The sequence below is a fragment of the Rhodococcus kronopolitis genome, assembly GCF_042654025.1.
Classification (GTDB): domain Bacteria; phylum Actinomycetota; class Actinomycetes; order Mycobacteriales; family Mycobacteriaceae; genus Rhodococcus_G; species Rhodococcus_G kronopolitis.
Genome location: NZ_JBHSFO010000002.1, coordinates 226,440 through 281,546, shown reverse-complemented (window position 1 = coordinate 281,546; position 55,107 = coordinate 226,440). Strand labels below are relative to the sequence as shown.

The window sequence follows — 55,107 nt, the reverse complement described above, 5'->3', positions numbered from 1 at the left end:
AGCGCGATGCCGACGGAGTCGAAGTAGCGCAGCATCGCCGGGTCGGAGTCGGAGATCCGCGCGACCCGCCCGAACTCGCCGTCGCCGAAGTCGCTGAGCTGACGCGCAGGCGGGGTCGGAATGGTGCCGTCGCGGTTCGGGATCGGGTCGCCGTGCGGATCCCGTTCGGGATGGCCGAGTTTCGCGTCCATCCGGTCGATCATCAGCTCGGAGACGGCGTGCTCGAGTACCTCGGCCTCGTCGTGCACCTCGTCCCAGCCGTAGCCGAGTTCGTCGACGAGGTAGGTCTCGATCAGCCGGTGCCTGCGCACCATCGCCACGGCCGCGGCGCGCCCCGAATCGGTCAGCGAGATCGACCCGTAGCGCGCGTGGTCCACCAGTCCCTGGTCGGCGAGCTTGCGAACCGCCTCGGAGACCGTGGAGGCCGACACGCCGATCCGTTCGGCCAGCATCTTGGTCGTGACCTGCTCTCCTGACCACTCGCCGGCCGTCCAGATCACCTTGAGGTAGTCCTGAGCGACCGTCGTCAGCGTCTGTGCCCGATCGTTGTTTCCGGTAGTCGGGTCCGGTCCACCACTGCTCTCGCCCACGAGGACGAGCTTAGGCAATCGGTGCGGGAGCGCCCACCCCGACACTCGTGTAACGGAATCCGGGCGTGACGCCGCTGGGGACGGGCCGTAGGCTGCCACTCGTGCAGAGATGGCGAGGTCTCGACGAGGTACCTGCCGATTGGGGCCGTTGCGTTCTCACTATCGGTGTATTCGACGGTGTCCACAGGGGGCACGCGCAGCTGATCAGTCGTGCCGTCAAGGCCGCCAGCGAGCGCGGGATCCCCAGTGTGGTCATGACTTTCGACCCCCACCCGATGGAGGTGGTGCGGCCGGGCAGTCATCCGGCGCAGCTGACCACCCTGGCCCGCCGGGCGGAGCTGGCGGAGGAGCTGGGCGTCGACGTGTTCTGCGTGATCCCGTTCACGCCGGAGTTCATGAAGCTCAGCCCCGAGCGGTACGCGCACGAGATCCTGGTCGAACGCCTGCACGTGGCGGAGGTCGTGGTCGGCGAGAACTTCACCTTCGGGAAGAAGGCGGCCGGCAACGTCGAGATGCTGCGGCAGATCGGAGCCCGGTTCGGATTCGCGGTCGACGGCGTCAACCTGCTGGCCGAGCACGCGGTGACCTTCTCCTCGACCTACATCCGGTCCTGCGTCGACGCCGGCGACGTCGCGGCCGCGGCCGAGGCGTTGGGCCGACCGCACCGGGTCGAGGGAGTGGTGGTGCGCGGCGACGCACGCGGCCGCGCCCTCGGCTTCCCGACCGCGAACCTCGCGCCGCCGACGCACGCGGCGATCCCCGCGGACGGGGTGTACGCGGCGTGGTTCACGGTGCTCGGACCCGGGCCGGTGGCAGGCAACGTGACGATCGGGGAGCGGTACCCGGCGGCGGTCTCGGTGGGCACCAACCCGACCTTCTCGGGGCGCACCCGCACCGTGGAGGCCTTCGTCCTCGACGCCGAGGCCGACCTGTACGGCCAGCACGTTGCGGTCGACTTCGTCGAGCGGGTGCGGGGCATGGAGAAGTTCGACTCCGTCGAGGCGCTGGTCGAGGAGATGCACCGGGACACGCAGAAGGTGCGCGAGATCCTGGCACGGACGGCCCTGCCGCCCCGAGACTGACGCCGCCGGGTGGCGGAGACGCCCTGCTGGCCCTGGTAGGATGCCTTCTGGTGTGTGCTGCGGTCCGCGGTGGCGACACCTGTTCCACCCAGTGCGCGGACGTCAGTTGAGGAGATTTACAGTGGCGTTGACCACCGAAGAGAAGAAGGCCGTCCTCGCAGAGTACGGCGTGCACGAGACCGACACCGGTTCGCCGGAGGCGCAGGTGGCAATGCTCACCAAGCGCATCGTCGACCTCACCGAGCACCTGAAGATGCACAAGCACGATCACCACTCCCGCCGCGGCCTGCTGCTGCTGGTCGGACGTCGTCGTCGTCTGCTCAAGTACATCCAGAAGGTGGACATCGCGCGTTACCGTTCGCTGATCGAGCGCCTGGGTCTGCGTCGATAGTCATCCGACGCGCCCTGCCGACCAGTGCGGCTTGACCGGTAGCCAGCGAAGCTCACCCGTAGGATGAGCCTCGCTGGCTACCGGCGTATGTCGGGTCGGCACACCTGCTCCACGATCCACCCGCACGAGAGATTCACCGCAGTACCTAGAGATACGAAGTAGCACCAGGATCCATGGGGATCCAGCCGTACGCACCCGCCAGGCGTGGCGTCGGTCCTCGGTAGTGGCCACTCGGCCGGCCGTCAACACGTGACGGCCACCGGAGGGCTTCGATCGATGACCGCCTCCGCGCAGAGGGAACGCCCTCACCACGGTGCGTCGTCGCAGCCGTCGATGGCAGCGACGATCACGCGGATACGGCAAAGACGAGAGGGAAGAGAAGAGAAAAGATGTCAGACAATTCCGCAGTAGAGATCGACGAGGGTGTGTTCGAGTCCACCGCCGTGATCGACAACGGGAGCTACGGCACCCGCACCATTCGTTTCGAGACCGGTCGCCTCGCCCAGCAGGCCGCCGGCGCCGTCGTCGCCTACCTGGACGACGAGACCATGATGCTGTCGGCCACCACGGCCAGCAAGCACCCCAAGGAGCACTTCGACTTCTTCCCCCTCACGGTGGACGTCGAGGAGCGCATGTACGCCGCGGGCCGCATCCCCGGCTCGTTCTTCCGTCGGGAGGGCCGCCCCTCCACCGACGCGATCCTGACCTGCCGCCTGATCGACCGGCCGCTGCGCCCGTCCTTCGTCGACGGCCTGCGCAACGAGATCCAGGTCGTTGTCACGATCCTGAGCCTCGATCCCAAGGACCTCTACGACGTGGTCGCGATCAACGCCGCCTCGGCGTCGACGCAGATCGCGGGCCTGCCGTTCTCCGGCCCCGTCGGCGGCGTGCGCGTCGCGCTGCTCACCTCGGACGAGAACAAGGCCGGCCAGTGGGTCGCCTTCCCGACCGTCGAGCAGCTCGAGAACGCCGTCTTCGACATGGTCGTCGCCGGCCGCGTCGTCTCCGGCTCCGGTGACAACGCCGACGTCGCGATCATGATGGTCGAGGCCGAGGCTCCCGCACACGTGATCAGCCTGATCGAGGGCGGCGCGCAGGCGCCGACCGAGGCGATCGTCGCGCAGGGCCTCGAGGCCGCCAAGCCGTTCATCGCCCGCCTGTGCGCGGCGCAGACGGCGCTGGCCGCCAAGGCCGCCAAGCCGACCGGCGACTACAAGGTCTTCCCGGCGTACCAGGACGACGTCTTCGCCGCCGTCGAGGCCGCCGCGACCGCTCCGCTGAGCGCCGCGCTGTCCATCGCCGGCAAGCAGGAGCGCGACGACAAGACCGACGAGGTCAAGGTCGAGGTCCTCGAGAAGGTCGCCCCGAACTTCGAGGGTCGCGAGAAGGAGATCGGCGCGGCGTTCCGCTCGCTGACCAAGAAGCTCGTCCGCCAGCGGATCCTCAAGGACCACTTCCGCATCGACGGCCGTGGCATCACCGACATCCGGTCGCTCTCGGCCGAGGTCGCCGTGATCCCGCGGGCGCACGGCTCCGCGCTGTTCGAGCGTGGCGAGACCCAGATCATGGGCGTCACCACCCTCGACATGGTCAAGATGGCGCAGCAGATCGACTCGCTGGGCCCCGAGACCAGCAAGCGCTACATGCACCACTACAACTTCCCGCCGTACTCCACCGGTGAGACGGGCCGCGTCGGTTCGCCGAAGCGTCGCGAGATCGGCCACGGCGCCCTCGCCGAGCGCGCCCTGCTGCCGGTGCTGCCGAGCCAGGACGAGTTCCCGTACGCGATCCGTCAGGTCTCCGAGGCGCTCAGCTCCAACGGCTCCACCTCGATGGGCTCCGTCTGCGCCTCGACGCTGTCGCTGCTCAACGCCGGTGTGCCGCTGAAGGCCCCGGTCGCCGGCATCGCGATGGGCCTGGTCTCCGACCAGGTCGACGGCGAGACCCGGTATGTGGCGCTGACCGACATCCTCGGCGCCGAGGATGCATTCGGCGACATGGACTTCAAGGTCGCGGGCACCAAGGACTTCGTGACGGCCCTGCAGCTGGACACCAAGCTCGACGGCATCCCGTCCAAGGTCCTCGCCGGCGCGCTGGCGCAGGCGCACGACGCCCGGACCACCATCCTGGAGGTCATGGCCGAGGCCATCGACACCCCGGACGAGATGAGCCCGTTCGCCCCGCGCGTGACGGCCATCAAGGTCCCCGTCGACAAGATCGGCGAGGTCATCGGGCCCAAGGGCAAGATGATCAACTCGATCACCGAGCAGACCGGTGCCAACATCTCCATCGAGGACGACGGCACCGTGTTCGTCGGCGCCACCGATGGACCGTCTGCGCAGGCCGCGATCGACATGATCAACGCCATCGCCAACCCCCAGCTGCCCAAGGTGGGCGAGCGGTTCCTCGGCACGGTCGTCAAGACCACCGCCTTCGGCGCCTTCGTCTCGCTGCTCCCGGGCCGTGACGGGCTGGTGCACATCTCGAAGCTGGGCAACGGCAAGCGGATCAACAAGGTCGAGGACGTCGTCAGCATCGGCTCCAAGCTGCGCGTCGAGATCGCGGACATCGACAACCGCGGCAAGATCTCGCTGGTCCCGGTCGAGGACGACGCCGCCGCGGCGGACGCCCCGGCCGCCGACGCGGGTGCCGACTCCTAAGTCGTTCCCCCGGCAGCAACCGGCAGAACCCGGCGCCCCCGCACGAACATTCGTGCGGGGGCGCCGTCGGTTTCTGCGCGTGCCACCGAAGTCCGGTCTCGGCTGGATCCGCCGCACTAGGCGCAGGCAGGCTCGTTTCCGGATGGCAACAGGTGGGCCGGCGGCGGCGGAAGGGCTGGTGACGGGCGCCACAGCACGATCTCGTGTGTAGTCTGTGATGCCCGAGCTTGCACAGCTCAGCCGCCCTGCCCGCACAGCTCAGAGGAACCGCTGACCACATACATGGCCGACATCGAACACCTTCGCACCCCCTCGTCGACCCCGAAGGTGGGTGCGCGCGCCTCGGACGACGCGGGCGTCCGCCGCACCGTGCTGCCGGGGGGACTGCGCGTCGTCACCGAGCACATGCCCGGGGTGCGTTCCGCCTCCGTCGGAGTCTGGGTGGGCGTCGGGTCCCGCGACGAGAAGCCGTCCGTGGCCGGCGCCGCGCACTTCCTCGAGCACCTGCTGTTCAAGTCGACGCCGACGCGCAGCGCGTTGGAGATTGCGCAGGTAGTCGACGGCATCGGCGGCGAACTCAACGCCTTCACCTCCCGCGAGCACACCTGCTTCTACGCCCACGTCCTCGACGAGGACCTGGCGCTGGCCGTGGACATGGTCAGCGACGTGGTGCTGCGGGGGCGGTGCCTGTCCGAGGACGTCGACGTCGAACGCCAGGTGGTGCTCGAGGAGATCTCGATGCGCGACGACGACCCCGAGGACCTGCTCGGCGACGAGTTCCTCACCGCGCTGTTCGGCGACCACCCCGTCGGCCGGCCGGTGATCGGCTCGACCGAGTCCATCGAGTCGATGACCCGGGCCCAGGTGCACTCGTTCCACGTCCGCCGGTACACCCCGGAGCGGATGGTCGTCGCGGTGGCCGGCAACGTCGACCACGACGAGACCGTGGAACTGGTGCGGCGCAGCTTTGCCGGGCACCTGCGCGACGGCGCGGAGCCGGCTGCGCGGCGCGAGGGCACCCTGCGACTGCGGACGTCGCCGGAGCTGACCCTGCTGTACCGGGACAGCGAACAGGCCCACCTGTGCATGGGCGTGCGGGGCTACGGCCGGCACCAGGGTCACCGGTGGGCGCTGTCGGTACTCAACACCGCGGTCGGCGGCGGCCTGAGTTCGCGTCTCTTCCAGGAGATTCGGGAGTCCCGCGGGCTGGCGTACTCGGTGTACTCGAGCGTCGACACGTTCGCCGACACCGGCGCGTTCTCGGTGTACGCGGGCTGCCAGCCGGAGAATCTGGCCGAGGTGACCACCCTGATCCGCGAGGTGCTGGCCGACGTCGCCGCGAACGGGCTGACCGACGCCGAGGTGGCCCGGGCCAAGGGCTCGATCCGCGGCGGGATGGTGCTCGGGCTCGAGGACTCCGGCTCCCGGATGCACCGGATCGGGCGCGCCGAGCTGAACTACGGCAGTCACCGCAGCATCACCGAGACGCTGGCGCGGATCAACGAGGTGACCGCGGACGAGGTGCGCGCGGTGGCGGCGGAACTGCTCTCCCGGCCGTTCGCGGCGTCGGTGGTCGGGCCGTACCGGCGCAAGCGGGACCTGCCTGCGGTCGTGCGCGGGATCGTCTAGTGCCCACCGCGGCCCCGTCGGGCCTGACGCGTCGGCTCCGCGAGCGGCGGTCCTGGCCGCTGCTGGTGGCAGTCGCGGTCAGCCTGGTGATGCTGTTCTCGCCGGGCTCGACGGTGCCCGGAGGTCCGCCGAACTCCGACAAGGTCACGCACTTCCTGATGTTCGCGGTGCTGGTCTACGCGGCCCGGCACGCGGGCCACCGGGTGGTCGCGGTCGCGTTGTGGGCGGCCGCGTACGCGGCGGCCAGTGAGGTGCTGCAGGGCCTGCTGCCGATCCACCGCAGCGGCTCGGTCTGGGACGCGGCCGCGGACCTGCTCGGGGTGGCAGTCGGGCTGCTGTTGTTCCGGGCCTGGCAGGTCCGGACCCGACGCGCATGACCGTCCGCCGGTCCGGCCGCAACTGGGTCCGGTGGGAGATGACCATCGCCGCGGCGCTCGGCGCCGCGACCGCCGCGGTGATGATGGCCGCCGCACCGTCCGCTGTCCCGGTCGCGACGGTGCTCGGAGGTCTGATCGGTGCGATGGTCGGCGGCGCGGCCGTGGCCGGCGGGTGCTACGCGCTGGCCTCCGTCGCGCACTGGCCGCCGTCGTCCCGCGGCCGGTGGCGCCAGCGTTTCGCGGTGTGCTCGGCGGCCGGGGTGTTGCTGCTGGTCGGTGGGTTCGTGGTGCTGATCCTGATGAGTGGCGGCGCGTCCACGCCGTCACGGGCCGACGTGTCGGTCCTCGCCGGCGTCCCGGTCGGATTCTCGCTGCTGGCCTACCTGTTCGCCCTCGTGCTCTGCCCGCCGCCCGCGGCGCCCGCTGCCGCGCGGAACGGCGACGCCCCCGTTGCGTAGGCTTTCCCACGAGAAGCTTCTGGTGATCGGACTTAAGTGAGGGACGCGTGAGCGCAGCAGCACCCATCAGGGTCGGAGTACTCGGCTCGAACGGCAAGGTTGGCCGCGCCATCTGCGAGGCCGTCGAGGCGTCCGCCGACCTCGAACTCGTCGCGACCGTCGACCAGGGTGACCGGATCGAGAAGTTCGTCGACGCCCGCACCCAGGTCGTCGTCGACTTCACCCACCCCGACGTGGTGATGGACAACCTGAAGTTCCTGGTCGCCAACCGGATTCACGCCGTCGTCGGCACCACCGGCTTCGACGACGCGCGCCTGGCGCAGGTGCGCGTCTGGCTCGACGAGAACCCGACGGTGGGCGTGCTGATCGCGCCGAACTTCGCGATCGGTGCGGTGCTGTCGATGCGGTTCGCCGAACAGGCCGCCCGCTTCTTCGACTCCGTCGAGGTCATCGAGCTGCACCACCCGCACAAGGCGGACGCGCCGTCGGGCACCGCCTACCGCACGGCCGCGCTGATCGCAGCGGCCCGTGCGAAGGCCGGCGTCGGGATCAGCCCGGACGCCACCAGCACCGAGCTCGAGGGTGCCCGCGGCGCCGACGTGGACGGGGTGCGCGTGCACTCGGTTCGCCTGGCCGGACTGGTCGCGCACCAGGAGATCCTGCTGGGCACGCAGGGCGAGACCCTCACCATCCGGCACGACTCGATCGACCGGAACTCGTTCGCGCCCGGCGTGCTGCTGGGCGTGCGGGAGATCGGCTCCCGGCCGGGCCTGACCGTCGGCCTCGACCCGCTGCTCGACCTGTGAACTCCGGTTCCACCAAGGTGGTCGCCACGATCGCGGGGATCATCGTGGCGCTCTCGTTCTACTTCGTCCTGCTCGGACAGCGCGGTGTCGCGCTGATCCAGGACGGGCGAGCGGTCCCGGTGGGGCTGGGCATCGCCGTGCTGGTGCTGCCGCTGCTCGGCGTCTGGATGGTCTTCGCCACCGTGCGGTCCGGGCTGCAGCACCAGCGGCTGGCCGCCCGGATCCGCGAGGAGGGCCTCGAGCTCGACGTCTCGGAGCTGCCGAAGCGGCCGTCGGGCAAGGTCGAGCGCGACGCCGCCGACGAGCTGTTCGCGCAGGTCAAGTCCGAGTGGGAGGCCGATCCTGACAACTGGCGCAACTCCTACCGGCTGGCCCGGGCGTACGACTACGCGGGTGACCGCGGCCGGGCCCGGGAGACCATGAAGCGGGCCGTCGCGCTCGAAGAGGCCGAACGCGAGGCCTGACGAACGGGAAGCCGTAGTCTGCTGCTGTGACCGAAGTACCCGCCGGTGGGCGCACCCTGCTCGTGGTGCACCACACCCCCTCGCCGCCCACCAGGGAGCTGCTCGAGGCGGTGCTCGCGGGCGCCAACGACCCCGAGATCGACGGGGTGACGGTGCGCGCGGTGCCGGCGCTCGGAGCCACCGTGCCCGACGTGCTCGCCGCGGACGGCTACCTGTTCGGCACCAGCGCCAACTTCGGCTACATGTCCGGTGCGCTCAAGCATTATTTCGCCAGTTGCCCCTCTATTAACTGTTCCTTGAGGTCAGCGGCATGAGCGCCCAACTGTGGGCGATCGTGGGTGTCGCTGTCGGAGCTCTCCTGTCGTTCTCTGGGCAGTGGCTCCTCGCGCGTCAACAGCGATCCGGTGACCGCGATCGTGAGTTGCGAGGACTGCAGCGCGAGGTCTACACGCGACTTCTCGCCGCAGTGCACCGGACCGACCAAGCCGTAACCAAGTTTGTGAGTAACGACCCCAATGAGGTCGCAGCATTCGAGGAGCTGCGTCAGGCGAACATCGAGGCCCAGGACTGCATCGCCGCAATCGGCCTCATATCGCCGCGTGATTCCTACGATGCTGCGTGTCAGCTCGTGGATGCGTCCCTCCAGTCGTGGGAAGGCGGAACGAATTCGACGGCCAATGCCAAGCGTCGGGATGGCGCATCCACGGCCTTTATCACCCTTGCGCGCAGGGATATTGGTGTGAAGCTGCCGTGACAGCACTTCTGCGGGTGAGTCCCGTCGCGACGAGGAAGGCAGGCTAGATGCCACGGATTCTGATCATCCACCACACACCGTCGCCCTACTGCCAAGCGATGTTCGAGGCCGTGATCTCAGGTGCCACTGACCCTGAGATCCAGGGCGTGGAGGTTGTGCGCCGTGCAGCTCTCTCAGTGTCATCCTCGGACTTCCTGGAGGCTGATGGTTACCTCCTGGGGAGCCCTGCGAACCTGGGATATGTGAGCGGCGCTTTGAAGCACGCATTCGACTGCTCGTACTACCAGATCCTGGACTCGACACGCGGGAGACCCTTCGGGCTGTACCTCCATGGCAATGAAGGCACTGAGGGAGCTGAGAAGGCAGTGGACTCCATCACCACAGGGCTGGGCTGGGTGAAAGCTGCTGACTACGTGGTGGTCTCAGGCAAGCCGAGCAAGGATGCCCTCGCAGCGTGCTGGGAGCTCGGCGCTACGGTTGCTGCTCAGCTGATGGAGAGCTGAGCGGGTGCTGCTTCGCGGTAGTCGCCCATGCGATCAGGCGCACCGTGTGGGGGCAACGGGATGGAACTTGACCAAGGTGGGGTTTGTGATTCAGGGAGGTTTGGTCAATTGAGTAGCCTATTCGGATACTACGATTCGTTTTTTCCCCGGGGGTATCGGTCGAGAGGCTGTATCTACGCGCACCCGGTCGAAGAATGCTTGATCCCCGGTGTTGAAGACCGATTTAAAGAGTCGGTGTACTTTGTGAGTGAGATGGAGTCCGGGTACCACGACCCGCAAAAGTTTCGTTACTCATTAGGTGGATTTCTTGCCGCGTTCGGATCGATTCCGGAGCTCTTGACCAAGGAGCTTGAACGGAAGGGGCGCTGGAGTGAATGGAAGCGTTATCGGGACGATTCCCGCCTGCAGATTGCGGTCAATGAGTACGAGCCTGCCTTAAAGGTTGCTCGCAACATCAATATTCATCAAAAGTCAGTTTTCGACGGCAGTATCTGTGAAATTGGACTCTACCGGGGTCGGCGGCACAAGATGAGTCTCGGGCCGAAGATCGACTGGGATATATCCAGCCCGGAGCTGATCGATCGTTTGTGGAATTCTGAATTTGGCAAGATGATGTTGGACAAAGAGCATTCCGCAATCGGCGAGCAATACGGGGTCCGGCGAATCTATAGGCTGACGGCAATTGCGAAAGATCTTCCAGACTCTGATAAAGAGCTTGATATCTTGCAGATTTCTCGCCGAGCATTGCTAAGAACCCATGACATCCTGGGTTTCACTCACACAATGGATGGGTCGAAAGTCGACCTCCTGGATGGTAAGCAGATAGTCAGCGACTTTACCTATTCGCAGGTTACTGTACTGCTTGAAAGTGATGTACATCCTCACTTGCTCACCGAATGGGATTGGCCGGACCTGGGTGAAGAATTGTGGCCCGTGGCAAACTATTAGTGGTGATGCATAGCGTTTGGGGGGTCGCCGGGAACAATCTCCGGCGTCGGCCAGCCCTACGTGAAGTCACGCCTTCCGTATCTGTCGGTCCTCGCCTCTACGCTCTCCCGTCAGCGGGGCTGAAGCCCGGCGCGGGACACAATCGCCGCTCAGCTAGCGAGAGGCGAGCACCATGGAATCTATTGCGACCGCTGGACAGTTCTGGACGCCTGAGGGCGCGGTCTGAACTACTCAACCCCACGAGTCAACCGAAGTGGGGGCAGTTCCAAGATCTACCTGCGTGGGTTCGCGGACGATCGCGAGTGGATAACCACACTGCGGTTGCCGGGCGACAAGAGTTACACCCAGTACATCGAGAAGTCCGCCGCCATCAAGCACTTCTTCGACACCGTCTACTACCCGTGCCTCGACGCCGTCGCCGGCCGACCGTTCGGGCTGTGGGTGCACGGCAACAACGACACCGCCGGGGCGGCGCGCTCGGTGGACAAGATCGTCTCCGGCCTGGCGCTGACCAGGGTGGCGCATACGGTGGAGATCACCGGAGGGGTCGACGCCGCGGCCCGGGAACGGTGCTACGAGCTGGGTGCGACGGTCGCGGTGACGCTCGCGGAGGGCTGACGCTCGCGAAGACCCGTGCGGCCGAGGTGTCACTCGGCCGTCGGGGTCCTGAATCGAGGTGGGGACTGTCGTACCCCGATGGCATGGTGAACACATGCGGGAACTGAGTGCCGACACTGCCCGGCGGATCGCCCTCGGGGCGCAGGGCTTCGCCGAGCCGCGTCCCGCCGCGCCCACCCGTCGGCACCTGCTCGCGACCGTGCGTCGCACCGGACTACTTCAGCTCGACTCGGTGTCCGTCGCCGTCCGGGCCCACTACATGCCGGTGTTCAGCCGGGTCGGGAACTACGACCGCGCCGTGCTCGAGTCCGCGTCCTGGCGGCATACCGCGGCGAAACCGCGTGCGCTGGTGGAGTACTGGGCACACGAGGCGGCGCTGATCCCGGTCGAGGACTGGCCGCTGCTGCGCTGGCGGATGCGTGAGTACGAGGCTGGTCGCTGGGCAGGCGCGCAGCGGGTGCTCGAACGCAACCCCACCCTGGGCCGGGACGTGCTCGACGTCATCGCCGAGGTGGGCGCCGCGAGCGCGGGCGAGGTCGAGCGACAGCTCGAACTGGAGGTGCGGGGGCGGGGCGGGCCCTGGTGGGACCGCAGCGACACCAAGGTGGTCTGCGAGCAGCTGTTCTCCGCGGGCGCCCTGTCGGTGGGCAAGCGGGTCGGATTCGTCCGGCACTACGACCTCGCCGAGCGGGTGATCCCGGACGGCGTCGTCTCCCTCCACCTCGACGAGGCCGACGCGGTACGAGAACTCGTCCGGCGTTCCGCCCGCGCGCTCGGGGTGAGCACCGAGGCCGACCTGCGCGACTACTACCGGCTGTCGGCAGGGCAGGCCAGGCGGGCGATCGCCGAACTGGTGGACGACGGTGCGCTGACACCCGTCGCGGTCCGCGGATGGGACGCGCAGGCGTACCTGTTCGCCGGCGCCCGCGCGCCGCGGGCGATCAGCGGGTCCGCGCTGCTCTGCCCGTTCGACCCGCTCGTCTTCTTCCGTCCCCGGACGCAACGGATCTTCGGCTTCCGGTACCGGCTCGAGATCTACACCCCGCAGCACAAGCGGGTGCACGGGTACTACGTCTTCCCGTTCCTGCTCGACGGTGAACTGGTCGCGCGGGTGGATCTCAAGGCCGACCGCGGGACGGGCCTGCTGCAGGTGCCCGGAGCGTTCGTCGAGTCCGGCCACGACGCGGGCCGGGTTGCGGAGGCGCTCGCGGCGAGCCTGCGCGAGATGGCGCAGTGGCTCGGGCTCGACGATGTCAGGGTGGGGGAGCGCGGCGACCTGGCCGCGGCGCTTGCCCGGTGCGTCGCCTGAGTGGTGCGTCGGGGCGGCGCCGGGCCTGTGCAGGTGCCCGTCTCGGCGATGCCCGGCACGGGTTGCGTGCCGCGGGTCAGGTCCGGTCGTGGCCGTCCACGGTGATGTCGACGAGTTCGTTGTAGAACGCGATGCGGCCGGCGATTGCGGCGACCGCGGGGTACGGGCGCGAGTAGGACCAGGCGACGCCCTCCACACCCGGTGCGTCCCAGTACTCCTCGGCGTCGCCCTTGTACGGGCAGTGGGTGCGGTGTGCTCTGGCGGTGAGCGTGCCGAGGTCCACATCCTCCCGGGGCAGGTAGTACCGAGTCGGTAGCCCGGTCTCGAAGAGCAGCACAGGTCCAGATGACTCGGCCAGCACGACGCCGCCGAGCCTGACGGTGACGTGACGGGAACTCGGCAGTGCGTCGACCCGTGCATGAGGATCGCGAGGGTGGCCGGAGACTTCCTCGTCCTCCTCCAGCCAGCGGTCGAGCAGGCCCGGCTCCCAGGAGAAGACGATGTGGTCGGTCAGCGCCGGGTCGTCGTGGATCCACGCGGCGTTCCGGAGGGTCCGGCCGCCCTCTGTCTGCAAGTCGAACCACTCGCTGACCGGGCCGTGCGGACCGTAGAAGGGGTGCCTGGACTCCGGTTCCGAACCGGGCCGCAGCAGATCGGTCCGCACGTCCTCGCGCGGATAGGCATACGCGGGAACCGGGAACGGGTCTTCCCAGAAGAGCAGCGGCGCATAGCTGTCGACGACAACGGTGTCGCCCGCAAGTCCTCGCACCCATCGATCGCTGGGTTCAGTCCGCACACGATCAGGCTAGTCCCGGATGCCGCCTGCCGCGCCGGTCGACGCGGCGGCGGTGTCGTGCCGCCGCGTCGACCGGGATGCTCAGAAGCTCTCGGCGAACTTCGTCAGACCCTTCGAGGCGGTCTCGAGCGCCGTCTTCTGCGCCTTCTTGACGATGAATCCGGGCAGCGGGATCTTCGGGTCGACGGTCAGGTCGAACTTCACCCGGGTACCGCCGTCGATCGGCGTCAGCGTGTAGGAGCCGTCCTGCTTGTTCTGCTGGCCGCTCTCTACGAGGGTCCAGGACATGCCGTTGTCGCCGTCCCAGTCGTAGTCCACGACCTGCTCGTCGCTGATCCCGACGACGGAGACGACCATCCGGACGCGGTGCGGGCGGCCGTCGGGGTGGGTGGACTCGATGGTGACCGACTTGTGGGCCGAGGACCACTCGCCGAGTCGGTCGACCGCGACGATCGCGGCCATCACGGTGGCCGGGTCGGCCTTGATGTCGAATTCCTTGCTGCCGGACACGGCCATCTGGCTACCCCATATCTGTGATTGCGCACTCTGCGGCGCCGGACGCGTCGCGTCGTGCACCGGTGACGCGCAATTAGACCACCCGGGGGCGCGGGGCGCCGGTATGCCGGGCCGGGGTCAGTTCTCGTCGCGGCGGTCCCTGCGGTTCTGCCCGCGCAGGGCGTCCTGGACGGCTTGTCCGACCCACGAGTTCAACGACATCCCGTTCTGCGAGGCGGCGTCCTCGGCGCGGGCCTTCATCTGCTCGACCAGGCGCAGCGTCACCCGCGAGATGTCCCCGGTGACGTCGTCGAAGGTGGTGCCGGGGCCCGCGTCGGCGGGGGTGTCGCCGTCGGCGGATTCCTTGCGGGTGACCTCGAAGCCGGCCTGGTTGCCGTCGAACCGCACGTGCACGGTGCGGTCGCCGAGCTCGGCCGACACCTCGCTGGCGAGGTCGGACAGAGCGGCCAGCAGCATCAGTCGGGCCGAGTTCTCGGCGGCGCCGGCGAGGGCCTCGGCGATCCGGCGGGTGTTCTCGTCACCGAGTGCCGCGGCGGCGATCAGGTCGGTGCGCAGCGTCTGGGTGTAGTCCGAGAGGTTCATGAAGTCAGTGTGACGTCACTAGTGGCGTCAGTCAACCTTTCAGTGACGTCACACCGACCTGCGGGTGATGTCAGACGAGCAGCTTGGCCTTCAGTGCCGCGATGTCGGCATCGGTCAACCCGAGGCCCTCGCGCACGTAGTTGTCGAAGCTGCCGTACTTCGCGTCGGCGGTGGCGAACGAGGAGTCCAGCCACTCCTGCTTGACGCCGGCGCCGCCGAGCGATCCCGTGAGGGACGAACCGCCCTCCTCGACGTACTCGTTGGTCAGCATGTAGTCCGCGTTCACGGTGGCCCGGTCCACGCCGAGGATCGTCAGCAGTACCGCGGTGGTCCAGCCGGTCCGGTCCTTGCCCTGGCTGCAGTGGTAGAGCACGCTGCCGTCGGTCTCGCGGATGTCGCGCAGCACGGAGGCGAACGCCTCGCTGGCGCCGGGGGCCTCGATGAACGCGACGTACGCCAGGCTGAGGTCCGCGGCAGTGGCGGGCGATGCCTTGCCGAGTACGTCGTACCAGTTCGAGGTCGCGCCGGCGGGCAACTTGTCCGGCTGCAGGACTCGTTCGTACACGGTGCGCAGGTCGTCGACGACCTTGACGTTCAGGCCCTCCAGCTTGGTGAGGTCCGCGGGGGTCAGCTTGTTGAGTGCGTCCGTGCGGAAGACCGCGCCGGTCTTGACGGTCTTGCCGTCGACGGTGGAGTATCCGCCCACGTCGCGGGCGTTCGGGGCGCCCTCGAGGTGCAGTGAGTGGTCGACGGCCGCGGCGACCGCCGCGGGCGGGGCGGCCAGGGCGGCGCCGACGGGTCCGCCGACGAACAGTGTGGCACCGGCGGTGAGTGCGGCGGCCGCGCGAATCACGCGCAGGCGGGTGGGGCTGAGGGTCATTGAGGCGCTCCATCTCGAGAACGGATACCGATCCGCGGGCTGCGGCTTCGGTTTGACGCTGACGCTGTGTACACCCAGTTGATACACCGTCAACGCGAACGGCGGATGTCGATTGGGCAGACAACCTCGCCCGTCGGGGCTGGTGGGGTCTATGGTGCGGATGGGTTGTCGAAACCCGGTCGGCATCGACCGAGGAGGGGTGTGCGGTGCAGCAAGCGGTGTCCCTGAAGGTGCAGCTCATTGCGAAGACGGAGTTCGTCCCGCCGCCGGACGTGCCCTGGGACACCGATGCGGACGGCGGCGAGGCGCTCGTCGAGTTCGCCGGCCGGGCCTGCTACCAGAGCTGGTCCAAGCCGAACCCGCGCACGGCGACCAACGAGGGCTACCTGCGGCACCTGCTCGAGGTGGGGAACTTCTCGGTCCTCGAGCACGGCAGCGTCAGCTTCTACATCACCGGCATCTCCCGTTCCTGCACGCACGAGCTGATCCGGCACCGGCACCTGTCCTTCTCGCAGCTGTCCCAGCGCTCGGTCCCGGAACGGGACGCGAAGGTGGTGCCGCCGCCCGCGGTCGTCGGCGACCCCGAACTCGAGGCGTTGTTCGAGGCCGCCACCGACGCCAGCCGGGCCGCCTACGCGGACCTGCTCGACGCCCTCGATGCCAAGCTCGCGCACGTGCCGAACGGGTCGGTGCGCGCCCGGCAGGCCCGGCAGGCCGCGCGCTCGGTGCTCCCCAACGCCACCGAGACCCGGATCGTGGTCACCGGCAACTACCGCGCGTGGCGGCACTTCATCGGGATGCGGGCCACCGAGCACGCCGACGTGGAGATCCGCGGGGTGGCCGTCGAGTGCCTGCGGCAGCTGTCGGCGGCGGCGCCAAACGTGTTCGGGGACTTTGTGATTGCCGAGCTGGCGGACGGTACCGAGGTGGCGGTCAGCGAGTTCGACCAGCAGCCGTGACGGTGTCGTGCGCGCCGGGCCGCCGCGGTGTGCAATCCTGGTCGCGCCAACGGGTAACCTTCTGACCATGATCAATGGTGATTCCGACCCAGCCGGGCGACCGTTCGGCACGATCCTGACCGCTATGGCCACCCCCTTTGCCGCGGACGGCAAGCTGGACGTGGATGCCGGTGTCCGGTTGGCGACGCACCTCGTCGACGGTGGTTGCGACGGCCTCGTGCTCGCCGGGACCACGGGCGAATCGCCCACCACCACCGAGGACGAGAAGCTCGAGCTGATGCGCGCGGTGATCGCGGCCGTCGGCGACCGGGCCAGGATCATCGCCGGTGCAGGCAGCAACGACACCGCCCACAGCGTCGACCTGGCGCGCGACGCCGCGCGGGCCGGCGCACACGGCCTGCTCGTGGTGACCCCGTACTACTCGCGGCCGCCGCAGTCGGGACTGCTCGCACACTTCACGGCCGTCGCCGACGCGACCGACCTGCCGGTGATGCTCTACGACATTCCCGCGCGTTCCGTGGTGCCGATCGAGACCGAGACCATCTACCGGCTCGCCGAGCACCCCCGGATCCTCGCCGTCAAGGACGCCAAGGGCGACCTCAACGCGGGCGCCGAACTGATCGCCCAGACGGATCTGGCGTTCTACTCCGGCGACGACCAGCTCAACCTGCCCTGGCTCGCGGTCGGCGCGGTCGGCTTCGTCAGCGTGATCGGGCACCTCGCGCCCGGACGCCTGCGTGAGCTGCTCGACGCCTTCGAATCCGGTGACCTCGCCCGGGCCAGGGAGATCAACGTCGGCCTGATGCCGCTCTACCGCGCCGCGAACCGCCTCGGCGGCGTGACCGCGAGCAAGGCCGGTCTGCGCCTGCAGGGCGTCGACGTCGGTGATCCGCGACTTCCGCAGGTCCCACCCACACCTGAACAACTCGAAGGCCTCACGGCCGATCTGCGTGCAGCGGAGGTTCTTTCATGACCCGTCCTATTCGTCGTCGTAGCGCCAGCCGTCAGGCCGGCCCGCCGACCCAAACCCCGGCCGCGGCGCCCCAGGCTCAGGCCCCGCAGGTCCAGGCTCCGAAGGTCGAGGCTCCCAAGGCTCAGGCCCCGAAGGCCGAGGCCCCCAAGGCTCAGGCGCCGAAGTCCGACGCGCCGAAGTCCGACGCGCCGAAGTCGCAGGGCTCGCGTCGCAAGTCCGACTCCTCGCGTTCGCGCGGCGGCAACCGGCCGCAGCGGCAGCGGGGTTCCGGCGGACAGCGCCCCGACGGCCGCCCGGGCGTCGACCCGAGCGAGCGGCTCGGCCTGCCGCCGAAGGCGCCGCACAACGGCCTTCGCGTGGTCGCCCTCGGCGGCATCGGCGAGATCGGCCGCAACATGACGGTCTTCGAGCACAAGGGCAAGATCCTCATCGTCGACTGCGGCGTCCTCTTCCCCGAGGACCAGCAGCCCGGCGTCGACCTGATCCTGCCGGACTTCGCGCACATCGAGGACCGGATGGCCGACGTCGAGGCCGTGGTGCTCACGCACGGTCACGAGGACCACATCGGTGCCATCCCGTTCCTGTTGCGTCTGCGTCCGGACCTGCCGGTGATCGGCTCCCGGTTCACCCTCGCCCTGGTCGCGGCCAAGTGCCGGGAACACCGGCAGCGGCCGAACCTGATCGAGGTCACCGAGGGTCAGCGCACCACGCACGGACCGTTCGAGTGTGAGTACTTCGCCGTCAACCACTCGATTCCGGACGCCATCGCCATCGCGATCCGCACCGACGCGGGCATCGTGCTGCACACCGGCGACATCAAGCTCGACCAGCTGCCGCTCGACGGCCGCCTGACCGACCTCGCGGGCTTCTCGCGACTCGGTGACGAGGGTGTCGACCTGTTCCTGGTGGACTCCACCAACGCCGAGGTGCCGGGCTTCGTCACTCCCGAACGCGAGATCGGCGGCGTGCTCGACAACGTCATCGGCAAGGCCAAGCAGCGCGTCATCGTCGCGTCCTTCGCCAGCCACGTGCACCGCATCCAGCAGGTCGTCGAGGTCGCGGTTCGCTACAACCGCAAGATCGCGTTCGTCGGCCGGTCGATGGTCCGCAACATGGAGATCGCGCAGGATCTCGGGTACCTGTCGGTGCCGGACGGGGTGGTCGTCGACGTCGACACCGCCGCGAAGCTGCCGGACGACAAGCTGGTGCTCATCTCGACGGGCTCGCAGGGCGAACCGCTCTCGGCGCTGTCCCGGATGGCCCGCGGCGAGCACCGGCAGATCAACATTCGCGCCAACGACCTGGTGGTGCTGGCGTCCTCGCTGATCCCGGGCAACGAGAACTCGGTGTTCGCGGTGGTCAACGGTCTCGCCAAGCGCGGCGCGACCGTCGTGACGTCGCAGAGCGCAAAGGTGCACGTCTCCGGGCACGCGTCCGCCGGCGAGCTGCTGTACCTGTACAACGCGGTGCGCCCGACCAACGCCATGCCCGTGCACGGCGAGTGGCGGCACCTGCGGGCGAACGCTGCGCTGGCCAAGGCCACCGGTGTCCCCGAGGAGCGCGTCGTGCTCGCCGAGGACGGCGTCGTGGTGGACATGGTCGACGGGCTCGCCGAGATCGTCGGACGGGTGCCGGTCGGCATGGTCTACGTGGACGGCAACTCCGTCGGTGACGTCGGCGACTCGACGCTGTCGGACCGCCTGGTGCTCGGCGAGGGCGGGTTCATCTCGATCTCGCTGGCCGTCGACACGCACACCGGCAAGGCCGTGAGCACCCCCGAGGTGCACGGGCGCGGGTTCTCCGACGACAAGAACGCCCTCAAGGAGGCCGTGGTGCTCGTCGAGAAGGAGCTCGATCGGCTCGCCGGTGAGGGCATCATCGACACCCACCAGATCGCGCAGGCCGTGCGTCGCGTGGTCGGCCGCTGGGTGGCGGACAAGTACCGCCGCCGCCCGATGATCATCCCGACGATCATCGGCGTCTGACACAGGCGTTCGAACCGCCGGTACGCGACACCGCTTCTGGTGCGCGTGTTGCGGAATGGTCCAGGTGGGACCAGAGCGACTAACCTGACAGGCATGGCAGGTAAGACCGGCACCCGATCCTCACAGACCCCGACGTCCTCCGGGCGCTCCACAGCGCCCCGAGGATCGTCGGGGTCTGCGTCGTCGAGGGGCGGTTCGCCGACGAGCGGGGGAGCCAAGCCCCGGTCCGGCGGTCGCACCACCAAGACGGTCAGCACGCCGCGCAAGTCCACCGCGCCGCGCACCACCACCCGCAGCAACGCCGCCGGCCGCAAGCCGGCCTCGAAGTCCGGACCCGGACCGCTGCAGGTCGTCGGCAGGGGCCTGAGCAGCGGCTGGACCGTGGTCGCGCGTGGGGTCGGCGCCACCACCCGAACCGTAGGCAAGGCCGCGGACATCGAGCACGGCCATCGCCGCGACGGCATCGCGCTCGGCCTGATCGCGGGCAGCGTGGTGGTCGCCGCCGCCATGTGGTTCGGGGCCGGGGGACCGGTCGGCGACTGGATCGAGACCGGGGTGCGGGCGCTGTGCGGCAACGCGGGCGCGCTGCTGCCGATCCTCGGCGTCGTGATCGCCGTCGCGCTGATGCGCACCGAGCCCAAGCCCGAGATCCGGCCGCGTCTGGTCCTCGGATCCCTGCTCATCGGCCTGCCCATGCTCGGGATCTTCCACGTGATCAGTGGCGCCCCGACCGACGCGCCGGGTCGCGCCGACGGCGCGGGATTCGTCGGGTACGTCGTCGGCGGTCCGATCACGGACGGCCTGACCATGTGGCTCTCGCTCCCGCTGCTGCTGCTGGCGCTGGGTTTCGGGGTGCTGCTGATCACCGGCACCACCGTCCGGGAGGTCCCGGAGCGGGTGCGCACCCTGCTCAGCACCGGGCGCCACGACGACGCCTACGGGGCGTACGACGACGAGGACGCCGACGCGGAGCCCGACGAGCCCCTCGACTACGGCCAGGACGACCTCGACGACCTGCGCACCCTCCGTCCCGCCCGGCGCCGTCCGCGCTCGCGGCAGGATCCCACCGACTTCGACCCGGCGCTCTTCGACGCCGACGGCTACCCGGTCGACGAGTCCGCCGGCGCCACCAACTACCCGGTCGAGGAGACCTCGGACGAGGCGTTCACCGAGGTCATCTCGCCGGTCGCGGCCCCGGTCGCGCCGCCGGTGCGACCGCGGGCGACGCCGACTCCGCCGGCGACGCCCCGCGTGCACCCGACCCCGCCGCCGGCGCCGGAACCCGATGACGAGCCGGCGATGACGGCCCTGGACCGGGTCGTCGAGGGCGACTACACACTGCCGCCGGCCGGTCTGCTGATCGAGGGGGACCCGCCGAAGACCGGCAGCGCCGCGAACGACGCGATGATCGAGGCCATCACGGAGGTGCTCGACCAGTTCAAGATCGACGCCGCGGTCACCGGGTTCACCCGCGGCCCGACCGTCACCCGCTACGAGGTCGAGCTCGGACCCGGCGTCAAGGTCGAGAAGATCACCGCGCTGGCCCGCAACATCGCGTACGCGGTCGCCACCGACAACGTCCGGCTGCTGGCCCCGATCCCCGGCAAGTCCGCGGTCGGCATCGAGGTGCCGAACACCGACCGGGAGATGGTCCGTCTCGCCGACGTGCTGGCCGCGCCGTCCACCCGCAAGGACCACCACCCGTTGGTGATCGGCCTGGGCAAGGACATCGAGGGCAACTTCGTCGGCGCCAACCTGGCCAAGATGCCCCACCTGCTGGTGGCCGGTTCCACCGGGTCCGGCAAGTCCAGCTTCGTGAACTCGATGCTGGTCTCGCTGCTGGCCCGGGCCACCCCGGACGAGGTCCGGATGATCCTGATCGACCCGAAGATGGTCGAGCTGACCCCGTACGAGGGGATCCCGCACCTGATCACGCCGATCATCACCCAGCCGAAGAAGGCGGCGGCCGCGCTGGCGTGGCTGGTCGAGGAGATGGAACAGCGCTACCAGGACATGCAGGCCAACAAGGTCCGGCACGTCGACGACTTCAACGCCAAGGTCCGGTCCGGCGAGATCACCGCGCCGCTCGGCAGCGAGCGGGTGTACCGGCCGTACCCGTACATCCTCGCGATCGTCGACGAGCTCGCGGACCTGATGATGACCGCCCCGCGCGACGTCGAGGAGGCGATCGTGCGGATCACCCAGAAGGCGCGTGCCGCCGGCATCCACCTGGTGCTGGCGACCCAGCGTCCGTCGGTGGACGTGGTGACCGGCCTGATCAAGACGAACGTGCCGTCCCGGCTGGCCTTCGCGACGTCGTCGCTGACCGACTCCCGGGTGATCCTGGACCAGCCGGGCGCGGAGAAGCTGATCGGCATGGGCGACGCGCTGTTCCTGCCGATGGGCGCCGGCAAGCCGACCCGTCTGCAGGGCGCGTTCATCACCGACGAAGAGATCGCCGCGATCGTCGACTTCGCCAAGACGCAGGCCGAGCCCGAGTACACCGACGGTGTCACCGCGTCGAAGGCGGCGGACAAGAAGGACGTCGACCCGGACATCGGCGGCGACATGGACGTGCTGCTGCAGGCGGTCGAGTTGGTGGTCACCAGCCAGTTCGGTTCCACCTCGATGCTCCAGCGCAAGCTGCGGGTCGGGTTTGCCAAGGCCGGCAGGCTGATGGACCTGATGGAGACCCGCGGCGTCGTCGGGCCGTCCGAGGGTTCGAAGGCCCGCGACGTGCTGATCAAGCCCGACGAGCTGGACGGGCTGCTGTGGTCCATCCGCGGCGGCGACCCCGAGGCCGCGTCCGAGGAGGACTGACGGCCCCCTCGTAGAGAGGCCGGCCCCGAACGAGACGCTCGCGTCCCGTCGCGGCGCCGTGTGCTGCCGCGGGCAGGGACCGTCGCGTCGTCGTGTGCCGCCGCGTCGCCGAGTGAACGGTACGTTCATTCGATCTGATCGAATGAACGCTTCCGTTCATTCGATGGCGGCCGGGAGCCGGTGGGGCGGGCCGGGGCGGGAGGGGCTGGAGTGACGGGGTGCGGGACTGTGGTTGAATGGGGGAGCTTGGAGGGGAGTATCCCCGTTCCTGTGGCACGCCCGTCAACACGATCGACACCATTGTCGGTCCGGGTCTGCCGGTCGACCTAGGTCGGCGGGAGAGACCTCCGGTTCCCTTATGCACGGCAACCGGAGGATGCACTCAATGCACATCACCCCCGCTGTCTGGATCATCACCTGTCTGGTGATCCTCGGCTTGTTCGTCTTCGACTTCTTCGCGCACGTGCGAACCCCGCACGCACCGACCTTCCGCGAGTCCGCGTTCTGGTCCGCCGTCTACATCACCATTGCGCTGGTGTTCGGCGTGATCGTCACCTGGATCTGGGGCGGGACCTACGGCGGTGAGTACTTCGCCGGCTACGTGACCGAGAAGGCCCTGTCGGTCGACAACCTGTTTGTCTTCGTCATCATCATGTCGACCTTCGCCGTCCCACGGCAGTACCAGCAGAAGGTGCTGCTGATCGGCATCGTGATGGCACTGGTGATGCGCGGTGCCTTCATCGCCGTCGGCGCCGCCGCGATCAACGCGTACAGCTGGGTGTTCTACCTGTTCGGCTTCTTCCTGGTCTACACCGCGATCAAGCTGGTCAAGGAGCACGGCAACGAGGTCGAGGTGGAGCAGGAACGGGACAGCCGGATCATCCGGCTCGTCAAGAAGGTCCTGCCGACCACCGACGAGTACGACGGCGACAAGCTGGTCACCAAGATCAACGGCAAGCGCGTCGTGACGCCGCTGCTGCTGGCGCTGGTTGCAATCGGCTTCACCGACGTGCTCTTCGCGCTGGACTCGATCCCCGCGATCTACGGTCTCACCAGCGAGGCGTACATCGTCTTCACCGCCAACGCCTTCGCCCTGATGGGCCTGCGTCAGCTGTACTTCCTGATCGGCGGCCTGCTCGAGCGCCTGGTGTACCTGTCCTACGGCCTCTCGATCATCCTTGCGTTCATCGGCGTCAAGCTGGTGCTGCACGCCCTGCACGAGAACACCCTGCCGTTCATCAACGGCGGCGAGCACGTCTCGGTGCCGGAGATCAGCACGGGGATGTCGCTGCTGGTGATCCTCGGCGTGCTGGTGATCACCACCGTCGCGAGCCTGATCAAGACCCGCAACGACTCCGGCGACACCGCCGAGGTCGACGCCAAGTCCTGACCGGCCCGCGTGGGGCTGCTCAGCGGTCGCTGAGCAGTCCCATGATCGGGTTCCACTCCACGCAGCGGACCGCGTCGATCAGGCCGTCCCGCGCGAACGGATCCTGCGCGAGCAGGGCGAGCATCGCGGTCTCGTCGGCGGCGTCACCGACGATCAGCGCGCCGCTGCCGTCCGGGTACGGACCGACGCTGACGAGCACGCCGGACTCCACGCCGTCGGCCAGCCAGCCGCGATGCTCGGGTCGAACCACGTCGCGACGATCGGACGTGGACGCGCTGTAGGTGTACTGGACGGCGAACAGGGGCATGGAGGTTTCTCGCTCTCGGCAGTGACGGGGAATGTGGCGGTCAGAGGGTAAGCAGCAGTCGGGTGTTGCCGAGGGTGTTCGGCTTCACATAGCTCAGGTCGAGGAACTCGGCGACGCCCGTGTCGTAGGACCGGCACATCTCGGCGTACACCTCGGCGGTGACGGGCGTGCCCTCGATCTCGACGAATCCGTGCCGGCCGAAGAAGTCCACCTCGAAGGTGAGCACGAACACCCGCTGCAGGTCGAGTTGGCGCGCCACCTCGATCAGCTGCGCGACCACCAGGTGGCCCGTGCCGCGGCCCTTGACCGCCGGATCGACTGCGACGGTGCGGATCTCGCCGAGATCGGACCACAGCACGTGCAGCGCGCCACACCCGACCACCGCGCCGTCGATCTCCACCACCCAGAATTCCTGGACAGCCTCGTAGAGGGTCACCAGGTTCTTCTCGAGAAGGATCCGACCGGCGTAGATGTCGATCAGACGCTTGATCTCCGGCACGTCGGAGGTGCGGGCGCGCCGGACCGTGGGTGTGGCAGGATCCGAAACGCGGGGGCCTGAAGTCATGCGCTGCACATTAGCGGTCGCTGCAAACGATATTCTGGTCCCTGTGCCGGTCCCAACTGATTTGCTTCGACTCGACGCCCGGATGGGCGTGCGGGAGTTCTACGTCGATCGGTGGGTGTCCGGATGACCGCACAGTCCCACGACGCGACCGAACGGGGCGACGCCGCCGAGGTGCCGACCACTGACGAGTCGGCACACGAGCACCAGGTGCCGCTGGTCAACATCGCCAACATCCTGACCGTGCTCCGGATCCTGCTGGTCCCGGTGTTCCTGGCCGCGCTCTTCGTCGACGACGGGGAGTCGACCACCTGGCGGATCATCGCGACGGTGATCTTCGCCGTCGCCGCCATCACCGACCGGATCGACGGCCAGTTGGCCCGGAAGTACGGGCTGGTCACCGATTTCGGCAAGCTCGCGGACCCGATCGCGGACAAGGCTCTGATCGGTGCCGCGCTGGTGGGCCTGTCGATGCTCGGTGAGCTGACGTGGTGGGTGACCGCGATCATCGCGATCCGTGAGCTGGGTGTGACGGTGCTTCGGTTCGCGGTGCTCCGGCACGGAGTCATCCCCGCGAGTCGCGGCGGCAAGGCCAAGACACTCGTGCAGTCGTTCGCGATCGGCATGTACCTGCTGCCCCTTCCCGACGCGTGGGCGCCCGTCAGCGTGACGCTGATGGCGCTTGCCGTGCTGCTCACCGTGGTCACCGGGCTCGACTACGTGGTCCAGTCGATCCGGTTGCGGGCCGGCGTCCACCACCCGCCGAAGTGACGCCCCCGCCGGCCTGCCCGCTGGACCCCCTTGTCCCCGGCACCCGTGCGGTGGAGCTGGTGGCGGCGCTGACGAGCCGGGGACAGACGATGGCCACCGCCGAGTCCCTGACCGGCGGCCTGCTGGCCGCGACCGTCGCGGGGGTGCCCGGCGCGAGCGTGGTGCTGCGCGGCGGCCTGATCGTCTACGCCACCGACCTGAAGGCGACGCTCGCCGGCGTCGATCCCGACCTCCTCGCGGCGGACGGCCCGGTGGCCGGGCGCACCGCGGCGGGGCTCGCCCGGGGTGCACAGACCCGCTGCGGGGCCGACTGGGGGGTCGGGCTGACCGGTGTCGCCGGACCCGACGAACAGGACGGACACGCGGTGGGTACGGTTTACCTGGGCATTGCCGGACCGGATGGCATAGGCGTGATCGACCTGGCACTGCCCGGAGACAGGTGGGCAGTTCGTGCCGCGGCGGTCGACGCAGCGGTGTCGGGGCTCCTCGCTCGCCTCGATGTCGGGGTCCCGCGATAGGGTCGGGAACCAATTCGGGTCGGTGTGGCGTTAACTGAGCAGTCGGCTGGGTAGTTCGACAGCCGGATCGAAGAAGGAGGAGCCGGATGACGGTCTTGTTGCGTGAAGCAATCGGCGGCAGTCTGCGGCGCACGCGGGTGTCGCAGAGCCGAACCCTGCGTGAGGTCTCGAGCTCCGCGAGGGTGAGCCTCGGATACCTCTCCGAGGTGGAACGCGGCCGCAAGGAGGCCTCCAGCGAGCTCCTGGCCGCGATCTGCTCGGCTCTCGAGGTGCCGCTCTCGGACGTGCTCTACGACGTCAGCGAGTCGCTCGCCGACGGCGGCGGGCGTGCACACGCCGCTGCCGAGTCCCGTGCCGCGCGTGAGGAGTCCCTGGCGCCGAGCCAGCTGCCGGGCACGGCGAAGCACCCGGTGCTCGACGCGGCCGCCCGGATCGGGGAGGACCCCCGCATGGTGATCGCGGCGCCGCCGGCCCCGGCCTACGCGGCGGCGTAGTCGGCGGCGACGTCCGGTGCGGGCGACATGCGGGCCGGTTTGCCCGCGGCAACGGACGGCGAGCGCGCCGACATTGTAGATTTGTGAGCGAGACATCAGCGTGCCGAACGCGAAGTGCGGCACGCAGGTAGGACAGACGAGCAGGTGGGGCGCAGCCCTTGTACCGGTGCGTGACGGTCGCGTGTCGGGTCGCGTTACGCGCGGCGCATCAGATGGAGGCGGGATCAAATCCATGGCTAATCCGTTCGTCAAGGGGTGGAAGTACCTGATGGCGCTCTTCAACTCGAAGATCGAGGAGAAGGCCGACCCCAAGGTGCAGATCCAACAGGCCATCGAGGACGCACAGCGCCAGCACCAGGCGCTTTCGCAGCAGGCCGCGTCGGTGATCGGAAATCAGCGCCAGCTCGAGATGAAGCTCAACCGGCAGCTCGACGAGATCGAGAAGCTCAACGCCAACACGCGTCAGGCGGTCACACTCGCCGATCAGGCCGCCACCGCGGGTGACGTCGAGAAGGCGACCCAGTACACCAACGCCGCCGAGGCGTTCGCCGCTCAGCTCGTCACCGCGGAGCAGAACGTCGAGGACCTGAAGGTGCTGCACGACCAGTCGCTGCAGGCTGCCGCCCAGGCGAAGAAGGCCGTCGAGCAGAACGCGATGGCACTGCAGGCCAAGGTGGCCGAGCGCACCAAGCTGCTCAGCCAGCTCGAGCAGGCCAAGATGCAGGAGAAGGTCAGCGAGTCGCTGCGCTCGATGGACAGCACGCTGTCCGCGCCGGGCAACACCCCCAGCCTGGACTCGGTGCGCGACAAGATCGAGCGCCGCTACGCCGACGCGCTCGGCTCCGCGGAGCTGGCCGGCAACTCGGTTCAGGGCCGGATGATGGAGGTCGAGCAGGCGAGCGTCCAGATGGCCGGTCACAGCCGTCTCGAGCAGATCCGCGCCTCCATGAAGGGCGACACGCTGCCCGCCGGCGGCGCCGCGACCCCGGCCGCCGCACCGGCCACCCCGGCCGCAAAGCCGGAGGCCGCGGGCCCGACCGCGCAGTAGTACCCAGACCCACCGCGACAACGGGGGCCGACCGGACACTGTCCGGTCGGCCCCCGTCGTCGTGTCCGACCGAGCGGCGGGTTGCGGGGTCCGCCGTGGGTGAACAGCGGCATGGCGTTCGCCGCCTGGTGGAAGACTCGGGCCATGGCTGCAGCGGACCGCACCGTCGTAGATCTCGCCGCCCGGCGCCGCGCCCGGCGGGGTCCCGGCAGCGCGGACGCCCCGGCGCCGCTGTTGCGCACGGTCTACGGCGAGATCCTGCGTGACGAGCGCCGCGACCAGGACCGCACCCTCGCCGAGGTCGCGCGCGCGGTCGGCATGTCCAAGCAGTACCTGTCCGAGGTCGAGCGCGGGCGCAAGGAGCCGTCGTCGGAGATGCTGCACTCGGTGTGCGGCGCGCTCGGCCTGCCGCTCGAGCACCTGCTGGCCCGTGGTGTGCGGCGACTGGCCGTCCTGCGGCGGGCCGGAACGGGCGTTCCGTCCGGCCTGCCGCGGGAGCGGAGCCTGCGGAGCGATCGAGGTTCAGTGGAACTGCTGGCCGCGTAGGCGCACTCAGCCGGCGTCGCGGGCGACGATAACCTGGTCGGCGAGGCCGTAGTCGACAGCCTCCTGCGCGGTGAAGATCCGGTCCCGGTCGGTGTCCTTGCGCAGCTGCGCCACGTCCCGGCCGGTGTGCGCGCTGAGGATCTCCTCGGTCTGCGACCGGATCCGCAGCACCTCCGCGGCCTGCAGCGCGAGGTCGGAGATCGAGCCCTGCCCCTGGGTCGATGGCTGGTGCAGCAACACCCGGGAGTGTGCGAGCATGTGCCGCCTGCCGGGCGCCCCCGCGGCGAGCAGGACCGCCGCCGCCGACGCGGCCTGACCCATGCAGTAGGTCGCGACCTGTGGGCGCAGGAACTGCATGGTGTCGTAGACCGCGAGCATCGCGGTGGTCGATCCGCCGGGGGAGTTGATGTACAGCCCGATCTCCCGGTCCGGTGCCTCCGCCTCGAGGTGCAGCAGTTGCGCCATCACGACGTTCGCGACGCCGTCGTCGACCTCGGTGCCCAGGAAGACGATTCGCTCGTTGAGCAGTCGGCTGAACACGTCGAAGGACCGTTCGCCTGCCGGTGTCCGCTCGATGACGTTCGGAATCGTGTACTGGGACATCACTGCAGCCCGATCCGTCCGGCGGTCGCGAAGGGCGCGATCTGGGCGAAGGAGTCGACGACCTCGTCGACGATCCCGTAGGCGCGGGCCTGCTCCGGGGTGAACCAGCGGTCACGGTCGCTGTCGGCCGCGATCTCCTCGACGGGGCGTCCGGTCTCCGCCGCGAGGATCTCCTCCGACTGCCGCTTCATGTACTCCCAGTTGTCCGCCTGGATGGCGATGTCCATTGCGGTGCCGCCGATCCCGGCCGACGGCTGGTGCATCATGATCCGGCTGTGCGCCAGGCTGATCCGCTTGCCGTGGGTACCCGAGGCGAGCAGCACCTGGCCCATGCTGGCGGCGAAGCCGAGGGCCACGGTCACCACGTCGTTGGGGATCAGTTTCATGGTGTCGTAGATGGCCAGCCCGGCCAGCACGGAACCGCCGGGCGAGTTGATGTACAGGACGACGTCACGGTCGGCGTCGGCGGTGGCCAACAGCACCAGTTCGGCGCACACCCGCTCGGCCATCTCGTCGTTCACCTCCCCGGTGAGCAGCAGGGTGCGCTGGCGGAACAGGCGGTCGGTGAGTTGGTCGCGGTAGTCCATGGGCGATTTCTCGTTCATGCATTCCGTTGTATCGGGCCGGCGTTGGCGCGAATCGATTTGTCTGCCAAGGGCAGACGCGGCCGCGCCGAACAGGTCGGAGTCGACACCCGCCGATGACGACTGGCGTCGTTCGATCCCTCCGTGGTTGTGTCAGGGCATGGAGAATTCTGTTCGACCGATGCGGGCGGGCGATCTCGACCGCGCGGCGGCCGTCCTGGCGGACGCCTTCACCGGCTACCCGTGGACCGACTGGTGCGTGGCCGCCGATGCCCACACCGAACGTCTCGCCGGGTTGCAGCGCATCTACCTCGAACACCTGGCGCTGCCGTACGGCGCGGCCGACATCGACGCGACGGGTAGCGGGGTGGCGGCGTTCGTCCCACCGGACGTGCCGGAGCCGGACGAGAGCGTCGTCTCGAGGATCGTCGAGCTGCACGGCGACCGGGTCGGGCGACTGGCCGAGGCCGAGGACCAGCTGTCGAGGCTCCCGGCCGATCCCGACGCCTGGACCCTCGCGACCGTCGGGGTCGCCCGCGCAGGTCAGGGCGCCGGGCTGGGTGGAGCGCTGCTGGCGACCGGCCTGGAGGAACTGGACCGACACAGCCGCGCCTGCAGCCTGGACACCTCGACCGACCGGAACCTGGCCCTCTACGAACGCCACGGGTTCGTGGTCACCGGCCACGTCGCGCTCGACGGCGGGCCGCAGGTGTGGCGGATGCACCGTCGGGCCGCGCATCGGGCCTAGTCGTCGACGCCGCGGGCCGCCAGGGCCTCGCCCATCGCGTCGGCGGTTCGAAGGGCGCCGATCATCACCGGCACTGCCAACGCACGCAGCGAGAAGCCGAGGCCACGGGCCTTGCGGGCCTCCGTCACGTCGGAGACGAGCCCGGCCAGCAGCGGTACGCAGCGCAGCGTCATCGCCAGCACCAGCGCCACCCGGTCCGGGTTGACGCCGAACCGGCGCAGCGGCGCCAGGAGGGACTGGACGGCGTCGAGCATGTCGAGCACGCGGGTGGTCAGCGTGACGAGTGCCGCGGCAGCCACGGACAGCAGCAGCACCCCGCACACCACCAGTGCCCGGCGCCACCCGGTGAAGATCACCTGGAACGCCCCGACGAACAGCAGCATCCACAGCACCGGGCGGAGCTGGCTCAGCGCCACCCGGACCGGCACCCGGGCCACCGCGTACCCGCAGACCACGACCGCGGCCGCGGGCACCAGCTGCCACGGTGCGCGAACCGCGACGGTCATCGCGATCAGCACCACGACCAGGCCCGCAAGCTTGGTGGCCGCGGACATCCGGTGCAGCACCGAGTCGCCGGAACGGTAGAGGCCCAGCGTGGTCATTCGACGAGCCGGCGGTAGAACTCGATCGACTCGCCCGGCTGCCCGTCCGCCACGACCCGGCCGGCGTCGACCACCAGCACCCGGTCGAAGTCGGCGAGCAGGCCGAGCTGGTGGGTCACCACGATCACCTGCTGCGGCAGCGCCGCGAGGGTCTGCGCCACGCGCCGGGTGTTGCGCAGGTCCAGCAGCGTGGTCGGCTCGTCGGCGACGATCACCTCCGGCTCGGTGACCATGATCGCGGCGAGCGCGAGCAGCTGCTTCTGGCCGCCGGAGAGCAGGTGCGTCGGGTGCTCGGCGTGCCCGGCCAAGCCGAACTCCGCGAGCACCGCGGCGACCCGGGCCGCGCGTTCGGTGGCGGGCAGGGTTGTCCGGCGCAGCGAGAACGCGATGTCCTCGGCGACCGTCGGCATGATGATCTGGTGGTCGGGGTCGGTGAAGACGAAGCCCACCTTGCGCCGGACCTTGCGACCGTCGCGCGCGGTGTGGAGCCCGTCGACGGTGACCCGGCCGCCGGTGGGCAGGACCAGGCCGTTGATCATCCGGGCGAGGGTGGACTTGCCGCTGCCGTTGGCGCCGACGATCCCGATCCGTCGTTCGGTGAGGTCGAGGGTGACGTCCGCGAGCACCGGGCGGTCGCCGTAACGGTGGGTGACGGACTCGAACCGGATCTCGGTCATCGGGGTCGGCGTCAGGCCGGGTCGACGGCCGGCCGCCGTGCCGCCACGCTCGACGCCAGCAGCACCGGGTACGCGCGGTGGACCTGCACGGCCACGACCGCCGCGACCACGGCCTTGACGGCGTCACCGGGCAGGAACGTGAAGTTGGTGGTCAGTGCCGCCCACAGCGTCAGGTCGGTGCGCAACATCAGGCCGGCGATGCCGCAGGCGTAGAGCACCACGATTCCGCCCAGCGCGTTGATCGCGGTGCCGACCAGCACGTTGTACCGGGGCACGGCCTTGACGGTGAGCCAGCCGATCAGCGCGACTGCGGGGAGCCACCCGATCAGGAACCCGGCCGTCGGCCCGGCCAGCGAGGTCAGGGTGGTGCGGCCGCCTGCCAGCACCGGCAGCGCCAGTCCCAGCGCCATGACGGTCAGCACCGACAGCACGCCCTTGCGGGCGCCGAGCAGCGCGCCTGCCAGCATCACGCCGAGGGTCTGCAGGGTGATCGGGACACCACCGCCGCCGATCGTGATGGTGCCGGGCAGTCCCAGGGCGATGATCAGCGCGGCGAACACCGCGACCTGGGCGAGGTCGCGCGCGGTGAACCGCGACGCGTCGGTGGGGCTGGTGGACACGGCGTCAGACTCCTGGGGAAACGGGGCGGGTAACCCGGCGAGTTTAGTTCACCCGCCCGCACCCCTCGGGGGCGCGCTGCCGGGGACCTGGGGGATCACCCCGATCTTTCCCCCATCTTCTCGCTCGGCTGGTGATCTCGGGCCGGATGCGTGCAACGCTGGACGGACCGGACAGCCAAGTCGTGGTGGTTCGGCAAATCGAAGGAGGCCGGAAGTGTTCTGGAAGGTCGTGGGGATCGTGGCCGTGGTCTGGATCGCGCTGGCCGTGGTCGGCGTACTGGTCAAGAGCCTGTTCTCGGTGCTGGTGATCGGTGCCGTGATCTTCGGGCTGTACCTGCTGTTCAAGGCGATGTCGGGCTCCGACACGCACGACGTCACCCGGCTCTGACGCCGGGAGCGGCGCCGGTCGCGGCACACTGAGGACCATGGACCAGATTCCCGAGGACTGGCAGCGCGGTGTGGTGATCGTGGCCCACCCCGACGACATCGAGTACGGGTGCGCCGCGGCGGTCGCCCGGTGGACCGCGCAGGGCAAGGACGTCCGGTACGTCCTGGCGACCAGCGGCGAGGCCGGAATCGACGGGATCGCGCCGGACGAGTGCCGCCTGCTGCGCGAGGATGAGGAGCGGCGCTCGGCCGCGGTCGTCGGGGTCAGCGAGGTCGAGTTCCTGGGCCACCCGGACGGGCGACTGCAGGCGGACCTGGCGCTGCGGGCCTCGCTCGCCGCGGCGATCCGGCGGCACCGCCCGGAGTTCGTGGCCACCATGAACTTTCGTGAGACGTGGGCGCCCGGCCACCTCAACAGCGCCGATCACCGCGCGCTCGGGATCTCGGTGCTCGACGCGGTGTCCGACGCCGCCAACGCGTGGATCTTCCCCGAGCTGACCGAGCCGCCGTGGGCGGGGGTGCGCTGGGTCGCGGTCAACGTCATGGTCGGGGCCACCCACGCCGTCGACGTCACCGAGACGGTGGCGCTCGCCGTCGCCTCGCTGACCGAACACCGGCGGTACCTCGAGGCGCTCAGTGCGACCGACGTGGCGGAGCAGGCCGCGAACCAGATCGAGATGGCCACCGCACCGAAGGACGGTTTCCCGGCGCAACGGGCGGTGGCCTTCGAGCTGTACTCCTACTGACCGCCCGGTCCGCCGTGCAGCGGCGCCCCGACGATCGCCCGGCCCGCGTTCGGCACCGCCACGATGTCGAGCGGCAGCGGGTCCAGCCGCTCGCCGTCGGCGTACGGCGTGATGACGGTCCCGCCGATGCCGTCCCGCGGCGCCTCCAGCCGGATCTTGCGGGAGCGGAACGTCTGCACCTCGTCGAGGTCGACGTGGGTGCCCTTGTAGACGGTCGGGAACAGCCGGATCAGCTTGAGCCGGCTGCCGGCGGTCACCACGGTCACGTCGAGCAGTCCGTCGTCGAAACGGGCGTTCGGGGTGATCAGCATGCCGCCCCCGTAGGAGGTGCCGTTGCCGACCGTCACCATCGCCGCGTCCAGTTCGATCGTCTGGTCGTCGAGCACGATCCGGTAGGGGATCGGCTTGAGCTGCGCCAACTCGACGAGCATCGCGGCGTTGTAGCGCATCGGGCCGCGCGGCCATCGCATCCGGTTCGCTCGGTCGGTGACCAGCGAGTCGAAGCCGCTCGAGAGCACGGTGCCGAACCAGCGGTCGCCTGCGCGGCCGAGGTCGAGGGTGGCGATCTCGCCGTGCGCGATCACGTCGGCGGCCGCGGCCGGGTCGTCGACCGGGATGTGCAGCTGACGCGCGTGGTCGTTGCCGGTGCCGCCGGGGATGATGCCCAGTGGCACACCGGTTTCGGCCAGTGCCTGCCATGCGATGCTGATCAGCCCGTCGCCGCCGGCGGCGACCAGGGCGTCGGTGCCGGCGGCGACCGCCTGACGGGCCAGGGTGAGCGCCTCGGCGGCGTCGCGGCCCTCGATCTCGGTCACGGTGACGCCGAGTTCGCGCAGCCGGGCCACGGCCGTGGCCGCGGCCTCCGGGGCGTGGCCGTTGCCCGCGGCAGGGTTGGTGAGGACGGTGACCGATCGTGTCATGGCAGCAGCTTGCCAGGGTTGAGGATGCCGGTGGGGTCGAGTGCGTCCTTGACCGCCCGCAGCACGGTGCCGCCCAGCTCGCCGATTTCGTCGAGCATCCACGGCTGGTGGTCGCGGCCGACGGCGTGGTGGTGGGTGATGGTGCCGCCCGCGGCCACGATGGCGTCGCCCGCGGCCCTCTTGGCGACGGCCCACTGCGCGAGGGGATCGGCGGCCTGGGCGCAGACGACCGTGAAGTACAGCGACGCGCCGGTGGGGTAGGTGTGCGAGATGTGGCACATCACCAGCGGCGGGGTGCCCTGCCCGGCAAGCGATTCGGTGAGCGCGGTGGTGACCGCGCCGCGCAGGTTCGAGAGGTTGGACCAGGTGGTCGCGGTCTCGAGTGTCTCGACGACGGCGCCGGCGTTGAGCAGCGCGTCGCGCAGGTACGGCGCGTCGAACCGGCCGTGCTCCCAGTCCCGGGCCGGCTGCTCGCCGAGGGCGGTGCCGCCCGCGGCGGTGAGCACCGCGGTGGCCTCGGCGTAGCGCGACTGCACGTGCGCGGCGGTGCCCTCGAAGGTGGTGACGGACAGGCAGCCCGCGGTGGGGCTCTCGCCGCCGACCTTGGAAGCAAGGGCCAGGTTGAGTCCGGTCTCGGCCTCGTCGGACAGCCGCATGACGGTCGGCGCGGCGCCGGTCTGGATCACCGTGCGCAGCGCGGCGGCGCCGGTCTCGAAGTCGGGGAACGACCACGCCTGGTAGGCGGTGGTCTCGGGGACCGGGTGCACCCGGACCGCGACGGAGGTGATGATCCCGAAGGTGCCCTCGGAACCGACGAACAGCTGACGCAGGTCGGGGCCGGCGGCGGAGCCCGGGCCGCGTCCGAGGTCGAGGGTGCCGGACGGGGTGGCGACGGTGATCCGCTCGACCATGTCGTCGAACCGTCCGTAGCCGGCGGAGGCCTGTCCGGACGACCGCGTCGCGGCGAACCCGCCGATGGTGGCGAACTGGAAGCTCTGCGGGAAGTGCCCGAGCGAGAATCCGTGTGCCCCGAGCAGTGCCTCGGCCTGCGGGCCGGTGACGCCGGCCTCGAGGACGGCGATGCCGGAGACCGCGTCGAGGCTCACCAGCGCGTCGAGCCGGCGCAGGTCGAGCGCGAGCACCTCGGCGAAGTCGCCGCGGACCGGGTCGACGCCGCCGACCACGCTGGTGCCGCCGCCGAACGGGACGGACGCGACGGACTGGTCCGCACACCACTGCAGCAGGGCCAGTACCTCGTCGTGCGAACCGGGCAGGACCACCGCATCGGGGGCGTCCTGCGGTCCGGTGTCCTTGCGGCGCAACAGGTCAGGGGTGCTCTTGCCGCCGGCGTGACGCAGTCGGGTGGCGTCGTCGGTGCGCACGTGATCGGCGCCGAGCAGCGCCTCGAGCGCGTCCCGGTGCGCGGGCGTCAGCGCGGTCGGGCGGAGCACGGCGTCGGACTCGGCGGGCGGCGGCGCCTGCTCGGCGGACACCCCGAGCGCGGCCTGCAGCAGCGAGACGACCTGCGGGGAGAGTTGCTTACGGAACTCGCCGACACCCCACGCGTCCCACTCCATGGTGGGAGCCTCGGTGTCGGGGCGGGCGAGTGGCGACTGCGAACGAGGCGCTGTGGTGTCGGTCATGCGTTACAGTGTTACACACGATGTCTATCCGTAACGAAGATTCCGGCGTCCGTGATGCCGCGCCCAGCGTCGACGACCTGATCCTCGACGCGGCCCGGACCTGCGTGCTGGAGTTCGGCCTGCGCCGGACCACCCTCGCCGAGATCGCCCGCCGCGCCGGCGTCAGCCGCCCGACCGTCTACCGGCGCTGGCCGGACACCCGCGCCGTGGTCGGGGACCTGCTCACCCGGGAGATTCGCCAGGCGCTGCCCGAGATGTCCGGCCCGAACGGCGCCCGCGAGCAGCTGGTGAACGGCGTCGTCGAGGTGGCCGAGAAGGTGCGCACCCACCCGCTGTTCGTCAAGATCGTCCGTTCGGACCCGGAACTGCTGGTCCCGTACATCGTGGACCGGCTCGGTGCCAGCCAGCGCGCCATCGTCGACGTGCTCGCCCCCGTCGTCGCGGCCGGTCAGCGCGACGGCTCGATCCGCGCAGGCGATCCCGCGGCGCTCGCGACCATGGTGCTGCTGATCGCGCAGTCCGCCGTCCAGTCCGCAGGCATCGTCGCCGACGTGCTCGCGCCCGACGCCCTGGTCGCGGAGCTGCGCCTGGCCGTCGACGCCTACCTCACCCCCCGCTAGCCGCCCGCCCCAGGAGGAGCTCACCGTGCATCCCTACTCCCTGTCCGCGCTCAACGCGGACCGACGCTCCCGCGACCTCGCCGCACTCGGCGACCGCCCGGAGGTCGACGTGCTGGTGATCGGCGGCGGCGTCACCGGCGTCGGCGCCGCGCTCGACGCCGCCGCCCGCGGGCTGCGGGTGCTGCTGGTCGAGCGTCACGACTTGGCCTTCGGCACCAGCCGGTGGAGCTCGAAGCTGGTGCACGGCGGGCTGCGCTACCTGGCCACCGGCAACGTCGGGATTGCGCGCGAGAGCGCCGTCGAGCGGGGCATCCTGATGACCCGCACGGCCCCGCACCTGGTCCGGGCGATGCCGCAGCTGGTGCCGCTGCTGCCCTCGGTCGGCGCGTTCGAGAAGTCGCTGGTGCGAACGGGTTTCCTCGCCGGTGACCTGTTGCGGGCGACCGCTCGGACGCCCTCGTCGGTGCTGCCGCGGTCGCGGCGGGTCTCCGCGGACCGGGCCGCGGCGCTGGCGCCCGCGGTCCGGCGCGAGGGGCTGCGCGGCGGGTTGCTGGCCTACGACGGCCAGCTCGTCGACGACTCCCGGCTGGTGGTCGCGCTGGCCCGGACCGCGGCCCTGCGCGGCGCGACCGTGCTGACCCGGGTCGGTGCCTACGACGTGACCGGCGACTCCGCCCTGCTGCGCGACGAGCTGACCGGCGAGGAGCTGACCGTCCGGGCCAGGGCCGTGGTCAACGCCGGCGGCGTGTGGGCCGGCCAGATCGACCCCGAGATCAAGCTCAAGCCCAGCCGCGGCACCCACCTGGTGCTCTCGGCCGAGGCGCTCGGCAACCCGACCGCGGCCCTGACCGTGCCGATCCCGGGGGAAACCAACCGATTCGTGTTCGCGCTGCCTGCGCAGCTCGGACGGGTGTACCTGGGCCTGACCGACGAGGCCGTCGAGGGCGATATCCCCGACGTGCCGACCGCCGCCGACTTCGAGGTCGACTTCCTGCTGGACACGGTGAACACCGCGCTGGGCACCCCGCTGACCCGTGACGACGTGCTGGCCACCTACTCGGGGCTGCGGCCGCTGCTGGACACCGGCGAGGGCTCGACCGCGGACCTCTCGCGCAACCACGCCGTGCTGCGTTCGGCGACCGGGGTGATCAGCGTGGTCGGCGGCAAGCTCACCACCTACCGGAAGATGGCGCAGGACGCGATCGACCTGGCGGTGCGCGAGAGCGGGCTCGAGGCCGGGCCGTGCCTGACCGCGGACCTGCCGCTGGTGGGTGCCGGTGCCGAGCCCGGCGACGGTCCGTCCCCGCGGGACCTGCCCGAGTCGCTGACGGCCCGGTACGGGGCCGAGTCCGCGGCGGTGGCCCGCGCCGGGGAGTTGACGCCGGTTGCCGAGGGCATCGACGTCACCCACGCCGAGCTGGCCTTTGCGGTGAGCCACGAGGGTGCGCTCGACGCCGACGACCTGCTGGACCGGCGGACCCGGATCGGGCTGGTCCCCGCCGACCGGGAGCGGGCGCTGGCCGCGGCGACGGAGGCGTTGGCGCGCAGCTGAATTCCGGGTCGCGGGCCCGGCGGTCGGTCGTCGCCGACAAATTTTGCCGGGCCGGGACGATTTAGGACCGATCCTGTCCGCATTCGTTCGTAGCGTGGTCCCTACCCACTTCAAGGAAGGGACCACACCGTGACCATCTCCCCGCAGCCCGAACTGACCGGCGAGCGCGCCGACATCCTCTCGATCCTCGCCGACCAGCGTCGGACGTTCCTGATCGCCTATCGCGGGCTCGACGACGACGGCGCGCGCACCCGGTCGACGGCGAGCGAGCTGACCCTGGCCGCGTTGCTCAAGCACGTGGCGGGCACCGAACGGAACTGGCTCGTGACGCTGCTCGAACGCGACGAGACCGCCGAGTTCGACATGGCGACCGCTACCGCGTCCTGGACGGTGGGCGACGGCGACACCGTCGAGGCGCTGCTCGCGGAGTACGACGCCGTCGCCGCCGCGACCGAGGCGGCGGTGGCGTCGCTGCCCGACCTGGACCTGCTCGTCCCGCTGCCGACCGCGCCGTGGTCGCCGGAACGCGAATGGTGGACGGCGAGAAAGGTTCTGCTGCACGTCATCCGGGAGACCGCGCACCACTCGGGGCACGCGGACATCATCCGCGAGTCGCTGGACGGGGCGAACACGACCATGCAGATGGGTGCGGACGCCGGCATGGAGTTCTGACCCGCCGCGGGGGCGAAGTTCACCCGGCGGAGCCGGGTCCCGCGGGAGTAGCGTCGGGCTCTGTGAGCATTCGACTCGGATACCAGATGCCCAACTTCAGCTACGCGAAGCCGGTCCGGGAGCTCTTCCCCACCGTCGTCGCCCAGGCGAAGGAGGCGGAGGCCGCGGGCTTCGACACCGCCTTCGTGATGGACCACTTCTACCAGTTGCCCGGCATCGGGGAACCGGACGAGCCGATGCTCGAGGCCTACACCGCGCTGGCCGGCCTGGCGGCGTCGACCTCGAGCATCCAGCTCTCCGCGCTGGTCACCGGCAACACCTACCGCAACCCGCCGATGCTGGCCAAGACCGTCACCACCCTGGACGTGGTCAGCGGCGGGCGTGCGGTGCTCGGCATCGGGGCCGGCTGGTTCGAGCTCGAACACCGCCAGTTCGGCTACGAGTTCGGCACCTTCACCGAGCGGTTCGAACGGCTCGGGGAGGCGCTGGAGATCATCGTGCCGATGCTGCGCGGGCAGCGGCCGACGTTCGAGGGCAAGTGGTACCGGACGGAGGGCGCGATCAACGAGCCCCGCATCCGTGACGACCTGCCGGTGCTGCTCGGTGGCGGCGGCGAGAAGAAGACCTTCGGCTTCGCGGCCCGCTACGCCGACCACCTGAACATCATCTGCAACGCCTCGGAGCTGCCGCGCAAGCTCGACGCGCTGGCCCAGCGCTGCGAGGAGGCGGGCCGCGACCGCGGCACCCTCGAGACGAGCTTCCTCGCGTTCGTGATGATCGACGAGGACGGCGACCGCGCGCGGCAGCTACAGCGCGAGTTCCTGCTCTCGCGCGGCGTCGACCTGTCGACGCTCTCGCCGGGGGACCGGGCCGCCGCCACCGACCGGCAGTTCGTCGGCAACCCGGACGAGGTGGCCGAACAGATCCAGACCCGGGTCCTCGACCACGGCGTCGACGGGATCGTGATCAACCTCGTCGCCAACGGAGAGGAGCCGGGGATCGTGGAGTTGGCGGGCGCGGCCCTGCGCCCGCTGGTGACCGACTGACCACCGGGGCACGGCGACGTGACGGTCGGACCCGGCTCCGAGCGGCCTGAGGAGAGGTTCCGGCGGCTGACGACGCCTCGGTCGGCGGCGGTCGCCGGCATCGCCTTCGGGATCCTCTTCGGGGTCAGCCTGGTGCTGATGCGCACCGCGCTGCCTGCCGATCCGTTGGCCCGGAGCGCCTGGACGGGGAGCGCCGCGACGCGGATGTCCGCCGCGCTGGTGCTGGCGCCGTTCGCGGGCATCGCGTTCCTGTGGTTCATCGGCGTCGTCCGCGACCGCCTGGGCGACCTCGAGGACCGGTTCTTCGCGACGGTGTTCCTCGGCAGCGGACTGCTGTTCCTGGCCATGACCTTCGTCTCGACGGCCGTCGCCGGCGGGATCCTCGCGTTGTCCCGGCACTCGGGCGGCTCCGAGGCCGAGATCGTCTACTTCGGCCGCGAGCTGATGTTGCAGGTCAGCAACGTCTACGCGGTGCGGATGGCCGGGGTGTTCATGATCTCGCTCGGCACGATCTGGCTGCGCACCGGGCTGATGCCGCGCTGGCTGGTGGTGACGACGTACCTGCTGTCGCTGACCCTGCTGCTCGTGGTCAGCCTCAGTCTCTGGGTGACGCTGGTGTTCCCCGCGTGGGTGCTGGTGATCAGTGTCTTCATCCTCGCGCGCCGGCCGGGGGCGAGGACGGACGGCAAATCCAGGTAGTTCTCACCTGGTCGGGGGGTACCTGCGACACGGACGCTGGTGCCACCCCAGAAACCCCGCGACACCGAGGTGACCAATGTTCGAATCCGTGACCGAGCCCCACCGCGCTCACCGCAGTACGGTGGCGGATCCCGCCGGACAACTCGGCTCGCACGCGTCGGAGTGGGAGGAGCGGTTGCTGAGCGAGCAGCCGACCGTTCGCGAGACGTGGGAGTGGTGCCCGACGGAGCCGGGGGAGGTGGAGGCATCCCTGTGGATGACGGGCGCGGTGTTCCTGTCGAGGATCGTGCGTGAACTCGGCCATGCCCGCGACGACCAGGGCCGGTCGGAGATCGCGGATCGGGTGACGGCGCTGTGCGTCGACAGCGTGCTGGCCGGGTACGACGGCGACCTCGAGGCGGCCGAGGCGCTGGTGGACCGGGCCGGCCACGCCGCGGCGCGGCACGGCGACCTCAGGTTGGCCGCGCTCGTGGCCGAGGCCACCGCGTACCTGGCCGTCTTCGGAGACGACCTGCGCGGCGCGGTGTACTGCTTCGAGGACGCGCTCGCCTCGCGCCGGGCGGGCGGCGAGGAGGATCAGATCTCGACCCTGCTGGGCCTGTCGGCGGCATATGCCCTGATCGGTGACGAGCCTCGGTGCAGCGACCGCCGCGGTGCGGCGCTCGCAATCGCCGGGACAGTCGGCGACACCGATCGCCGCGGTGCGGCGCTCGCAATCGCCGGGACAGTCGGCGACACCGATCGCCGGGCGGGATAGGCGCGGACGTCGGATGATCCGCGACGAGTGCCGGATGTCCCACCACGCCCGGGCGGAGACCAGCCCCGCCGACGACCCGCCTGCCGCGTTGATGATCCGCTGCTGCACACACTGCGAGACGCGGCTCGCGCCGGATGCCTGGAGTTGCACCGGCTGTGACCGCTGTGACCTGTCGTGGCTGCGGTCCTCCGGGACGGGTTGGATCGTCTCGCGCACGGTGGTCGAGCTTCCGCCCCACCGCGGGCGACACCCCGTCCCCTGCACGATCGCGGTCGTGGCCCTCGACGACGGACCCTGGGTCTGTGCCTGGATCGAGGGCGCGGCGGCGAACAGCCACCTCGATCCGATCAGGGTGCGATTCGATCATTCGGACCCGGGGGAGCGATACCCTTGTTTCGTCAGGTGCGCCGCGTAGCAGCAGCGTAGCGGCGCCGTGACCACGAAGGGACGCCGCCCGATGCCGTCTGTGGCGCGCGAGCGGGTGGGTAACCTCCCGCACGAGCTCACCAATTTTGTCGGCCGTCGCCGCGAACTGGCGGAGGTTCGTCGGCTGCTGTCCGAGTCGCGCCTGGTGACCCTGACCGGCATGGGTGGTGTCGGTAAGACCCGGCTCGCGCTGCGGGTCGCCGCAACCCTGCAGCCCACGTTCGAGGACGGGGTCTGGCTGGTGGAACTCGGCGGACTGCGCGACCCGGCGTTCGTCGCCGACACGGTCGCGGCCGCGCTCGGCCTGCGGGAGCAGATCGGCCGCCCGGCGCAGGTGCTCCTCGCCGACTTCCTGGCCGACCGGCAGCTGCTGCTGGTGATCGACAACTGCGAACACCTGGTGCACGAGGTCGGGGCACTGGCCGAGTCGCTGCTCCCCGCCGCAGCCGGACTGCGGATCCTGGCGACCAGCCGGGAGGCACTGGCCACGGGTGAGGAGGCGGTGCTGCGGGTGCCTCCGCTCACGGTGCCCGATTCCGACCGGGCCTCGACGGTTCGCGGGCTGCCGCGCTACGACGCGGTCAAGCTGTTCACCCAGTGTGCCGCCGCGGCGGTCCCCGGCTTCGACCTCAGCGAGGACAACAGGGTGGCGGTGACCCGGATCTGCCAGCGGCTCGAAGGGCTGCCGTTGCCGATCGAGCTGGCCGCGGCCCGGCTGCGGGCGCTCTCGGTCGAGCAGGTGCTGCAGCGGCTCACCGACAGGTACCGGCTGCTGACGGCAGGCAGCCGAGTCGCCCCGTCCCGTCAGCAGACGCTGCGGCTGTGCATCGACTGGAGCCACGACCTGCTGGGCGAGGCGGAGCGGACACTGTGGCGGCGGTTGGCGGTGTTCGCAGGCGGCTTCGAACTCGACGCTGCCGCGGCGGTCTGCGGCGACGGTTTTGCCGACGGGTTGGCCAACGTGCTGGCCTCGCTGGTCGACAAGTCGATCCTGATCAGGGAGCAGGCGGGCGAGGTCGTCCGGTACCGGTTGCTCGAGACCATGCGCGAGTACGGGCGCGAGAAGCTGCAGGACGCCGGGGAGTACCCCGACACGCGTCGTCGGCACCGGGACTGGTTCGAGGACCTGGCACGGCTGGCGCGGGCCGAATGGATCGGCCCGCGCCAACTGGAGTGGGCCGACCGGCTCACCCGGGAGCAGCCGAACCTGCGCGACGCACTCGAGTTCTGCGTGGGCGAGCCCGGGGAGTCGGGGTCCGGGCTGACGATGGCCGTCGCGCTGTACCAGTACTGGATCTCGCGTGGTCTGTACGGCGAGGCCAAGAGCTGGCTGGACCGGGCCCTCGCCTGCCCCGACGGGCACGGGCCCGCCGAGCGGATCCCCGGCCTGTGCGCCAACAGCGTGCTCGCCGAGATGCACGGCGACATCGACACCGCGCGGTCGCAGATCGAGGAGATGCGCGGGCTGGTCGACCGGGTGGACGACGCGGCGACGAGGACGCTGCTCGACCTCGGCACCGGCTTCCTGTCCATGTTCTCCGGCGACCTGCCGCGCGCGGTGGACTGCTTCGAGTCGGCCGTCGAGGGATTCCGGGCCGAGGGCGACCTGCTCCAGCAGGTCGAGGCGCTGTTCGGGCTCGCCCTGGCGCGGGGGGTGTGGGGCGACCCCGACCGTGCGATCGCCTGCCAGGAGGAGGCCCTGGCCATCACCACGTCCCACGGGGAGACGATGTACCGGTCGTACGTGATGTGGACCCTCGGGATCGCGCTCTTCCAGCGTCGTGAGCTGGCCCGCAGCAGGGACCTGATCGAAGCGGGACTGAGGCTGACCCGCGAGGTCGGCGATCCGCTCGCGACGTCCAGCTGTCTCGAGACCCTCGCCTGGATCGCGTCGGACGAGGGCGAGGCCGAGCGGGCCGCGGTGCTGATGGGTGCCGCGGTCTCGGTCGGCGAGGCCGCGGGCAACCCGACGATCGTCATCCGGGACCTGCACGGGCATCACGACCGGGTGTGGGAGGACGCCGGCCGGGTCCTCGGTCAACGCGCCTTCGAGGCCGCCTACCGCCGCGGTCGGGATCTCGACATCGACGCGGCGGTCGCCTACGCCCTCCACTCCACGGCGCGGGCCACGCCCCGGGTCGGCGCGCAGGGCGTCCGGCTCACCCGTCGGGAGCGCGAGGTCGCGGAACTCGTCGCGCAGGGACTGACCAACAAGGCCATCGCGCAGCGTCTGGTGATCGCGCAGCGCACCGCCGAGGGGCACGTGGAGAACGTTCTCGCGAAGTTCGGGTGCACGACACGTACGCAGCTCGTGGCCTGGTTCGTCGTGGACGACACGGGTCCGGCCGGGTAGGCCCCGGGCACTGTGGCACCCTGGGCGGATGCGAGTTGCCGTTGTCGCCGGGCCCGACGCCGGCCATGCCATCCCCGCCATCGCCTTGTGCCTGAAAATGCTTGCCGCGGGCCATGATCCGGTGCTGTTCACCGGGGACCGCTGGCTCGAGCAGGCGCGTGCGGTGGGGATCACCGCGCGCAAGCTCAAGGGGCTGGCCCCACGCCCGGAGGACGATGACATGGATGCCGGTCAGCGGATCCATTCGCGGGCCGCGTACATCTCCACCGAACTGCTGCCGGACCTGAGCGCGATGCTGCCCGACCTGGTGGTCTCCGACATCCTCACCGCCGGCGGCGGGATCGCCGCCGAGCGGCTCGACGTGCCCTGGGTGGAGCTGTCCCCGCACCCGCTCTACTCGGCGTCGAAGGGTCTGCCGCCGATCGGCAGCGGGCTGGCGCCGGGCGAGGGCCTGCGCGGCCGGGCCCGGGACGTGCTGATGCGCGCGGCCACCGGGCGGTCGATCCGGCAGGGGCTGAGGCAGCGCTCGGCGGCCCGGGTGAGCGTCGGGTTGCCGGCCCTGGACCCGGGCCCGGTCGCCCGGTTGATCGCGACCCTGCCTGCGCTGGAGGTGCCGCGGCCGGACTGGCCGGAGAACACACACGTGGTGGGACCGCTGTTGTGGGAGCCGACGGCGGAACTGCTCGACCCCCCGCCCGGAGACGACCCGTTGGTGATGATCGCGCCGTCGACCGCGTTCACCGGGGCCGAGGGGATGCTCGAGACGGCCCTGGCCGGGCTCGACGGTGCCGGGGTGCGGGTGGTGGCTTCGATGCTCGACGCCCCGCCTGCCGACCTGCCGTCCTGGGCCCGGGCGGGGCTCGGGCGTCAGGACGTGATGCTCGGTCAGGCCTCGGTCGTGGTGTGCGGCGCTGGTCACGGCATGCTGGCCAAGGCGCTGATGGCCGGGGTTCCGGTGGCCGCGGTGCCGGGCGGCGGTGACCAGTGGGAACTGGCCAACCGGGCGGCCAGGCAGGGGAGCGCGGTGGTCGTTCGCCCGCTCACCGCGCAGTCCCTCCGCGAGTCGGTGCTGCGGGTGCTCGACGATCCCGGCTTCGCCGCGGCGGCGGGGCGCGCCGCGGACGGGCTGTCCGAGGTCGCGGACCCGGTGGCGGTGTGCCTGGCCGCCGCGGGGGTCAGTGGCGCCGCGGGGAGTGGCACAGCCGGGCGATAGCGTGGTGGCGTGAGACTGACCGAGTTCAACGAACTGGTACACGGCGAGTTCGGCCGGCTGTACGGCGAATCGATGCTGGTGGACCACGTCCTGATCGGCATGGGCGGGATGACGGCCGCGCAGGCGATCGAGGCCGGACAGGATCCGAAGGAGGTCTGGCGGGCGCTGTGCGCCGAGTTCGACGTGCCGCGTTCGCGCTGGTAGTCGAACCCCGGTCGACGGCGCGCCGGACGGCTCGACAGATGACTCGAACAGACGTTCCCTTATGCTGGAGGTGTGCTGTCCGGTGACCTCGCGTCCCCCACGCCGGACTCGCAGAAGACCTCGCGGGACCCGCTGAAGTGGCGGCAGGAACGGTCTGCGGAGACGACTTGTCGGTACCCCGCTCTAACGTAACGCCCATCAGGAAACACACCGCCGACGAGCCCGGGACCTGCAAGCACGGACCGGACCGCTGGACGAGACGCTGAACTAAGGAGAACCCGATGGCACCTCAGGCACACGATCGCGACAAGGCGCTCGAGCTCGCGCTGGCGCAGATCGACAAGAACTTCGGCAAGGGTTCGGTGATGCGCCTGGGCGAGGAGGCCCGCCAGCCCATCGCGGTAATCCCCACCGGCTCCATCGCGTTGGACATCGCGCTGGGTATCGGTGGTCTGCCCCGCGGCCGCGTCGTGGAGATCTACGGCCCGGAGTCCTCCGGTAAGACGACGGTGGCGCTGCACGCGGTCGCCAATGCCCAGGCCAACGGTGGCATCGCGGCCTTCATCGACGCCGAGCACGCGCTCGACCCGGACTACGCCGCCAAGCTGGGCGTCGACACCGATGCGCTGCTGGTCTCGCAGCCGGACACCGGTGAGCAGGCCCTGGAGATCACGGACATGCTGATCCGGTCCGGTGCGCTCGACATCCTGGTGATCGACTCGGTGGCCGCACTGGTACCCCGTGCCGAGATCGAGGGCGAGATGGGCGACAGCCACGTCGGTCTGCAGGCCCGGCTGATGAGCCAGGCACTGCGCAAGATCACCGGCGCCATGAACAACTCCGGCACCACCGTCATCTTCATCAACCAGCTCCGCGAGAAGATCGGTGTGATGTTCGGTTCGCCGGAGACCACCACCGGCGGTAAGGCGCTGAAGTTCTACGCCTCGGTGCGGATGGACATCCGTCGGATCGAGACGCTCAAGGACGGCGGCGACGCGGTCGGCAACCGGACCCGCGTCAAGGTGGTCAAGAACAAGGTGGCGCCGCCGTTCAAGCAGGCCGAGTTCGACATCCTCTACGGTCACGGGATCAGCAAGGAGGGCTCGCTGATCGACATGGGTGTCGAGCACGGGTTCATCCGGAAGTCGGGTTCGTGGTTCACCTACGAGGGCGACCAGCTGGGCCAGGGCAAGGAGAACGCCCGCAAGTTCCTGCTGGAGAACACCGACATCCGGGACGAGATCGAGAAGAAGATCAAGGAGAAGCTGGGCCTGGGCGCCGACGTGACGGCGACCGACCCGGCCGCGGACGCCGCCGACTTCTAGGTCCGTCCGATGCGTCCCCGTGACCCGGTGACCGCGCCGCCGGCTCAGCAGGAGGTGCAGGCCAAGGACGCCTGCCTGCGCCTCCTGACGGACCGGTCGCGCAGTCGCGCGGAACTGTTCAACAAGCTCATCGACCGGGGCTACGACGAGGCCGTCGTCAATCGGGTCCTCGACCGGCTCACCGTGGTGGGCCTGGTCGACGACGCGGCCTTCGCCGAGCAGTGGGTGCGGTCCCGGCACGTCTACTCCGGCAAAGGCAAGCGGGCGTTGGCGACGGAGCTGCGCACCAAGGGGGTGGCCCCGGAGCTCGCCGCGGTGGCCCTCGACCAGATCGACGGCGAGGACGAGCGTGAGCGGGCGACCGAGCTCGTCCGGCGCAAGCTGCGCACCGCGTCGCTGGACTTCCCGGTGGACGGACCCGGGGGCCGCAGCAGCGAACGAGACAAGGTGGTGCGCCGGCTGGTGTCGATGCTCGCGCGCCGCGGGTACCAGCAGGGCATGGCGTTCGAGGTGGTCAAGGCCGAGCTGGCACGGGCGGGCTCGGACACCGACGACCTGTCCGCAGAATGACCCCGGCGGGTCTCGGAATTCCGAGACCCGCCGGGGTCATTCTGGTGTCGCTGTCGGGTCGGGCTGACCGGACCCGGTTCCGGTCAGTCGGGCCGCTTGCCCGTGAAGTCCATGACGTCGTCGATGCCCGGTGCGCCGTCGATCAGGTCGGTGTCCAGCGGCGCGATCGGCGGACGTCCGCCGGCCCGCCCGGTCCGCAGGCGCTTCTCGAGCCAGGTGGCGAAGGAGGACAACGCGAAGTTGATCACGATCATGATCACGCCGACCACGACCAGGGCCGCGAAGAAGTTGCGGTAGTACGAGGCCGACTGCTGCCCGCTGCGGATGAGCTCGACGTAGCCGATCTGGTAGCCGAGCGCGGAGTCCTTCAGCGCCACGACCATCTGCGAGACCAGGGCCGGCAGCATCGAGGTGATCGCCTGCGGCAACAGCACCAGCCGCATCATCTGGCCCTTGCGCATGCCCATCGAGACGGCCGCCTCGGTCTGTCCCTTCGGCAGCGAGTGGATGCCGGCGCGGAGGATCTCCGCGATGACCGACCCGTTGTAGAGGGTCAGGCCGACGACCACCGCCGCCAGCGCGAGCTGGCCCGACGGGAACACGCCGTACTGGGCGAAGGCCTGGTAGGCGAAGATCATCAGGATGAGCACCGGGATCGACCGGAAGAACTCGACGAACGCCCCGGAGATCCACCGCACCCACCGGTGGTCGGAGAGTCGGCCGATGCCGAGCACGGCGCCGAGGATCAGCGCGAACACGATCGAGATCGAAGCCGCGACCAGGGTGCCCTTCAGGCCCGGCAGCAGGTAGGTGGTCCAGGTGAAGCGGTCCAGGAACGGCGACCACTTGTCGGACTCGAACTGCCCGTTGGCCGCGAGGATCTTGATCACGTAGCTCGTGACCACGATCAGGACGAGCCCGAAGGCGATCGCGATGATCCGGTTCCGGATCCGGGCGCGGGGCCCGGGTAGGTCGAACAGGACGCTGGTCTCGCTCATCGCATTACCGCCAGTCGCTTACCGAGATAGCCGAACAGGAACCCGACCGGCAGGGTCAGCACCATGAACCCGATGGCGAAGATTGCGAACACCACGAACAACTGATCCGCCTCGTTCTCGATCATCGTCTTCATCAACAGTGATGCCTCGGCGACACCGATCGCCGACGCGATGGTGGTGTTCTTGGTCAGCGCGATCAGCACACTGCCGAGCGGCGCGACAACCGCCCGGAAGGCCTGGGGGAGCACGATCAACCGGATGCCCTGGGTGAACGTGAGGCCGAGCGATCGCGCCGCCTCCGCCTGTCCGACCGGCACGGTGTTGATGCCCGACCGCAGCGACTCACACACGAATGCCGAGGTGTAGACGGTGAAGGCGAGCACGGCCAGCCGGAAGTTGTTGTCGTCGATGAAGGTCGGAGCGTGCTCCGGGGCGAACGATACACCCAGGTTCTGGTACAGCCCGATCGAGGCGAACACCACGATCAGGGTGAGCGGGGTGTTGCGGACGATGTTGACGTACCAGGTGGCGAACACCCGAAGGATCGGTACGGGCGCGACCCGCATCGACGCCAGCAGGGTTCCCCAGATGAGTGAGCCGATCGTGGACCAGAACGTGAGCTGGATCGTCGTCCAGAATGCGCTGATCAACTGATCGCCGTAGGTGTCGAGCAGTCGTTCCATAGTTCACCTCCTGTAGGTAGCTGGTCTCAGTAGCGGTCGACGGCGGGCGGCGGCGGTAGCGGGAGGCCCGAATCGCTGAGGGCCTTCTCCCACGCGGCCTGCCAGGCGCCGGTGGCGATCATGTCCTCGATCGCGTCGTTGATCTTCGACCTGGCCGCGGTGTCGCCCTTGGGCAGGCCCACCCCGTACAGCTCGGTGGTGAACGGCTCGCCCGCGAGCTTGAACTCGCCCGGGTACTGGGCGGCGAAACCCGCGAGGATGATGTCGTCGGTGGTCAGGGCGTCGACCTTGCCGCGGTGCAGCGCCTCCACGCACGAGGAGTAGCTGTCGAACTGCTGCAGCTGCACGCCCGGGTAGGACTTCTTGATCTTCTGGGCCGGCGTCGAACCCGCCACCGAACAGAGCTTCTTGCCGCCTTCCAGCGACTCGGGTCCGGTGATGGAGTCGTCGTCCGCACGGACCAGCAGGGACTGGCCGGCGATGTAGTACGGCCCGGCGAAGTCGACGACCTTCTTGCGGTTGTCGGTGATCGAGTACGTGCCGACGACGTAGTCGACCTCGCCGTTCTTGATCAGCGTCTCGCGTTGCCCCGACGGGGCTTCTTTCCAGGTGATGCCGTCGGCCGGCACGCCCAGGTAGTTGGCGATGTAGGTCGCGACGTCGATGTCGAACCCGGTCATCGTCTTGTCTGGCTCGCGGACGGCCAGACCGGGCTGGTCGAACTTGGTGCCGATGACCAGGTGGCCGTCTGCCGCGTCCGCCAGGACGTCACGCGGTTCACTGCTGCCGCACGCGGTCAGCGTCACGATGGCCGCGAGGAGCAGCGCCACCGCGGAAGTGGTCTTGCGAAGTTTCACCGTCGATGCCCTGTCGCTCAGTGCCCGAGGATCTTGCCGAGGAAGTCCTTGGCACGGTCCGATTTCGGTGCGGTGAAGAAGTCGTCCGGGGTGCTGTCCTCGACAACGACACCGTCCGCCATGAAGATGATCCGGTCGGCGGCCTTGCGGGCGAAGCCCATCTCGTGGGTCACCACGAGCATGGTCATGCCCTCCTTGGCGAGCCCGACCATCACGTCGAGTACCTCGTTGACCATCTCCGGGTCCAGCGCCGAGGTCGGCTCGTCGAAGAGCATGACCTTCGGGTTCATCGCCAGCGCCCGGGCGATCGCGACGCGCTGCTGCTGCCCGCCGGAGAGCTGCGCCGGGTACTTGTCCGCCTGGTTGGCGATGCCGACCCGCTCGAGCAGTTCCAGGGCGCGAGCCTTCGAGTCCGCCTTCGACTTCTTGCGCACCTTCATCGGCGCGAGCATGACGTTCTCGAGGATCGTCTTGTGCGCGAAGAGGTTGAAGGACTGGAAGACCATGCCGACGTCGGCGCGCAGCGCGGCGAGCGCCTTGCCCTCGGCGGGCAGGGCCTTGCCGTCGATCGTGATGGTGCCGGAGTCGATCGGCTCGAGCCGGTTGATCGTCCGGCACAGGGTGGACTTGCCGGAACCGGAGGGGCCGAGCACCATCACGACCTGGCCGGCCGGTACCTCGAGGTTGATGTCCCGCAGCACGTGCAGTTCGCCGTAGTGCTTTTCGACGGACTTCATCGAGATCATGGTGGCGGGGACGGTCGCCGACGTCGTGGTCCCGGATTCACCCGCATGCGTCATGGGTGCAGACTTTATGCGCTCGGCGCCTCATACGCTAAATGGGATCGCCGCGGTGGTCATTGCGAAGAGATCTCGGCCACACCATGGCGTGGATTGCCCCACGGGCCGACCCGGATTTCGGCGTCCGCCACCGTGAGCGGCCGGCCGAGCTTGTCGGGGTCGGGGCGGACGCGCCCGCCGAGCGGGCGCCCGGTGAGTGAGAGAGGGCACAGTCCGGCGCGGGGGGTCGGGCGGCGGGCGACGATGGTGGTGTCCGTGATTGCCCACGCCGGCCTCCGCCGGCCCAGCCCCAGGAGGTCAGTGCCGTGGCGGCGGACATCGAGACCCGCACCGACATCGAGGTGCTGTTGCGTCGCTTCTACGGCCGGGCGCTGGTCGACGACCTACTCGCGGTGCCGTTCAACGAGGTCCGGGAGCAGGGCCTCGAGTCGCACCTGCCGGTGATGTGCGACTTCTGGGAGACCGTCCTGTTCGGGGCCGGGCTCTACCGGGGCAGCGCGTTGCGGGTACACGAGCGGGTCCGGGACCGCCATCCACTCGGTACCGAGCACTTCGAGCGCTGGCTGTCGCTGTGGCACGAGACCGTCGACGCGATGTACGCCGGGCCGCGAGCCGACCGGGCCAAGGCGCAGGGCGCCGGGATCGCGGCGGCCATGAACCGTCGGCTCCTCGGTCTCCCGAGCGCAGCGGCGGAGGCGGTGCGGGCAGGGGCGGCCCAGCTGCCGGTGATGCGCGCGCGGTAGTGCGGCCCGAGCCTCGCCACGGGTGTTGGCTGGGGGTTCGGCACCCCGCCCGTCCGGGCGGTGACCCCGGTCCGATCGCGCTCGCGGGCTCTACCAGGACGTATGCGGGGTCACACGGGGTCGTGAGATACGCTGAGATGTGTCAGCAATGCAGGATGAAGAGACTCAATTGGGCCACCGCAGCTACGAGGTGCGCACCTTCGGCTGTCAGATGAACGTGCACGACTCGGAGCGGCTGTCGGGTCTGCTCGAGGACGCCGGATACACCCGGGCCGCGCCCGGCGCGCAGCCCGACCTGCTGGTCTTCAACACCTGCGCGGTCCGCGAGAACGCCGACAACAAGCTCTACGGCACCCTCGGGATGCTCCGCCCGACCAAGGACTCGCATCCCGGGATGCAGATCGCGGTCGGGGGCTGCCTCGCGCAGAAGGACCGCGACACCGTCGTCAAGAAGGCGCCGTGGGTGGACGTGGTCTTCGGCACCCACAACATCGGGTCGCTGCCGACGCTGCTCGAGCGCGCCCGGCACAACCAGCAGGCAGAGGTCGAGATCCTCGAGTCGCTCGAGGCGTTTCCCTCCACCCTCCCCGCGAAGCGGGAGTCCGCGTACGCCGGCTGGGTGTCGATCTCGGTGGGCTGCAACAACACCTGCACGTTCTGCATCGTGCCTGCGCTGCGCGGCAAGGAGGTGGACCGCCGACCGGGCGACATCCTCGCCGAGGTGCAGGCACTGGTCGACGAGGGCGTCCTCGAGGTCACCCTGCTCGGCCAGAACGTGAACTCCTACGGCGTCTCCTTCGCCGATCCCGAGGCCCCGCGCGACCGAGGCGCCTTCGCGGCGCTGCTCACCGCCTGCGGGAACATCGACGGCCTCGAGCGGGTGCGCTTCACCTCCCCGCACCCCGCCGAGTTCACCGACGACGTGATCGAGGCGATGGCGAGCACCCCCAACGTCTGCCCGCAGCTGCACATGCCGTTGCAGTCCGGCTCCGACCGGGTGCTCAAGGCGATGCGCCGCTCCTACCGCAAGGCGCGCTTCCTCGGCATCATCGACAAGGTCCGCACCGCGATGCCGCACGCCGCGATCACCACCGACATCATCGTCGGCTTCCCCGGCGAGACCGAGGAGGACTTCCTCGAGACCCTGGACGTGGTCCGCAAGGCCCGCTTCACCAGCGCGTTCACCTTCCAGTACTCCAAGCGCCCGGGCACCCCCGCCGCGGAGATGGACGGTCAGCTGCCCAAGGCGGTCGTGCAGGAGCGCTACGAGCGGCTGATCGCGCTCCAGGACCAGATCACCCTCGAGGAGAACCAGAAGCTGCTCGGGGTCGAGGTGGAGCTGCTGGTCGCGGCCGGTGAGGGCCGCAAGGACGCGGCCACCCACCGGATGAGCGGTCGGGCCCGCGACGGCCGGCTGGTGCACTTCCGTCCGGAGGGCGCACTGGCCGCCGAGGGCGCCGTCCGCCCCGGCGACGTCGTCACCACCGTGGTGACCGGCGCGGCGCCGCACCACCTGATCGCGGACGGCCCGGTGCTCAGCCATCGACGCACCCGGGCCGGCGACTCGCACGAACGCGGCATCACGCCGAAGACCCCACCCATCGGGGTGGGACTGGGACTACCGCAGATCGGCGCGCCCGCGCCGCTGCCGACCGCAACGGGATGTGGAGCATGATCAAGGACAAGCACGAGGATCCCATCGAACACATCCGCAAGGACATCGAGGCGGCCGAGCGGAAGGTCACCTCCGAGATCGATCCGGGCATGCGCGCGGTCGTCGTCGCCGTCGGTGTGCTGGTGTTGCTGCTGAGCTTCACCCTCCCGCACACCGGCTCGGCCACCGGCTGGGACGTGCTGGTCGGCAACGACGCGGCGCTGGCCGAGTCGATCGCGTTGCCGTCGCGGATCTTCGTCTGGTTGGCGCTGGTCTTCGGCGTGGTCGCCGGCATGCTGGCCCTGGTGACCCGACGCTGGGCGATCGCGTGGATCGCGCTGGCCGGCACCGCCGTCTCCAGCGTGTTCGGCATGCTGGCGATCTGGTCCCGGCAGACGCTGGACCCCACCTCCACGGGTGGCGGCCCCGGCATCGGCCTGGTGATCGGTTGGATCACCGTGATGGTGCTGACCTTCCACTGGATCCGCGTGGTCTGGACCCGGACCTCGGTTCAGCTGGCCGCCGAGCAGGCGCGCCGTGAGCAGACCGCCGAGGCCGAGCGACGGTCCATCTGGGGCGACGACGCCTGACCGGCGTCCCCACCTCTGCTCGATCGGAACCCCGGGCCCGGCACTGCCGGCCCGGGGTTCCGCGTTCCACCCCCCGACGCGGCGCGGGCACACCCTCCGAAGGAAGGTGTGCCCGCGCGGACCGGGAGACGAGCGTCAGCGCTCGTTGACCGCGCCCTCGGCCGCGTCGGCCCACTCGCGCCACTGCTGCGCCTGGGCGAGCGCCTTCTCGGCGTCCTTGGTCTTGCCGGCGGCGGTCGCCTTCGCGGCCTGCTCCTCGAACTGCGCGACCCGCTCGCGGAACTGCGCGGCGCGGGCCATCGCCTCGGGGTCGGTCCGGCGCCACTGCGAGTCGACCGCGTCGTGCACGGTCTTCTCGATGGCGCGCAGCTTGCCCTCGAGGTCGTGCATGCGCTCGCGCGGCACCTTGCCGATCTCGTCCCACTTCTCCTGCAGGTTGCGCAGGGCGGTCCGGGCGGCCTCGAGGTCCTGCGCGGGATCGATCTTCCCGGTCTCGCGCAGCAGCGCCTCCTTGGCGACGGCGTTCTCCTCGAACTCCGCGTCCCGCTCGGAGGCGGCCGCGTTCCGGGCCGCGAAGAACACGTCCTGCGCGCCCTTGAAACGCTTCCACAGCGCGTCGTCGGCGTCGCGGGGTGCCCGGCCTGCGGCCTTCCACTCGGCCAGCAGGTCCCGGAAGGCGCTCGCGGTCGGGCCCCAGTCGGTGGAGTCGGACAACGCCTCGGCGCGCTCGACCAGCTCCTCCTTGTGGGACTTCGCGGACGCCCGGTCGCGGTCGAGTTCCGCGAAGTGGGCGCCGCGGCGGCGGTTGAACGCCTCGCGGGCCTTCGAGTAGCGCTTCCACAGGGCGTCGTCGACCTTGCGGTCCACCCCGCGGATGGTCTTCCACTCGTCGAGGATCTCCCGCAGCCGGTCGCCGGCGACCTTCCACTGGGTGGACTCCGCGCCGATCTGCTCGGCCTCGACGGCGAGCTCCTCCTTGCGGTGCGTGTGCTCCTCGCGCTCGTGCTCGCGCTCCGCCTTGGCCGCGACGGCGGCCTTCTCGGAACCCGCGATCACCGCGTCGAGCCTGGTGGCGAGGGTGGTGAGGTCGCCGATCACCGCGGCGGTGGGCAGCGACTCCGACAGTGCGACGGCGGCGGCCCGGGTCTTCTTCGCGTCGCCCGCGCCGGAGCTCAGCCGGGCCTCGAGCAGCGCCACCTCGGTGGCCATGTCGTCGTAGCGGCGGCCGAAGTGTGCCAGGCCCTCCGCGGCGTCACCGGCCTGCCAGGAACCGATCTGGCGTTCGCCGTCCGGGGTCTTGACCCAGGCGGTGCCGTCCTCGTCGACCCGTCCGAACAGGCTGGGATCACTGGGCGGGGCCACCGACGGCGCGTGCGCGACCGCGGGGCCCGGCCGTCCGGCGCCCGGTTTCGGGGCCCCGGGCCTGGGTGTGCCCGGCTTCGGGGCGCCGGGCTTGGGTGCGCTGCTGTCGGTCATGGTTCCTCATCTCTGCCGCGCGTCACGGCTGCCGTGCCTCGTCCTTCACCCGCCGGTGTCCGTGTGGATCCGGCGTGTGCGGGTTCCATTCAACCCGGAACGAGCAGTCAGGACCATTGAAACAGCTCAGACCCCCAGAACGTGGATTCCGGGGTCGACTACCGTGACCCAGTGTGTTCACCGCCGCAGCTCTCGTCTCCGCCCCGCCCCTGCTGATACCCGAGTTGGCCGGTGGCGCCGCGACCGAGACGGCGGACCTGCGGGCCGCCAGCGTCGCGGCCGCGCAGCACCTCGCCGCCCGGGCGCGGCGCTGGACGGTGCTCGGCGTGGGCGGCACCGAGGCGGAGTACGGCCCGGACACGCTGGGTACCTTCGCCGGCTTCGGCGCCGACGTGCGGGTGCAGCTGGGCGGGGCGGATCCGACGGCGTCGCCTGCCCCCGCCGTCCCACTGGCGGTGCTGGTCGCGGGCTGGTTGCGGGCCCAGGCGGACCCGACCGTGGTCGCCGACGCGATCGTGCTGGCCGCCGACACCTCGCCCGTCTACTGCGCCGACGTCGGAGCGGCGCTGCGGTCCCGGCTCGACGCCACCGCGGAACCGCACG

General features: G+C 70.0%; 60 protein-coding genes and 2 pseudogenes (2 of these 62 running past the window's edge). 43 read left to right on the top strand and 19 right to left on the bottom strand.

Going from position 1 to position 55,107, the window contains the following annotated elements:
* Window positions 1-590 carry the 5' portion of a metal-dependent transcriptional regulator gene (locus tag ACFO6S_RS04520; RefSeq protein ID WP_378414537.1) on the bottom strand. It extends 142 nt beyond the left edge of the window, so the window shows 590 of its 732 coding nt (coding positions 1-590); it begins with the start codon at window positions 588-590; the stop codon falls past the left edge of the window.
* 101 nt (window positions 591-691) lie between these two features.
* On the opposite strand from ACFO6S_RS04520, the gene ACFO6S_RS04515 reads away from it, so the two are divergent.
* From ACFO6S_RS04515 to ACFO6S_RS04450, 14 genes and pseudogenes are all read left to right on the top strand, one after another.
* On the top strand, window positions 692-1,672 hold the full coding sequence (locus ACFO6S_RS04515; protein WP_378414536.1) for a bifunctional riboflavin kinase/FAD synthetase: 981 nt from the start codon (window positions 692-694) through the stop codon (window positions 1,670-1,672).
* Window positions 1,673-1,793: 121 nt separating this feature from the next.
* On the top strand, window positions 1,794-2,063 hold the full coding sequence (gene rpsO, locus ACFO6S_RS04510; protein ID WP_378414534.1) for a 30S ribosomal protein S15: 270 nt from the start codon (window positions 1,794-1,796) through the stop codon (window positions 2,061-2,063).
* A 389-nt stretch (window positions 2,064-2,452) separates the two neighbouring features.
* Window positions 2,453-4,723, top strand: a complete 2,271-nt coding sequence (locus ACFO6S_RS04505; RefSeq protein WP_378414532.1) for a polyribonucleotide nucleotidyltransferase — start codon at window positions 2,453-2,455, stop codon at window positions 4,721-4,723.
* Window positions 4,724-5,005: 282 nt separating this feature from the next.
* On the top strand, window positions 5,006-6,352 hold the full coding sequence (locus ACFO6S_RS04500) for a M16 family metallopeptidase (RefSeq protein ID WP_378414530.1): 1,347 nt from the start codon (window positions 5,006-5,008) through the stop codon (window positions 6,350-6,352).
* On the top strand, window positions 6,352-6,729 hold the full coding sequence (locus ACFO6S_RS04495; RefSeq protein ID WP_378414528.1) for a VanZ family protein: 378 nt from the start codon (window positions 6,352-6,354) through the stop codon (window positions 6,727-6,729). The genes ACFO6S_RS04500 and ACFO6S_RS04495 overlap by 1 nt, the downstream gene beginning before the upstream one ends.
* A complete protein-coding gene (locus tag ACFO6S_RS04490) occupies window positions 6,726-7,187 on the top strand; it encodes a hypothetical protein (RefSeq protein ID WP_378414526.1) in 462 nt (153 codons plus the stop codon). Before ACFO6S_RS04495 ends, ACFO6S_RS04490 begins: the two co-directional genes overlap by 4 nt.
* A 47-nt stretch (window positions 7,188-7,234) precedes the next feature.
* Window positions 7,235-7,993, top strand: coding sequence for a 4-hydroxy-tetrahydrodipicolinate reductase (gene dapB, locus ACFO6S_RS04485; protein ID WP_378414524.1), 759 nt, complete (start codon window positions 7,235-7,237; stop codon window positions 7,991-7,993).
* Window positions 7,990-8,457, top strand: coding sequence for a hypothetical protein (locus ACFO6S_RS04480; protein ID WP_378414522.1), 468 nt, complete (start codon window positions 7,990-7,992; stop codon window positions 8,455-8,457). Before dapB ends, ACFO6S_RS04480 begins: the two co-directional genes overlap by 4 nt.
* 26 nt (window positions 8,458-8,483) lie before the next feature.
* Window positions 8,484-8,726: pseudogene (locus ACFO6S_RS04475) on the top strand (flavodoxin family protein); the annotation flags it as partial.
* Window positions 8,727-8,767: 41 nt separating this feature from the next.
* Complete coding sequence (locus ACFO6S_RS04470) at window positions 8,768-9,211, top strand: hypothetical protein (RefSeq protein ID WP_378414520.1); 444 nt, start codon at window positions 8,768-8,770, stop codon at window positions 9,209-9,211.
* 47 nt (window positions 9,212-9,258) lie between these two features.
* Window positions 9,259-9,714 (top strand): flavodoxin family protein, encoded by a 456-nt coding sequence (locus tag ACFO6S_RS04465; RefSeq protein ID WP_378414518.1) that lies wholly within the window; start codon window positions 9,259-9,261, stop codon window positions 9,712-9,714.
* Between the two features lie 243 nt (window positions 9,715-9,957).
* Window positions 9,958-10,662: a hypothetical protein gene (locus ACFO6S_RS04460; RefSeq protein ID WP_378414517.1), complete on the top strand. Its 705-nt coding sequence runs from the start codon at window positions 9,958-9,960 to the stop codon at window positions 10,660-10,662.
* Between the two features lie 360 nt (window positions 10,663-11,022).
* Window positions 11,023-11,280, top strand: a pseudogene (locus ACFO6S_RS04455) (flavodoxin); the annotation flags it as partial.
* Between the two features lie 94 nt (window positions 11,281-11,374).
* Window positions 11,375-12,589: a winged helix-turn-helix domain-containing protein gene (locus ACFO6S_RS04450; protein ID WP_378414516.1), complete on the top strand. Its 1,215-nt coding sequence runs from the start codon at window positions 11,375-11,377 to the stop codon at window positions 12,587-12,589.
* Window positions 12,590-12,665: 76 nt separating this feature from the next.
* On the opposite strand, the gene ACFO6S_RS04445 is transcribed toward ACFO6S_RS04450, so the two are convergent.
* From ACFO6S_RS04445 to ACFO6S_RS04430, 4 genes are all read right to left on the bottom strand, one after another.
* Window positions 12,666-13,358, bottom strand: coding sequence for a DUF427 domain-containing protein (locus tag ACFO6S_RS04445; protein WP_378414514.1), 693 nt, complete (start codon window positions 13,356-13,358; stop codon window positions 12,666-12,668).
* 108 nt (window positions 13,359-13,466) lie between these two features.
* Entirely contained in the window at window positions 13,467-13,901 is a 435-nt protein-coding gene (locus ACFO6S_RS04440; protein WP_378414512.1) for an SRPBCC family protein, read from the bottom strand.
* Between the two features lie 117 nt (window positions 13,902-14,018).
* Entirely contained in the window at window positions 14,019-14,483 is a 465-nt protein-coding gene (locus ACFO6S_RS04435; protein ID WP_378414510.1) for a hypothetical protein, read from the bottom strand.
* 70 nt (window positions 14,484-14,553) lie between these two features.
* Window positions 14,554-15,363: a tyrosine-protein phosphatase gene (locus ACFO6S_RS04430; protein ID WP_378414508.1), complete on the bottom strand. Its 810-nt coding sequence runs from the start codon at window positions 15,361-15,363 to the stop codon at window positions 14,554-14,556.
* A gap of 206 nt (window positions 15,364-15,569) precedes the next feature.
* Here ACFO6S_RS04430 and thyX point away from each other — a divergent pair, with 206 nt between their 5' ends.
* The 5 genes from thyX (at window position 15,570) to ACFO6S_RS04405 (ending at window position 23,490) form a co-directional block, all read left to right on the top strand.
* Entirely contained in the window at window positions 15,570-16,322 is a 753-nt protein-coding gene (gene thyX / locus ACFO6S_RS04425; protein WP_378414506.1) for an FAD-dependent thymidylate synthase, read from the top strand.
* 67 nt (window positions 16,323-16,389) lie between these two features.
* Entirely contained in the window at window positions 16,390-17,295 is a 906-nt protein-coding gene (gene dapA / locus ACFO6S_RS04420) for a 4-hydroxy-tetrahydrodipicolinate synthase (protein WP_378414504.1), read from the top strand.
* Window positions 17,292-19,280: a ribonuclease J gene (locus tag ACFO6S_RS04415; RefSeq protein ID WP_378414503.1), complete on the top strand. Its 1,989-nt coding sequence runs from the start codon at window positions 17,292-17,294 to the stop codon at window positions 19,278-19,280. The genes dapA and ACFO6S_RS04415 overlap by 4 nt, the downstream gene beginning before the upstream one ends.
* A gap of 93 nt (window positions 19,281-19,373) precedes the next feature.
* Window positions 19,374-22,100: a DNA translocase FtsK gene (locus tag ACFO6S_RS04410; RefSeq protein WP_378414501.1), complete on the top strand. Its 2,727-nt coding sequence runs from the start codon at window positions 19,374-19,376 to the stop codon at window positions 22,098-22,100.
* Between the two features lie 385 nt (window positions 22,101-22,485).
* Complete coding sequence (locus tag ACFO6S_RS04405) at window positions 22,486-23,490, top strand: TerC family protein (RefSeq protein WP_378414499.1); 1,005 nt, start codon at window positions 22,486-22,488, stop codon at window positions 23,488-23,490.
* 19 nt (window positions 23,491-23,509) lie between these two features.
* Here ACFO6S_RS04405 and ACFO6S_RS04400 read toward each other — a convergent pair whose 3' ends face one another.
* Both ACFO6S_RS04400 and ACFO6S_RS04395 read right to left on the bottom strand, forming a co-directional pair.
* Window positions 23,510-23,797 carry a YciI family protein gene (locus ACFO6S_RS04400; protein WP_378414497.1) on the bottom strand — a complete coding sequence of 96 codons (288 nt, stop codon included), beginning with the start codon at window positions 23,795-23,797 and terminating at the stop codon, window positions 23,510-23,512.
* A 40-nt stretch (window positions 23,798-23,837) separates the two neighbouring features.
* The gene (locus tag ACFO6S_RS04395) at window positions 23,838-24,362 is read right to left on the bottom strand and encodes an amino-acid N-acetyltransferase (RefSeq protein WP_378414496.1); all 525 of its coding nucleotides are present in this window, start codon (window positions 24,360-24,362) and stop codon (window positions 23,838-23,840) included.
* 123 nt (window positions 24,363-24,485) lie between these two features.
* Between ACFO6S_RS04395 and pgsA the strand changes: the two genes are divergently transcribed.
* The 5 genes from pgsA to ACFO6S_RS04370 all read left to right on the top strand — a co-directional run bounded on the left by pgsA (window position 24,486) and on the right by ACFO6S_RS04370 (window position 27,736).
* Window positions 24,486-25,130: a CDP-diacylglycerol--glycerol-3-phosphate 3-phosphatidyltransferase gene (gene pgsA / locus ACFO6S_RS04390; protein ID WP_378414494.1), complete on the top strand. Its 645-nt coding sequence runs from the start codon at window positions 24,486-24,488 to the stop codon at window positions 25,128-25,130.
* The gene (locus ACFO6S_RS04385; protein ID WP_378414492.1) at window positions 25,127-25,648 is read left to right on the top strand and encodes a CinA family protein; all 522 of its coding nucleotides are present in this window, start codon (window positions 25,127-25,129) and stop codon (window positions 25,646-25,648) included. The genes pgsA and ACFO6S_RS04385 overlap by 4 nt, the downstream gene beginning before the upstream one ends.
* Before the next feature lie 86 nt (window positions 25,649-25,734).
* On the top strand, window positions 25,735-26,142 hold the full coding sequence (locus tag ACFO6S_RS04380) for a helix-turn-helix domain-containing protein (RefSeq protein WP_378414490.1): 408 nt from the start codon (window positions 25,735-25,737) through the stop codon (window positions 26,140-26,142).
* A 232-nt stretch (window positions 26,143-26,374) separates the two neighbouring features.
* The gene (pspA, locus tag ACFO6S_RS04375; protein WP_378414488.1) at window positions 26,375-27,190 is read left to right on the top strand and encodes a phage shock protein PspA; all 816 of its coding nucleotides are present in this window, start codon (window positions 26,375-26,377) and stop codon (window positions 27,188-27,190) included.
* 144 nt (window positions 27,191-27,334) lie between these two features.
* Window positions 27,335-27,736, top strand: coding sequence for a helix-turn-helix domain-containing protein (locus tag ACFO6S_RS04370; RefSeq protein WP_378414486.1), 402 nt, complete (start codon window positions 27,335-27,337; stop codon window positions 27,734-27,736).
* Window positions 27,737-27,742: 6 nt separating this feature from the next.
* Here ACFO6S_RS04370 and ACFO6S_RS04365 read toward each other — a convergent pair whose 3' ends face one another.
* Both ACFO6S_RS04365 and ACFO6S_RS04360 read right to left on the bottom strand, forming a co-directional pair.
* A complete protein-coding gene (locus ACFO6S_RS04365; protein ID WP_378414484.1) occupies window positions 27,743-28,339 on the bottom strand; it encodes an ATP-dependent Clp protease proteolytic subunit in 597 nt (198 codons plus the stop codon).
* Window positions 28,339-28,983, bottom strand: coding sequence for a ClpP family protease (locus tag ACFO6S_RS04360; RefSeq protein WP_378415221.1), 645 nt, complete (start codon window positions 28,981-28,983; stop codon window positions 28,339-28,341). Before ACFO6S_RS04360 ends, ACFO6S_RS04365 begins: the two co-directional genes overlap by 1 nt.
* A 100-nt stretch (window positions 28,984-29,083) precedes the next feature.
* Between ACFO6S_RS04360 and ACFO6S_RS04355 the strand changes: the two genes are divergently transcribed.
* Window positions 29,084-29,671 (top strand): GNAT family N-acetyltransferase, encoded by a 588-nt coding sequence (locus ACFO6S_RS04355; RefSeq protein WP_378414482.1) that lies wholly within the window; start codon window positions 29,084-29,086, stop codon window positions 29,669-29,671.
* On the opposite strand, the gene ACFO6S_RS04350 is transcribed toward ACFO6S_RS04355, so the two are convergent.
* The 3 genes from ACFO6S_RS04350 to ACFO6S_RS04340 are packed head-to-tail and all read right to left on the bottom strand — an operon-like array spanning window position 29,668 to window position 31,570.
* Complete coding sequence (locus ACFO6S_RS04350) at window positions 29,668-30,273, bottom strand: energy-coupling factor transporter transmembrane component T family protein (RefSeq protein ID WP_378414480.1); 606 nt, start codon at window positions 30,271-30,273, stop codon at window positions 29,668-29,670. The genes ACFO6S_RS04355 and ACFO6S_RS04350 overlap by 4 nt on opposite strands.
* Entirely contained in the window at window positions 30,270-30,950 is a 681-nt protein-coding gene (locus tag ACFO6S_RS04345; RefSeq protein WP_378414479.1) for an energy-coupling factor ABC transporter ATP-binding protein, read from the bottom strand. Before ACFO6S_RS04345 ends, ACFO6S_RS04350 begins: the two co-directional genes overlap by 4 nt.
* Before the next feature lie 11 nt (window positions 30,951-30,961).
* Window positions 30,962-31,570, bottom strand: a complete 609-nt coding sequence (locus ACFO6S_RS04340; protein WP_378414477.1) for a biotin transporter BioY — start codon at window positions 31,568-31,570, stop codon at window positions 30,962-30,964.
* Window positions 31,571-31,784: 214 nt separating this feature from the next.
* Here ACFO6S_RS04340 and ACFO6S_RS04335 point away from each other — a divergent pair, with 214 nt between their 5' ends.
* Both ACFO6S_RS04335 and ACFO6S_RS04330 read left to right on the top strand, forming a co-directional pair.
* Entirely contained in the window at window positions 31,785-31,958 is a 174-nt protein-coding gene (locus ACFO6S_RS04335) for a hypothetical protein (RefSeq protein ID WP_378414475.1), read from the top strand.
* Window positions 31,959-31,995: 37 nt separating this feature from the next.
* Window positions 31,996-32,703, top strand: a complete 708-nt coding sequence (locus tag ACFO6S_RS04330) for a PIG-L deacetylase family protein (protein ID WP_378414473.1) — start codon at window positions 31,996-31,998, stop codon at window positions 32,701-32,703.
* Here the strand turns inward: ACFO6S_RS04330 and ACFO6S_RS04325 are convergent.
* Window positions 32,697-33,623 carry a diacylglycerol kinase gene (locus tag ACFO6S_RS04325; protein WP_378414471.1) on the bottom strand — a complete coding sequence of 309 codons (927 nt, stop codon included), beginning with the start codon at window positions 33,621-33,623 and terminating at the stop codon, window positions 32,697-32,699. The two genes, ACFO6S_RS04330 and ACFO6S_RS04325, sit on opposite strands and share 7 nt — an antisense overlap.
* Window positions 33,620-35,200, bottom strand: a complete 1,581-nt coding sequence (locus tag ACFO6S_RS04320) for an FAD-binding oxidoreductase (protein ID WP_378415219.1) — start codon at window positions 35,198-35,200, stop codon at window positions 33,620-33,622. Before ACFO6S_RS04320 ends, ACFO6S_RS04325 begins: the two co-directional genes overlap by 4 nt.
* 86 nt (window positions 35,201-35,286) lie before the next feature.
* Here ACFO6S_RS04320 and ACFO6S_RS04315 point away from each other — a divergent pair, with 86 nt between their 5' ends.
* The 12 genes from ACFO6S_RS04315 (at window position 35,287) to recX (ending at window position 46,703) form a co-directional block, all read left to right on the top strand.
* Window positions 35,287-35,886, top strand: a complete 600-nt coding sequence (locus ACFO6S_RS04315) for a TetR/AcrR family transcriptional regulator (RefSeq protein ID WP_378414469.1) — start codon at window positions 35,287-35,289, stop codon at window positions 35,884-35,886.
* Between the two features lie 25 nt (window positions 35,887-35,911).
* On the top strand, window positions 35,912-37,438 hold the full coding sequence (locus tag ACFO6S_RS04310; RefSeq protein ID WP_378414467.1) for a glycerol-3-phosphate dehydrogenase/oxidase: 1,527 nt from the start codon (window positions 35,912-35,914) through the stop codon (window positions 37,436-37,438).
* Window positions 37,439-37,567: 129 nt separating this feature from the next.
* Window positions 37,568-38,110 carry a DinB family protein gene (locus tag ACFO6S_RS04305; RefSeq protein WP_378414465.1) on the top strand — a complete coding sequence of 181 codons (543 nt, stop codon included), beginning with the start codon at window positions 37,568-37,570 and terminating at the stop codon, window positions 38,108-38,110.
* Between the two features lie 62 nt (window positions 38,111-38,172).
* On the top strand, window positions 38,173-39,156 hold the full coding sequence (locus ACFO6S_RS04300) for an LLM class F420-dependent oxidoreductase (RefSeq protein ID WP_378414463.1): 984 nt from the start codon (window positions 38,173-38,175) through the stop codon (window positions 39,154-39,156).
* A gap of 18 nt (window positions 39,157-39,174) precedes the next feature.
* A complete protein-coding gene (locus ACFO6S_RS04295; RefSeq protein ID WP_378414462.1) occupies window positions 39,175-39,855 on the top strand; it encodes a hypothetical protein in 681 nt (226 codons plus the stop codon).
* An 88-nt stretch (window positions 39,856-39,943) separates the two neighbouring features.
* Window positions 39,944-40,612: a hypothetical protein gene (locus ACFO6S_RS04290; RefSeq protein ID WP_378414460.1), complete on the top strand. Its 669-nt coding sequence runs from the start codon at window positions 39,944-39,946 to the stop codon at window positions 40,610-40,612.
* Between the two features lie 13 nt (window positions 40,613-40,625).
* Window positions 40,626-41,027 carry a Zn-ribbon domain-containing OB-fold protein gene (locus tag ACFO6S_RS04285; RefSeq protein WP_378414458.1) on the top strand — a complete coding sequence of 134 codons (402 nt, stop codon included), beginning with the start codon at window positions 40,626-40,628 and terminating at the stop codon, window positions 41,025-41,027.
* A gap of 18 nt (window positions 41,028-41,045) precedes the next feature.
* Window positions 41,046-43,391, top strand: a complete 2,346-nt coding sequence (locus ACFO6S_RS04280; protein WP_378414457.1) for an ATP-binding protein — start codon at window positions 41,046-41,048, stop codon at window positions 43,389-43,391.
* Between the two features lie 28 nt (window positions 43,392-43,419).
* Window positions 43,420-44,604 (top strand): glycosyltransferase, encoded by a 1,185-nt coding sequence (locus ACFO6S_RS04275; RefSeq protein ID WP_378414455.1) that lies wholly within the window; start codon window positions 43,420-43,422, stop codon window positions 44,602-44,604.
* A 9-nt stretch (window positions 44,605-44,613) separates the two neighbouring features.
* The gene (locus ACFO6S_RS04270) at window positions 44,614-44,808 is read left to right on the top strand and encodes a DUF3046 domain-containing protein (protein WP_378414453.1); all 195 of its coding nucleotides are present in this window, start codon (window positions 44,614-44,616) and stop codon (window positions 44,806-44,808) included.
* 281 nt (window positions 44,809-45,089) lie between these two features.
* Complete coding sequence (gene recA, locus ACFO6S_RS04265; protein ID WP_378414451.1) at window positions 45,090-46,133, top strand: recombinase RecA; 1,044 nt, start codon at window positions 45,090-45,092, stop codon at window positions 46,131-46,133.
* A gap of 9 nt (window positions 46,134-46,142) precedes the next feature.
* Entirely contained in the window at window positions 46,143-46,703 is a 561-nt protein-coding gene (gene recX / locus ACFO6S_RS04260) for a recombination regulator RecX (RefSeq protein WP_378414449.1), read from the top strand.
* Between the two features lie 83 nt (window positions 46,704-46,786).
* On the opposite strand, the gene ACFO6S_RS04255 is transcribed toward recX, so the two are convergent.
* From ACFO6S_RS04255 to ACFO6S_RS04240, 4 genes are read right to left on the bottom strand one after another with little or no spacing between them, the layout of a single operon-like run.
* Window positions 46,787-47,701, bottom strand: a complete 915-nt coding sequence (locus tag ACFO6S_RS04255; protein ID WP_378414448.1) for an amino acid ABC transporter permease — start codon at window positions 47,699-47,701, stop codon at window positions 46,787-46,789.
* Entirely contained in the window at window positions 47,698-48,384 is a 687-nt protein-coding gene (locus ACFO6S_RS04250; RefSeq protein ID WP_378414446.1) for an amino acid ABC transporter permease, read from the bottom strand. Before ACFO6S_RS04250 ends, ACFO6S_RS04255 begins: the two co-directional genes overlap by 4 nt.
* Window positions 48,385-48,410: 26 nt before the next feature.
* Window positions 48,411-49,241, bottom strand: a complete 831-nt coding sequence (locus tag ACFO6S_RS04245; protein ID WP_378414444.1) for a glutamate ABC transporter substrate-binding protein — start codon at window positions 49,239-49,241, stop codon at window positions 48,411-48,413.
* Window positions 49,242-49,258: 17 nt separating this feature from the next.
* Window positions 49,259-49,987 (bottom strand): amino acid ABC transporter ATP-binding protein, encoded by a 729-nt coding sequence (locus tag ACFO6S_RS04240; RefSeq protein ID WP_378415217.1) that lies wholly within the window; start codon window positions 49,985-49,987, stop codon window positions 49,259-49,261.
* Window positions 49,988-50,346: 359 nt separating this feature from the next.
* Here ACFO6S_RS04240 and ACFO6S_RS04235 point away from each other — a divergent pair, with 359 nt between their 5' ends.
* From ACFO6S_RS04235 to ACFO6S_RS04225, 3 genes are all read left to right on the top strand, one after another.
* Entirely contained in the window at window positions 50,347-50,784 is a 438-nt protein-coding gene (locus ACFO6S_RS04235; protein ID WP_378414443.1) for a group III truncated hemoglobin, read from the top strand.
* Between the two features lie 148 nt (window positions 50,785-50,932).
* Window positions 50,933-52,459, top strand: coding sequence for a tRNA (N6-isopentenyl adenosine(37)-C2)-methylthiotransferase MiaB (gene miaB / locus ACFO6S_RS04230; protein ID WP_378414441.1), 1,527 nt, complete (start codon window positions 50,933-50,935; stop codon window positions 52,457-52,459).
* A complete protein-coding gene (locus tag ACFO6S_RS04225; RefSeq protein ID WP_378414439.1) occupies window positions 52,456-53,028 on the top strand; it encodes an Rv2732c family membrane protein in 573 nt (190 codons plus the stop codon). The genes miaB and ACFO6S_RS04225 overlap by 4 nt, the downstream gene beginning before the upstream one ends.
* Before the next feature lie 135 nt (window positions 53,029-53,163).
* On the opposite strand, the gene ACFO6S_RS04220 is transcribed toward ACFO6S_RS04225, so the two are convergent.
* Window positions 53,164-54,504, bottom strand: coding sequence for a DUF349 domain-containing protein (locus ACFO6S_RS04220; protein WP_378414437.1), 1,341 nt, complete (start codon window positions 54,502-54,504; stop codon window positions 53,164-53,166).
* Between the two features lie 173 nt (window positions 54,505-54,677).
* On the opposite strand from ACFO6S_RS04220, the gene ACFO6S_RS04215 reads away from it, so the two are divergent.
* Window positions 54,678-55,107 carry the 5' portion of a class III extradiol ring-cleavage dioxygenase family protein gene (locus tag ACFO6S_RS04215; RefSeq protein ID WP_378414436.1) on the top strand. The gene runs 290 nt beyond the window's last position, so only the first 430 of its 720 coding nucleotides appear in the window; the start codon lies at window positions 54,678-54,680; the stop codon falls past the right edge of the window.

Excerpts from the sequence above, each read along its gene's own strand:
- ACFO6S_RS04505 (WP_378414532.1), top strand. The coding sequence starts at position 2,453 with ATGTCAGACAATTCCGCAGTAGAGATCGACGAGGGTGTGTTCGAGTCC.
- ACFO6S_RS04500 (WP_378414530.1), top strand. The coding sequence starts at position 5,006 with ATGGCCGACATCGAACACCTTCGCACCCCCTCGTCGACCCCGAAGGTG.
- ACFO6S_RS04490 (WP_378414526.1), top strand. The coding sequence starts at position 6,726 with ATGACCGTCCGCCGGTCCGGCCGCAACTGGGTCCGGTGGGAGATGACC.
- ACFO6S_RS04470 (WP_378414520.1), top strand. The coding sequence starts at position 8,768 with ATGAGCGCCCAACTGTGGGCGATCGTGGGTGTCGCTGTCGGAGCTCTC.
- ACFO6S_RS04465 (WP_378414518.1), top strand. The coding sequence starts at position 9,259 with ATGCCACGGATTCTGATCATCCACCACACACCGTCGCCCTACTGCCAA.
- ACFO6S_RS04450 (WP_378414516.1), top strand. The coding sequence starts at position 11,375 with ATGCGGGAACTGAGTGCCGACACTGCCCGGCGGATCGCCCTCGGGGCG.
- ACFO6S_RS04440 (WP_378414512.1), bottom strand. The coding sequence starts at position 13,901 with ATGGCCGTGTCCGGCAGCAAGGAATTCGACATCAAGGCCGACCCGGCC.
- ACFO6S_RS04435 (WP_378414510.1), bottom strand. The coding sequence starts at position 14,483 with ATGAACCTCTCGGACTACACCCAGACGCTGCGCACCGACCTGATCGCC.
- ACFO6S_RS04430 (WP_378414508.1), bottom strand. The coding sequence starts at position 15,363 with ATGACCCTCAGCCCCACCCGCCTGCGCGTGATTCGCGCGGCCGCCGCA.
- dapA (WP_378414504.1), top strand. The coding sequence starts at position 16,390 with ATGATCAATGGTGATTCCGACCCAGCCGGGCGACCGTTCGGCACGATC.
- ACFO6S_RS04415 (WP_378414503.1), top strand. The coding sequence starts at position 17,292 with ATGACCCGTCCTATTCGTCGTCGTAGCGCCAGCCGTCAGGCCGGCCCG.
- ACFO6S_RS04410 (WP_378414501.1), top strand. The coding sequence starts at position 19,374 with ATGGCAGGTAAGACCGGCACCCGATCCTCACAGACCCCGACGTCCTCC.
- ACFO6S_RS04405 (WP_378414499.1), top strand. The coding sequence starts at position 22,486 with ATGCACATCACCCCCGCTGTCTGGATCATCACCTGTCTGGTGATCCTC.
- ACFO6S_RS04400 (WP_378414497.1), bottom strand. The coding sequence starts at position 23,797 with ATGCCCCTGTTCGCCGTCCAGTACACCTACAGCGCGTCCACGTCCGAT.
- ACFO6S_RS04395 (WP_378414496.1), bottom strand. The coding sequence starts at position 24,362 with ATGACTTCAGGCCCCCGCGTTTCGGATCCTGCCACACCCACGGTCCGG.
- pgsA (WP_378414494.1), top strand. The coding sequence starts at position 24,486 with ATGACCGCACAGTCCCACGACGCGACCGAACGGGGCGACGCCGCCGAG.
- ACFO6S_RS04380 (WP_378414490.1), top strand. The coding sequence starts at position 25,735 with ATGACGGTCTTGTTGCGTGAAGCAATCGGCGGCAGTCTGCGGCGCACG.
- pspA (WP_378414488.1), top strand. The coding sequence starts at position 26,375 with ATGGCTAATCCGTTCGTCAAGGGGTGGAAGTACCTGATGGCGCTCTTC.
- ACFO6S_RS04370 (WP_378414486.1), top strand. The coding sequence starts at position 27,335 with ATGGCTGCAGCGGACCGCACCGTCGTAGATCTCGCCGCCCGGCGCCGC.
- ACFO6S_RS04365 (WP_378414484.1), bottom strand. The coding sequence starts at position 28,339 with ATGTCCCAGTACACGATTCCGAACGTCATCGAGCGGACACCGGCAGGC.
- ACFO6S_RS04355 (WP_378414482.1), top strand. The coding sequence starts at position 29,084 with ATGGAGAATTCTGTTCGACCGATGCGGGCGGGCGATCTCGACCGCGCG.
- ACFO6S_RS04350 (WP_378414480.1), bottom strand. The coding sequence starts at position 30,273 with ATGACCACGCTGGGCCTCTACCGTTCCGGCGACTCGGTGCTGCACCGG.
- ACFO6S_RS04345 (WP_378414479.1), bottom strand. The coding sequence starts at position 30,950 with ATGACCGAGATCCGGTTCGAGTCCGTCACCCACCGTTACGGCGACCGC.
- ACFO6S_RS04330 (WP_378414473.1), top strand. The coding sequence starts at position 31,996 with ATGGACCAGATTCCCGAGGACTGGCAGCGCGGTGTGGTGATCGTGGCC.
- ACFO6S_RS04325 (WP_378414471.1), bottom strand. The coding sequence starts at position 33,623 with ATGACACGATCGGTCACCGTCCTCACCAACCCTGCCGCGGGCAACGGC.
- ACFO6S_RS04320 (WP_378415219.1), bottom strand. The coding sequence starts at position 35,200 with ATGGAGTGGGACGCGTGGGGTGTCGGCGAGTTCCGTAAGCAACTCTCC.
- ACFO6S_RS04315 (WP_378414469.1), top strand. The coding sequence starts at position 35,287 with ATGTCTATCCGTAACGAAGATTCCGGCGTCCGTGATGCCGCGCCCAGC.
- ACFO6S_RS04285 (WP_378414458.1), top strand. The coding sequence starts at position 40,626 with ATGATCCGCGACGAGTGCCGGATGTCCCACCACGCCCGGGCGGAGACC.
- ACFO6S_RS04275 (WP_378414455.1), top strand. The coding sequence starts at position 43,420 with ATGCGAGTTGCCGTTGTCGCCGGGCCCGACGCCGGCCATGCCATCCCC.
- recA (WP_378414451.1), top strand. The coding sequence starts at position 45,090 with ATGGCACCTCAGGCACACGATCGCGACAAGGCGCTCGAGCTCGCGCTG.
- recX (WP_378414449.1), top strand. The coding sequence starts at position 46,143 with ATGCGTCCCCGTGACCCGGTGACCGCGCCGCCGGCTCAGCAGGAGGTG.
- ACFO6S_RS04255 (WP_378414448.1), bottom strand. The coding sequence starts at position 47,701 with ATGAGCGAGACCAGCGTCCTGTTCGACCTACCCGGGCCCCGCGCCCGG.
- ACFO6S_RS04250 (WP_378414446.1), bottom strand. The coding sequence starts at position 48,384 with ATGGAACGACTGCTCGACACCTACGGCGATCAGTTGATCAGCGCATTC.
- ACFO6S_RS04240 (WP_378415217.1), bottom strand. The coding sequence starts at position 49,987 with ATGATCTCGATGAAGTCCGTCGAAAAGCACTACGGCGAACTGCACGTG.
- miaB (WP_378414441.1), top strand. The coding sequence starts at position 50,933 with ATGCAGGATGAAGAGACTCAATTGGGCCACCGCAGCTACGAGGTGCGC.
- ACFO6S_RS04225 (WP_378414439.1), top strand. The coding sequence starts at position 52,456 with ATGATCAAGGACAAGCACGAGGATCCCATCGAACACATCCGCAAGGAC.
- ACFO6S_RS04220 (WP_378414437.1), bottom strand. The coding sequence starts at position 54,504 with ATGACCGACAGCAGCGCACCCAAGCCCGGCGCCCCGAAGCCGGGCACA.